Genomic DNA, 57,671 nt, shown 5'->3' with positions numbered 1-57,671 from the left:
TTGAAACCAATCGAGTCTTCTAATACCCTCTGCGTTATTATTTCTAATGGTTGGTATAGCGGCTTCCCGCCGCAGCGTTGTTACCACTCTTTCTTGATCGGGGGAGAAAAGGGTAACAGACGCAATCGTTTGATAAGCATTCATATAGGCTCGCAACAAACTGTCTATATCGCTGGATGCTTGACTATAATCTGTTGCAACATCACTCATTGCGAATACGAGCAGCTTGTTCAGAAACTTCTGATCATGCGTCACCATACTTGCCAAATCCTCGTATTGCTGCAGTAAGTTATCTATATGTCTATTCGTTTGTACAATGGTTTGCAAAGAGCTCTGTGCCGACTCTTCTTCCAATATTCGAACCGATTGTTGATAGGAGAATACCGACAGGATCAGGACAATAATAATCACACTGATTAAGAGAGACAAGGTCAGCCGGAAGGAGGTATATTTGATCAGCTTCTTAAAGGACAAGGCCTTTGTATGGGATTTCGACATTAGAATGATAACCAGCATCCTCCTTGCAAACGAAATTACAACTAGCTTCATCATGTGACATGATGTAATAAACGCCAGGCTCCATTTCCTTCTCTTTTACCCATGCACTTATTGGGCCAAAATAATATTGATTTCCCTTACGGCAGCATCTAACCGTTTCTGAATCGCTTCTTCGTTATAAGCATTCGTTCCACTAGCGACAACATTCCATATTTCTCCAAAATGTCTCACCAGTGCTGTTTCGATGGGTCCCCACTGCGGGATGGATGGATATGTCTTCCCATATTTAGTTGCCTCTGCAAATGCCGAATACCCCAGAAGCTCTGTAACCTCCTGCGATTGGATCAAGCTTTTTTTTGCAGGCAGCATACCAAGCCTCTGAGAGTAAGCGAGCTGCGCTTCATCGCTGGATAAGTAGCGGATTAATTCCCATGCCTCTTCTTTATGCTCTGAGGTTTGAAATACAGCTAGATTGCTGCCACCAATAAAAGTAGATCTTTTTTCTGGGCCCATCGGCAATGGAGCAATTCCGATATCCTCCTTTTTGATGACACCACCGAGCCCGCCCTCATCTCTTGTAGATTCAAAGTCCTTCATTAGCCAAGGTCCGGAAATCATTACTGCTGTCTTGCCGTCTGCAAAATCATTTTCGATTGAGGATGAGTTTTTGCTAAGAGAAGCTAAGTCTACTAAGCCCTCTTTCGCTAACCCCGTATAATACATGATGCCTTCTAACGCTTTTTTACTGTTGAAGACAGCAGATTTGTTATCTGGTGCCAGCACATCTCCGCCCGCGCTCCATACCCATGGGAATATATTATGAGCGACGTTCCAGTCGTTGTTGCCGGGAACCCCGAACGCCGTCATCTTCTGTCCGCCAAATCTAATCCCATTCACTTTCGTTAACGCTTCTTTAAAGCTATTCCAGTCTTGAAAAGCGGTATCTGGATCAACGCCAGCCGCTTTAAACACATCCTTGCGGTAATAAAGGACACGCGCATCTACAAACCAAGGAACGGCATAAACCTTTGAATCGCCATCACTCCTTGTCGTTCTCCAGCTCGCAGAGAGATAGGCTCCTTTACCTCCTATTTCACTGATTTTGTCTGAAAGCTCATATAGCCCGCTCATAGCCGCAATCGCAGGCACCCAAGTTGTGCCTAACTGTAAAATATCTGGTCCTTCGCCCCTTGTGATCGCAGTTGTAATCTCCGTCCAAGCAGTGTCCCAGCTTAGTACCTTTATATTCAGTGTCATATTTCTATGCTGATTCATATAAGGCTCTACTGTTTCTATAAAAAACGGCTCGGCTAACGGCGTATTCGCAATTATCCATGCCTCTATCGAAACCTCTTTCTTCTCGTCATTCGGCTCAGCGAGCGCTTTGGAGCGAGGACCAGTCGAAGCTTGGCACCCAGATGCAATCAGCGCAGTGAGAATCGCAAAAGTGAATAGCTTTTTCCATTTACTTATAGGTCATCTCTCCATTTCTCTACTTCGACTGTATTCCAATCCAGCAAAGAAAGCGCTTTTATAAATATAGGCATTAGGACATCTCATTCCGTCTTTAGAAATATGCATTACTTCTAATATTAACCAATTAACTTATTTTAGTGTAATTATATGGTTGATTGGTAGAATGTACAAGCCCACTTGCTTTTTATATGGCATTCCATTCAATTGTTACCAGTCCTAAAATTATTTATTATTTCGAGTGAAATCTGATATGATAAAAACATATCTAACAGGACAAGAGGCTCAGGCAACTATGATAAGCAAATGGTCACGAAAACTAAAGTTTTATTTCTTAAAACTGCTGCGCATACGCAAGTCCGACCATGTCGTCGCCATAGGTTTTACAGCTGGCATCTTTCACTGCTGGTTTCCTACGTTCGGCATCGGTATGCTGCTATCTGTTGGTCTTGCAAAGCTGTTGCGCGGTAATATCGTTGCTGCAGTTATTTCTGGCTCCATCGGTTCATTCCTCTGGCCAGGCTTATTTTTTCTCGATTACAAAACAGGCTTCGTGCTGGAGAAGCTATTTCTCCCTAACCTGTCTCTGCTCCATCCCTGGAATAAGAAAGTACCTGAAGCAGATTACTCAGAGACAGTCGACCATCTCAGCAGCTTTGGAGACATCGGCCTTAATTTCTTGGCAGGCTCCATTGTTAACAGCATCCTGTTTTCTATTGCTGGCTACTTTGCTATCCGTTTCGTTCTGAAGCACTACCGCCTTCCTTTACTGCGAAAATTAAAAACAAAAAGCCGAGCATCCTATTGAGGATTCTCGGCTTTTTTATGAAAGTTATAGTTATTTGTTATTCAATACGGTTGAAATCCATTGCTTAGCGATAAGTTCATGACCGGCTGCGGTTGGATGAACGCCATCCCATATCCAGTAAGCCGCATCCGCACGTTGACAAGCCTCGTCGAATGCCTCTTGAAGGGGTACGAAAATGGCTCCGAATTGTTCTGCAAGCTCCCTGACCGTTTGTCCGTACTGGCTCACCTTCTCGGACCAAGCTTCCCAGTTTCCCGCAGGCACACCTGTATTAAGGATAAATGGTTCACATAACACAAGCTGCACATCTGGCAATACTTCCTTTGTTTCCTCCAAAAGATGACGATAAGCACGCTCGAATCGATCTGTAACGCCGGTAGGCTCATTATTCATGATTCTCCATGCATCATTCACACCGATTAGAATACTGATCATATTTGGATTCAAACTGAATGCATCCTCGTTCCATCGAGCATATAGATCAGATACCCGATTGCCGCTAATACCTCGGTTGATGAATAAAGGCTGTTCTTCCGCCCATTCCAATCCTAGCTTTGCTGCAACAAGATAAGCATAGCTATGCCCTAGAATATGATTAGGATCATCATTTCTAGCTCTTGCCCCGTCTGTAATGGAATCCCCTTGAAATAAAATGACCCGTTTGCTTGTCATAATGAATCCTCCAATAAATGAAAGTTGATTACAGGAAAATAAGCAATAATATGCCGGCTGCAAAGCAATAATAAGCAAAGTAAATGAGATTGCCTTTAGCCATTATATTCATAAACCACTTCATTGCAAAGTAAGTAACGATTAACGTCGTCAGGAAAGCAATAAAATAAGGAATAGCCAGTGTGGAGCGATTAGGATCAGAGAACATATCGGATACTCCGAGAACTAAGCCGCCCAAGCTTACAGGTATGTATAGCATAAAAGAAAAACGGAGTGCAGTCTCTTGTTTCATACCGACAGCAATGGAGGTAATAACAGTGGAACCTGAACGGCTAATACCTGGTATGAGCGCAATAGCCTGCGCCAATCCAACTATTAAGGCATCCTTGATGGTTAAGTCTCCATCCCGTTTGCGCCCGCGCAGATTACGAATCAACCATAAGGCAACACCCGTAACTAATAGTGAAACGCCTACCGTACGAACGGAAGAGAAGTAAGCCTCAATCTGATCTTTAAAGAGCAGGCCAATAATGACGGCAGGTATCGTTCCAACTACAACATATAAGGCGAAATTGAAATCCGGCTTATAGGCTTTGTCTCTGCTTTGAATGAATCGAAGACTATTAACAATTAGACGTATAATATCAGCGCGAAAAATGAAACAAATAGCAATCAACGACGCCGTGTTTGTTAATATTTCAAATGTCAGTCCTTTAGCCTCTATGCCTAGCAATTTTTGAGCAATGATGAGATGACCGCTTGATGAGACTGGTATTGGCTCCGTTGCCCCTTGTACAATTCCAAGCACGAAATATTTGAGCCAAAGTATTACGTTATCCATATCTACTCCTCTCCTGAATCCTATTCTATAAGTATCATAGCGTATTTAGGAGAGGGAGCAAAGTGTGGTTCTTCCTAATTAGAAGGGAATAGGTCTGCTAGTGTATAGGCTATTCTGACTGTTTGACGTCTAGCACATCCAGTAAGAACATGAAAATCGGGATTCCGATAATTAATCCCCAAATGCCCATGAAATGCTGTGAGAAAATGAGAATAAAGAAGGTGTAGAACATCGGGAGTTTCGTTTTATGAGCATACAGTCTTGGATTAAGGAAATAGGTTTCTAAGGAATGGATGACCAGAATCATAGCGACTGCCCATAGAACTAAAGAAAGACCGCCTACCTGGTAACCGATAATGCCGATTGGGATGAAGGAAATGATCACTCCCGCTACAGGAATTAAGCTAAGCAGGAAGACTAAGCTAGTGATAGCGACTAGATATGGGAAGCCCAAAATCCAAAGTCCAATCATCGTCAAAATCGTATTGAATACAGCTATCATAAGCTGAACCTCTATGACTTTACCGAAGGAAGATGTAAATTTACCAGCGAAGTAATGAAACTCTTTATATATCCAACCAATTTTGCTTGTACGGAAATTCTCTGTAAATTTAACGATTTTGGAACGTTGCAGAAGATAGAAGAAGCTGAGCAAAATAACAAATAAAATGATCTCCAGCCACTTTCCAAGCTTCATAATATAATCGACTGCGCTGCCCAGATACTTCTGGTAATCGACCTTCTCTAACGCATCGACTAGCCTTGCAACCACTTCATCGTTTTGGGATGAACTCAAAAACCGACTAATATTATTAATCATATCGATTATCTGATTCACTATTTTAGGCAAGTAATTAACCATACCAAAGACCAATGTGGTCACGAGCAATAAGTAGAGAAGCACGGTGACGAGTATAGGTGAGATTGGAAACAAGCGATTAATCTTTTTGGTGACAAACCCTTCGAGCCGTCCCATTACAAAAGTGACCAAGAACAAAAGAAGCAATAAATTAAGCATGTCGCGCAGGCTGTAAAGCAGCACTACAACCAGTAGTAAAAATATAATTCTTCTTACAACGGAATGGGCAAAAAACGTCTTTAACGCTTCCATGAACTTCCCTCACTCTTTTTGATAATATCCGATTTAATACGGTAAAAACGCTATTTCGTTTCACAATGTTGAGGGATCTTGATGCTTTGCTCTTATATTCTATGGTGCTCGCTTAGGCAGTAGACGAACATAGTCATCAGAGAGCTTCATCAGCTCCAAAATATGCTCATAGTCATCACGATACTGACTAAAGTCCGCTACCGTCTCCTTCGTTCTTATATCAATAGCTGTTCCGTCTTCGAAGCCTTTGCCGGGTATGAACATAATGTCATTGTTGAAAAAAGAACCCGTTGGCAGATAGTAGCGCATGCCTACCACATTTCGATCGGTATTAAGTAAATCTTGACCGAAAGCTGTAAAGCCCTTTTCTTTCAGTGAAATCCCAAGCAGATTGGAGACAGTTGGCATGATATCGACCTGTCCGCCGACCCCTTCCACCACCTTGCCGCTTTCACCGGGAACATGAACAATCAGGGGGATATTGAATCTACTAATGCGATCATCATAGTTAATTCCCAGCTGCTCGCTAACCCAAGTTGAATCATTGTCTTTGGCTTGCAGACCGAAGTGATCGCCATAAACGACGAGCATTGTGTTTTCCCACATGCCATTATCTTTAAGTCCGTCAATCAATTTCCCAAGTGCATAATCGGTATAATTAACCGCGGTTAAATAATCGCCTAACTGGGTATCCTGAAGCGAATCCGGCAACGTTATTCGCACCTTTTCCTTCGGTATTTTGAACGGATGATGACTGGAGGTGGTGACAAACTGCGCATAAAACGGTTTATTTTGCTCCTGCAGCGACTGAAGCTTATCAAGCCCCACTCGGTACATTTCCTCATCTGATGCGCCAAAAGAGTTGAAATGATCATTCTTGAAGCTTGGTTTATCATAATATTTATCGAATCCCAGCGCAGGATACATTCGGTTGCGATCCCAGAACGTCACATCATTAATATGGAACGTATTCGAAACATAATTATCATCCTGCAGCAGCCTAGGTAAGCTTGGTACCGTCCGATCTCCATAGCCCGTCGACATTGCGATTACACCAGCCGGATATATCGACGTGTTTGACATAAACTCAGCATCTGACGTATTTCCTTGCCCAATCTGCTGGAAGAAATGCGGGAAGTAGAAGCTGTCACCTACAAGTTCATTAAGAACAGGCGTAATGGCTTGTCCTTCCACGGACAGATGGATCGGGAAGTTTTGAAAGGCTTCGAGCTGTACAACGATCACATTTTTCCCTTTAGCGGAGCCAAAGTAAAGCGGCGCCTCTCCCCCTGTTGCATCCGTATCCCGATAAGGATAAAAAGCTTGCAGACTCGCTGCCATTGCAGAAGTTTCTGCAAGATTGCCATTTTTGACCAACTGATTCTCTTCGCTGGCTTTCAGCGCTGCTGCTACCTGATAATCGAGAAAGCCAAGGCTTTCAGCCTGTACAAGCTCATTTGAAATGGATTTGCCCATTCCAATGTAAGTTCCCGATGTTATCAAGCACAGAACCGTAACGATTAGAACGTATAATGGCCTTGCCAGCCTCTTATATCCTGGATTTCGAACTCCTCTTATCAGATTAACCATATATATCAATATAAATAGCATGATATCAATAAATAAGAGATAATTCAGTGGTTGTATCGTCGCCCCAACACTGCTTCTAATTTGCATAACCTGATCAAGACCATGAAGGGCCGTATAGGTAGGTACTGTACCATAATAGCTAAAATATAAAGTAGATGCGAATAACAGCAAGGAAAGGATGCCATTTAGCCAGCCAAAGACTGTCCACTTCCACTTTGCAGAGGTTAGAAGCTCCGCTATGCCAAGCAACGTCAAAACAGCTGCAGCATCTGCCAAAAGCTTATCGGGCTGAATGCCTGAGAAGACGAATTGGCGGAAAAGAATCATTTTTAACATGATGATTATAAATGCAAGCACAAAAGGTGACCTGCGGGATCTGTCCATAGATAAAAGTCTCAATTTCAATCTCTCCTTTAACCTTAACACAGCCTTCATTCAAAAGGAAAAAGCCGCCATCTTCTGACGACTTCATCTTATTATTTATGAAGTTAATATTAAAGCAAATGAAGCCATTAATGAATAGGGAAATACAAGAAGTGCAAAATTCATTGCCACCTTGCAGGACATTAGCTTTCATCGCCATGCTATAGCTTGAGGCAGAAGCCGATCTTGGAGGGTAGGCTTATGACCGGTTCTTTTGCATCAACCTTTCCTTCCTTTGTGACACGAATAGAGTCAGTTTACGCCCGCCTCCAGATGTTCTCATCCAATGCATGACTAACCCTGCTCACCAGCTCCTCGAAGGTGATAGGTACATCAAATTGTCCGATGCCAATAACTTCACTATTGTCCCGGTACTCTGTCTGTTGAACAATCTTGGTGATGCCGAGCTCTTTCAATAGTGAGTTGCAAGTCCCAAACGGGGCAAAATCGAGCGGCAGATGAACATAAAAATGAGAAATGCCATACGCTCGGAGCAATCTAATGCACTCTTCTTTCATACCGTAAATAAAATCCCAAGCATCATGATGAGTGATAATTAGATCTACATTTTCTTTTGCCGACTTATGAATAACTTCCGGAGTGAGATTAGTTGCATACCCCATGTGTGTAAAATCCTTCTCAAGCGGATTATTGAAGCCATATTCATCATTCTCCATAAATTGCTCAAGTAAGATGCCGAAGCTGCTGGCAAGGAACACTTTAAATTCATTGAGGTGCATCATTATATCCCCCTCTGGCATGTTTTCTAGTTTTTTAAACGATATTACCATAATTTAGATGACATTATGCAGATTATTTCAAAAAACAGGCTTAACCAAAAAGGTAAGGATATTATCAAATTAAACTAACCATCCTATGCACTCTACATACCATCTACCTTCTTCTACTCTGCCTTACACCCCATAAATTCTGCTAATCAGCTTCTCATTCGCCTCATTCGTTTCGGTTACTACATTCGCTTCATTCGCTTCGGTTGCTACATTCACCTCATTCGCCACTCCTGGCTTTATTGGGTCGGATTGTCCCATTCAACACTAACTTGCCTCTATTTCACCGCTTTCACCACCAAATTAGCTCTATTCCGCCGCATTCACTGCTAACTTGTCCCATTTCAGCCCTTCACAAAAAAATAGAGCTAGATTCTAGCTCTATTCCACAGTAACCAGTCAATTTCAACCCAATAGAGCTAAAAATTAGCTCTATTCCACCGCATTCACCGCTAACTTGTCCCATTTCAGCCATTAACAAAAAAATAGAGCTAGATTCTAGCTCTATTCCACAGTAACCAGTCAAAATCGACCCAATAGAGCTAAAAACTAGCTCTAATCCGCCGTATTCACCGATAATCTGTCCCATTTCAGCCATTTTAAAAAAATAGAACTGGATACTGGTTTCAACTGCTCCCCTCCCTACTCCATTTCAAATATTGAATCTACCACCAAAGGGAGATTGTCTCGAAGAGAGCTAGCCCCCATTACCGATCTGGCATGTACGCCTCTTTCTCCAAATACGTCATTCATGAAATCGGAGAATCCATTAAGCACCTTATGATGTTCTTCAAAAGCTGGATGGGCATTGATTAAGCCTTGAACTTTCACAACTCGCTTCACTTTGTCTAAATCCCCTACAGCTTGTTTAAGTACAGCAAGCACTTCAATTGCAGCCGCTCGCGCGAATTGATATCCCTCTTCTACAGAGAACTCAGCGCCAAGCTTCCCCCTTGGCTTGCCAGACGGCCCTTTCCCAGAAACGAATAATAAGCCGTTCACCTCTACAACATTCGCATAATTAGCCGCAGGCTCGCTTCCAACAGGAAGCACAACCCCTAATTGCTTTAACCGAGCTTCAATAGAACTGTTCATAGTCTGTCATATCCCCCTAACCAATTGATGGAAACTTATGACTCAGTTTATAATGAAATTGACCTTATAATAAGGTTCAGAATTTAAATATATTTAGAGGTCAGATAGGAGATGCCTCATGTTCGATATTACCCTCTTAGAAAATGATGATGGTCCCTTATATAGGCAGCTTTACCTTCATATTCGTAGACTTATTACTAATAACGAGCTCCAAGATGGCACTCCCCTGCCGTCCATTCGTTCCTTGATGCAGCAGTCTCATCTCAGCAAAACAACGATAGAGACCGCCTATCATATGCTATTAGAAGAAGGTTATGCGCTTAGCAAACCGCGATCAGGGCTATACGTCATTAATCCGCAACCCACTTATGTTCAAACTACCAGCATTCAAAGCGAACCCTATACCTATCAAAGTACTAACGGCGGTAGCTCCAATACTCACATCGTTCCGAACAATCCCAATAATAAGCTGATCGATTTCCATCTGCTCGCCATAGACGAAAACTCCTTTCCCGTTCAAGCATGGCGATCCGCCCTGAACGAAACTCTAAGTATGCCGGGTGCCCTCCTGCAGCAATACGGAGATCCAAAAGGAGAATACAACTTACGTCAGCAGCTCGCCCATTATTTGAAAAATGCCAGAGGTGTAGCCTGCTCATCTGAACAGATTATTATAGGAACAGGTATATCCTATAGTATTCAAATTTTGAAGGGTTTACTGGATACATCTCGAAAGGTTGCTTTTGAAGAGTCTGGTATTGCGCAGGTTAAAGAGAAATTTACACAGCATGGCTTTAAGCTTATTCCTTACCCACTTCAGGAGGATTGCTTCCCAGCATCTAGGCTGGTCGACGAGCGTATTCACACTCTCTATGTCACACCGTCCCATCGCTCAAGCGGCCATCCGTTGTCTTATTCCTTAAGACAGCAAATGCTCCATTGGGCTTATCAGAATAATGCTTATATTATTGAAGACGATTATGACGGGGAATTTCGATATCAGGGTAAAACCATCCCTTCTCTACAAGGCTTGGATGAGCGAGGTGCAGTAATCTATATCGGTACTTTCTCCAAAACATTCTCTCCCGCTCTGCGTATGAACTATATGGTCCTCCCCCTTCAATTAATAGAAAAACTGAACGGCATGGAGCATATCCTCTCCAGTCCTTCCCGAATTGATCAATTATCGATGAGTTTATTCATGGTGCGTGGTCATTGGTATCGGCATATTAGACGCATGCGGAATCTATATCGAAAAAAGCATGAAGCATTAACAGGGCTCATTCATAATTATTTTGCCGATCAAGTTCAAATAGAAGGTGATAACGCGGGACTTCATATTGAGCTAACGGTGAAAACAACATATAGCGCAGAGGAGTTAATTCAATTAGCAGCTGCCAATGGGGTTCAAATATATAGTCCACAAAATAAGGAACCTCATCCTAGAAACAGAGATAAGCATCCTAAGATTTATTTAGGCTTCGGCGGTATCACCGTTAAGGACATGGAGCGAGGTATTCAATTGATCAAAGAAGCGTGGTCGCGCATTCTATAGCAGCAGCCCCGAGGTTGAAAGAACGCTCTGGACTGCATGCAATCAATTATTCTATTTCTTCTGATTCCGTCTCTGCAACAATGACCTTAACCCCAAGTGCTTGAATTTTTTCAATGGCTTCAGGATCCGCATCCTTGTCAGTAATGAGCAGATCCAAGTTCTCGATAGGTACCGCCTTTGCAAAAGCATCATTTCCAAGAGAGTGATAGGTTGCAAGCCCAATCCGACGACGGGATACAGCAGAGACTGCTCGACTAAACGCAGCAACCTCCGGAGTAGCCATACTGATGCCGTTCTCTGAAATGCCGCCGCCAGTAGAGAAGCAAACATCAATTTTAAAGTGACGAATAAATTCAATGGCAAGCACATCCGTAATATTGCCAGATTGCTTCACTCGCCCTCCAATTAAATACGTATCAATCCAGTTTCGATCACGTAACACATCAGCTACACGCATACAGTTCGTAATGATGGTTAACGGCATGTTCGGAGGCAAATGCTTCAGCAGTACATAAGAAATAGATCCGCTGCCAATAAAGACGGTCTCATTCTCCCTAATATAAGTGACAGCAAGCTTTGCCATTGCATTCCCTTGCGGCGAACCTTCTCCATAACGCAATTCCGGGGGCTGAGGGGATTGCCGAGCAGTTGCAGCAGGAATCGCTCCTCCATGCGTTTTCTTGAGCAGTCCTTGCTCCTCCATTAGAGACAAGTCGCGCCGAATCGAATCAATAGAGATTTGAAACCTTACCGCCAAATCTTTAGCTAATATTCTCTTGTCTTGTTCCAACAAAGAAAGAATCTTCTCCCGACGTTCTTCTGCAAACATACTTGAGCCCTCCTGAGACATGCCGCTTCACTCCTGTTTATGCATTTTTATTCACGTTTAAAAAATATAATATCCTTTTTTATGCATTTTTGCAATTGTTTTTATTTTTCCTTCTCAACAATAACAAAAAAACAATGTTAGACTGACATGCTAGATTCCGAAATGGTTTCTTTTTCATATCTATCAAATGAACCGGCTTGTACAAATAAATATGTTACACTAAGTAATAAACGATAAAGTGCTATAAGGAGATTGATCATAATGAAGCTGGTATCTTGGAATGTAAATGGTCTGAGAGCATGTGTGACAAAGGGCTTTAATGATTACTTAAAAGAAACCGAAGCAGATATATTTTGCATACAAGAAACAAAGCTCCAAGAGGGCCAAATTAGCTTAGAACTAGGCGCAGACTACTCTCAATATTGGAATTACGCGCTTAAGAAGGGGTATTCCGGAACGGCTATTTTCACCAAGGTTCAGCCACTTTCCGTGCGCTATGGCTTGGAGGAGGATTCTGAATCAGAGGGGCGCATTATTACACTTGAGTTTGAGTCTTTCTACTTAATCAATGTATATACGCCAAATGCTAGACGTGACTTATCAAGGCTGGATCTTAGACTGGAGTGGGAAGATAGATTCCGCAGCTATGTTCAGCAATTGGACAGTCAAAAGCCCGTAATTATTTGCGGGGATTTGAATGTTGCTCACCAAGAAATCGATCTCAAAAATCCAAAGCCCAATCGTGGAAACTCAGGCTTCACTTTAGAAGAGCGCGGCAAAATGACGGAGCTGCTAAGCAGCGGATTCATTGATACCTTTCGGTATTTCTACCCTGATCGGGCTGACGTCTATTCCTGGTGGTCGTACATGCCTAAAGTAAGAGAGCGGAATGTTGGGTGGAGAATTGATTACTTTCTAGCTTCGGAAAGAATAGCTCCCTCCTTAATTGACGCTCAAATCGATACTCAAATTCTAGGCAGTGATCATTGTCCAATCCTTTTGCAATTGGATGAATCGAAAATTTAAATAGGAAGAGTAGGAGTTGGTTAGTGGATATGAAGAACGTATCTTTACTATTTTTAGCCATACTATGTTTGCTTACAGGCTGTGGTCTATCTACAAATAAAGATACCCTGCCAAGCGAAAAACCATATGAAAATCTCACACCAACTCCACTCACAACCTCTGACACCAAGACAAATCCTGCCGTGCAAACAAATTCCCCTCAAATTCAACGATTTGCTCTGAGTTATACCAATGTTGAGCTGGTAAAACCGCTTAGTGAGGCTGCTTCCGCAGATAAACAAGTGATCCTCACCAGCAAAATGATTCAAAAAAACACAATTGAACTCTACCGGAACAACAAGGATTCAGATAACGTTTATGCTTCGATTCTAATTGACTCCAAACGATACGATATTGGACAAATGGGCTATTCTTCTATGCAGCAAGCAACCGATTTTACCATCGATGAAGCAGACGCTTTATCCAAATCATGGATAAAAATCACAGGCTTATGTGGCGCCAATTGCCCTATCGCGGGCTATCTAGACAGCAGCGTATCGCCTCCTGTTCTATTGCGTATAGATGCTCATACTGTTGAAGCTGATTTCGATAATGATGGTATTAAGGAAATTGTAGCCACAGCGGGCACTGCCCCGCAAACCTCCATCTACAAACAGCAGGGGGAGCATGTGGTGACTGTTCAATTAAATGAACTCATGAATGCTCAAGTAGTCCTTTATGACTCTGAAACAAACACATTCCAAGCAGATGTTACAACAGGAGAATTATCTACTTGGAAATACTCGGATGGTCAGATGCAGTTAATCCCTTAAATATATTTGAGAGCTACTTAACCTCAACGACTCCCCCGTAATTTCCCACCAACGTAAGTGATTTATTGCGCATTATGCTTAGTATCCGGCTTTTCACGTTGCTTTCTCCACGGACAAATAAAAAAACCACTCTTCTCCTTTATGAAGTAGAGTGGTTTGCTGATATATTTTATTTACCTTGCAGAAGAGCGAGTGCGGTATGCATTTTGTCGATATAGACAGGATCATTACCAGTACACATAAACCGAACCTTCCCGCTTCCCCCGCCTTCCGTTATTCCGTAACGATTCAGCAAGGCTGCTAATCTTCTCACTGTTCCCGCGTTTCCATCTACAATCTCAATGTGCGGTGGAAGCAGCTCCCGAAGAATATCCTTATAAAAAGGATAATGTGTGCAGCCAAGCACGATAATGCCATAATCATCTAAGTTATAGGAGGAAAGTTTCCAATGAAAGTATTCTCTCATTACTTCTTTATCAAATTCTAAAGCTTCACAATATTGAACAAGCTCGGGCAGCGGCAGCGAGTCCACAATGCCCATTTTGTCCACACTGGAAACAAGCGCATAATATTTAGGAAGCGACAGGGTTAATGGCGTAGCAAATACCAGCACTCTTTTACCCGTTGCAAGATTCATTTCTACTGCTGGCTTGACTGCTGGCTCCATACCGACGATAGGAAGCGAATAGCGCTCTCTAAGATCTGATATCGCTATGCTGGTCGCCGTATTGCATGCAACAACCAACGCATCTATGCCTTCCTTCATCATCGTCTCCACGATGTCCATTACAAAAGCTCTCACGTCTTCCTTCGATTTCGTGCCATAAGGAACATGAAGCGTGTCCGCCATATAAAGAAAGTCCTTGTCAGGCAGCCTGCGAAGCGCTTCAGCTAGCACGGTAAGCCCACCGATTCCTGAGTCAAATAAACCAATCTGCATATTTCACCGATTCCTTACGATTATTGGGGTGCAATGATAACCTCTCTTCTATATTAACTGTTTTTGTCCTCAGTATCACGTATCATCTTAAAATATTATTAATCTTTAATGTGCGGGGCCTATTGCTTCTTAGATTTTGGATCAAATGTAAAAAATACATCTCTATCGTCCATTTCCACATAATAGGTTAAGAGCTCATTAGACCAGAAGCGAGTGTTTACGGATAACGGCTCTTCACCCGTTATTTCGTTGGAAAGTGTATACGTTTTGTTCTCTTCCATGCTGTACACGAGCGTATTTTCGATGCCATCGGACACAGCCTCAATCGCAATGTATTTTCCTGATGCATCGATAATCATTAGAGAAGAACTGTCCGTATCATCCAACACCGTTAACTGCATAAACTGCTTACTTTCTATATCATACTTAATCAACACAAGTTCATTCCCATTATTGAATTTCCTATTTAGCGTCATAAACACCGTATGCGCCGATGGTTGATAAACGAGATTATAAATGTCGCCATTTACGCCATTAGGAGCTTTTGGAATATCCTTCAATGCGAATATCGTCTGATCCCTCTCATCATCAGCTGTTAAAACAACGTTCTCACCCGCAATCGTTAACGTCTCGCTGCTCAATTCGTCCATGGCATCAATAAGGTAGCCCTCATCACCCTTAGATAACCAATACCTTTGCGTGATGATCTGATAATAAGGATCAGCATAGGACAGATAGGTTTCAGCATCGATGTACTCTTTCCCTGCTTCCTGCCCGCTTCCAACTATGCTATAACCAACCTGACGGGGACTCGTACCCTTCAGATAGCCAGGATCATAGCTAAAGAAGCTGTGGGCGTAATCCTCATCCCGGTAGATTAGCGCCTGAATAGAGCCTGCTACTATCTCTTCTGGGGTGGCATACTGCTGGGATATGCTTAACCGCATCAGCTCTTTCCATACCACATTCGTATGAAATACTTTGTATATGAACAACTGACTGCTATCACTGCTCCAGACTGGCTCTTCAAAGGTATAGCGCGGCTGCTGCTTGCCTTCAATCATTTTCCCTGTTTCTCTGTCCCATGCATCAGAGAGCATATTATGCGTAGCTTTCTTTTTGGTCTTAAAGTCTGAATCTGCAATCCATACATCTTGGAGCGCAGGCTCCCCTTCTGTTTTGATATAAGCGATATAAGCTCCGTCATTTGAGACGGATGGATACTGACCATTATCAAGTACTTTTTCAGTCTCATCACTCAAGTTTCTCAAAATAATGCTGCTGTTTTTTTCATATACAATTGCATTTTGACCGACCATATAGGAAGGATAGGCACCTTCCGCTATTTCTTTGACAGTTCCTTTTCCTATGTTTATTTCAGCAATCATCCCTTCGATTCTAGCAGTCTCATCCGTCTGATCAGAGCCTAGTTCTACGGATTCTTTAATATTTACATATAAAATTCGTTTGCCATCATGTGACCATGCAGGGGTCGCCAATATGTCCTGAGCAGTTGCACCTTTTAACAGAAGCCGACTCGATTTGCTCTTCAAATCATATAGATACAATCCACCCTCTTCCACATATACCAATTGCTCTCCGTTTGGAGATACCCGAACAAAGTTAATATCGCCTTCTACCAATTGATAGAAGCTACTCTCGTCATACGCGTACAAGCCCTTCTTCTGTGGAATGTAGATGGTTCCTTTGTATTCCGCCATGCCCGCACTGTTCTCTTTCCCAAGCTGCTGAAATAACGAAAAGGAGGGGAGAAAATGCAAAGATGCCGCTTCAACTTTTGGTGATTCTTTATCATATAGCCACACCGTACTGAACACCGTAAGAACACAAACGACAAGAAAAGCGGCGCTCACTTTACTCCAGCGCCAACGTCGGCGCTGCTTGGCACGCTTTGACAAGAAGGAGCTGCGCAGCTCCGCTTTCAGTGTCTCGTTAATTGGAAGCTCTGTCTTTAACTCCTGCATATATCTCTCCATTTGTTCATCATTCATATTTGGCCCTCCATGCAATTATTTATGAACAAACCCATTCTTTGTTTAATACGATGAACCTTCGTTTTCAGCCAAGTATCTGGCTTACCGACTATTTCGCTCATTTCAGAATATTTCATTCCAGCTATATATTTCAGATTGATCATCTCGCTCTCCTCGGCAGAAAGCGCCAATAGCGATTGCTTTAAGCAATCATTAGATATTTCTGTTGTGTCTAACAGCTCTCCGACGCCTATATACCCAAACACCTCCGGGTCATGTCCATACGCCCATTCCTTTTTACTGCGGTAATGATCGATAACGGTATTACGGGCAATCGTCAGGAGCCACGGTTTGCCATTTTCCAAACGCATTTTATCAAAGTTCTGAAAAGCTTTACGGAATATTTCACTAACCAAATCATCCGTATCCCAGCGATTGCCTGTTTTGTACAAAACATAACGGTAAATATCATCGAAATAATCATCATACATTTTTATAAAACGTTCATTCACGAGACCGTCCTCCCTTTCATGAATAACAACGTCAACGATTCCAAAAAGTATCAATCATCCATAACTTTTTCATTTCATGCTGCAAGACATCCTTAGATTTTATCATGACAGTTATTATTAGGGTAAAGCTTCCATAAACTAAAAATGAATGTATATGACAACGCTTATTCGTTTTTCACATTTTGCTAAAGTCGAGGGGGGATCATTTTGCCGGCTGGATTTTGGATACGACTAGGCGCTGGATTGTTGGATGCAATCATTATTGCTATTCCGTTAACCATCATCTCGCTTATCATTACAGGCGGGGATGGAGAAGGTGATTATTTCACAAGAATTCTGTCTTTTCTGTATACGTTGTTAGTACCTGTTTTTTGGAATGGGTATACGATCGGCAAACGAATTTGCGGTATTCAAATAAGAAAGCTGGATGGATCACCGCCGACCATAGGTACGATGCTTATGCGAAATGTAGTCGCTGGGTTAGTCTACGGCCTGACTCTAGGCGTTGCTTTCATTGTGAGTATCATTATGGTTGCTGCTAGAGAAGATAAACGCGCTATTCATGATTTTATTGCGGGTACAGAAGTCGCGTATGCCGAGTAATGAAAAAGGCTTCCGATCACAATACGTGATTGGAGGCCTTTTTTTGTTCTCTTATCCCTCATATTCCCTTCTACAAAACAGGAAATTTATGCTATTATTTGTTAATTACATAAAAGACGGAATTAAGGTATAAATACTTTATTGGGGGTATACGCTTTGCAGCAGCTGCAGAAATATTTTCTTACTGATCTTGACGGGACTCTGCTTAAATCAGATGCTTCCCTATCCGATTTTACGATTGCTACGATTTCTGATGCTTTGGAAAAAGGAATTTTCATTAGCTACGCCACGGCAAGAAGCTATGCCAGCTCAAATAAAATCGTCTCCGTCATTCCATGGAAATATCCAATTATATTGTATAATGGAGCCGTTATATTTGATCCCCTTACCGAGAAAGTAATTGGCGGATACTGGTTAGATATTAATGTAGCGAATGCTATTATCCACATTGGCAGAAATCATAGCTTAGTTCCTTTTTTGTTTGCGCTTGATGAGAACGATAAGGAACGGGTTCTGCATGAGAAGCTGAGTCGAGAAGGCGATATGAAATTCTACCAAAGCCGCCCAAATGATCCGCGTTTTGGAGAGCTGGCGGAACTTGAATGCCCTGATACATATAGAACGCTAATTATCACTTACATTGGATTATTGGAGGAGCTAGAGCCTTTAATGACCGAAGTTCAACAAAGATGGGGAAATGATGTACATATTCACTTCATGAAAGACGCGTATATCGAAAACCATTATTTCCTAGAATTCAGTCACAAAAAGGCAAATAAAAAGGAAGGGCTAATAAAATGGTCTGAGCTTATGCATTGTACGCCTTCTGAAATAACGGTGTTTGGTGATAATCTTAACGATGTCGGCTTGTTTGAAGCAGCGGGAACGCGGATAGCGGTATCCAACGCTCACCCTCAATTAATCAAGATGGCCACTCATGAGGTAGACAGCAATAATGATGATGGCGTGGCTAAGTATATGGAATCGATTAGACTCCAACACTTACTGTAATATCAACTGCTCTACCTCCATTAGACCCTCATCTATGCTAAGCTCGCCTTGTATAACACGATCCAATACGGCTTGAGCCCCTGTCCGAAAGGCATTCATAATAGCGGGCTCAATAAGCAAACCGGCATCTCTAACATTCAGATTAGCCTTCAACGAATAGAAGGTCGAGAGATCATGGTCGTCTATGGCACTCATATAATCCTTAACTGCAGGCAATCCCATATTCGATCTCCCTTTGGCAAGCAAGCGACTGTTAGCCGGGTCCCCTGCAATAAATTTAACAAGTTCTAAAGCTTCTTCCGGATGCCCGGATTGCGAAGAAACACCGTAGAAATCATATATTTCATAGGAGTTTGAGTATTCAGGATTAACAGGATCTATTGGAACAGTGACCATATCCCAATCTAGCACTGACCCTTCAGCAAATTGTGAGAACGTCTCAAATTGATAAGCTAGCCCGCTGGAATCTACAGTCATGGCAGCCTCCTCTCTCAAAAAGGCAGAATGGCTCATCGGATCCGCATCTTCTGCCTCCGTAAAGACAACTCCCCCTTGAAAAGCCGCAACAACATTCAACCATATTAGAAACTTTCAGTAAGGCAAGCCCTGTTTTCGTACACTGATGGAATAGGAAATCAAAAAATGGCATGAGATCAACAACTTGATCTCATGCCATTTTCGATTTGTTCTTTTTTTTATATGAGACTTTACTTCATTATTTTACTCGTTTAAATAGATTAATGACGAGCAGCAGCGCTGAAACGATGATCATTAATCCCCCTACTGCAGCAATCGGGATTCCGATATTTTTATTATTCGTTGTGAAGTTGAACATGCTGATGATCAGTAGTGGCAGTCCAATCATATGCAGCCAGTACTGGGTATTCGCGAGTTTGGATTGTCCAAGCTCGGGATACGCCTTATAAATCAATCCGATAATGGCTAATGAAGCCCAGCCTAGCAAATTAATATGCGCATGAATCGAGGTGTACTGGAATTCTTCAGCAATACCCATTGCCAATCCCACAATCGTACCAATTAGAAAATAAATGACCGCTGCTTTAATAAAGCGTGCACCCATTTCACTTCCTCCTCCTTGGATATAAACCACTATTTCAAGCTGATTTATATCTATTCATATACGGAATCTTTTATCCCTTCTAACTACCATTATAAAAAAAGGTTCCTCTGCCTACGCAGAAGAACCCTCTCTACTAATACTGGATAGCTTTAAAATCATAAGACTCTACTTTGCCGCTAATGCAAATTTCAACATTCTGCTAATAGCTGCCGGCAACACACTCACATGACCCTCATCCGAGAACTTAACGATTTCCGAATGAAATCCCTCCGTTGCAAGCGGCAGTAATCTTGCAGCCAGCTCCTCTGCATCTTCCACCATATGAAGAAGCTCATCTGCACCTATCGTTTGCATAAGACGCGGTTTATGGTCTGTTTGTCTCTCCAAAAAAACGTTAAAACCAGCTATTTCTTCAAGCACCGCATGGGCATTCCACCAAATAGACGGGCTTCCTGCCACATAGTTTTGGAAAGCCTGCGGGCTGCTGAATAAAGCATGAAGAACGAATAAACCGCCCAGTGAATGTCCGAAAATCGTTTGTCGCTTACAATCGATCGGAAATTGCTGCATGATCTCAGGCTTAAGCTCCATTTCTATAAAATGAAGAAATGCATCGGCCCCTCCATGTTCAGGCCATTCCATTCCATTCGGTCGAACTGGCAAGTTCTCAACTTGGGCAGGCATGGTGAAATCATAGCAGCGTCGATCCATATCAAACGGCTCCCCTGATGGATAGCCTATCCCTACAATAACGACAGGATCATAACCATGAGGTTTACGTGTTTGCAGACGTGCAGCCTCTGCCAGTGTGGCAAATACGGCATCACCATCAAGCGCGTAAATGACAGGATATCCATGCTCAGGCGGCTCCTCTTTGGGGCTGGCAATCAAAATTTTGTACGCTAGCCCTTTGTGGCTGGCGTATAGAACCCGTTCACTGATTCCGGCAGCTGTGTAGGAACGAGAAGATGTCTCATTACTCATGGGGCAAGCAACTCCACGACATCATCAATCATTTTTCCATAAGCAATTAATCCGCTGCCCGTCCAGTATTCATCGTCCACCTCATACACATGACCATTTTTTGCAGCAGGCATGCTCTTCCAAATTTGACTTTCTGTTAATTCCTTCAAGAAGGCTGAGCCACTGCCTCCATAATTAATCGTAAAGATATAATCAGCATCAATCTCCGGCACGATTTCCAGTGACACATCGACGCTATTCTCCGTCTCAACTAGCTTGCTCTTTCCCATCCCCAACTCATGCGAGAGAACATAACCCCCAAAATAATTGCCTCCAATAAGGAACATGCCTTTCCCATTAAAATTAATTAACGCAGCCTTTTTCCCCTCTATAGCGGGAGCAAGCTTCACTTTGGCCTCATCGACTTTTTGTTTATAAGCTTGCAGTGCTGTCTCTGCTTCGCTCTTCTTATTAAGCAAATCTCCTAGCTTTGAAATAGAACCTTCTAAATCACCTGCTGCATTATTAAACACATACGTAGGAGCAATCTTCGAATAGTTTTCATAGACTCCGTTTTTGGCATAAGACGCTGTATGCAAAATAATAAGATCAGGTTCGAAGGCCATTACTGCTTCTGGTGATGGAGGCATTCCGCCAGTAAAGCTAGCTTTTCGCACATCCTTTAACTGATCCTGTAAATAATTTTGGACGCGTTCACCATTCGCCCATTGCGCAACTGGCAGCACACCCAAGCTAAGCAAGGAATCCTCCATATAAGGAGCAAAAACTTTTAATGGTTTAACAGGTATAGTCAGCTCATGATCAAGCTCATCCTTCACGACCCGAGTAGTCGGTTCCTCCGGTTTCTCTTCTACGATCTCAGGTGACTTTGTTTCAGCAGGCGCTGCTGACTCTTGATTTGGCGCAGCAGAACCTGCGGTATTGTTATTGCCGCAAGCAGCCAGAAGACCCATAGTCAATACGATTATGAGCATGGCAAGCCCGCTGAATTTTATACCTTTTAATACTGATTTTGAGCTATGAAGCATGTAAAATCTCCTCCTGTGATAATGTTTCTCAATTAGGAAATTATAAACGATGCTCATAGGTGTCGCCATGGACTATATCCATGAGTGAGTTTGGACAATATCCTGTAAAGAGAAGAAGCATTTCATCCAGCATCCGATTTACAGCGGTTGCCGAATACTCAAACCATGGATCAGAAGGAATAAGATAGACTTGGCCTTTCCGCACAGCTTTAAGCCTGCGCCAGATGGGGGCATGCTGAAGCGATAACCAATAAGCCCTCGACGCTGCTTCAGGACAAACCAATATCAATACTCGGTCCGGATTAAATTCCTCAAGCTGCTCTAGTGTCAGTTCTTTATTATAATACTGTTCCTCAGCGTAAGCAGTTGACAATTGCAAATCCTGATATAAGACATCATGAATACCTGCGTTAGCATACATATGCAGTGCATTTCCATATACACGAAGCACCATAAATGTATCTGCTCCAATTGCTCCTGCTATTTGCCTCTGCGCTAGCGCAGCTTTCTGCTCATAACATCTAATCCACGAGCGGGCACCTTCCTCCCGACCAACAAACAAAGCGATCTCACGAAGCTGTTCCTTCCACTTTGTTCCCTTGACGGAGACAAATAAGCTGGGAGCAATTTCAGTTAGTTTTTGTTTTTCATCATCGATCAGAAAGTCATTTCCGATTATGGCGTCGGGGTGCGTCCTAATCAGCCTATCTGACTCCATATTCCATTTTTCATAATTTAGATGAGTCTGAATAAGTGTTTGATAGACATTATAATAATAGGGAGTCCACTTTGAATCTAACGGTGCTGCAATTGGAATGATATTCAGTGCTAAAAGATGCCCTACTATAGAAGGAGAATAAGCCGCAATTCTCTGTTTCGGATTTTTAACGAAAGCAGATGGTGATACTCCGACCTCTTTTTTGAACTTTCGGCTAAAATAAAATTCATCACTGTAGCCCACCTTCTGAGCAATTTCCCGCAGCAGATAGTCTGATTCAACCAAATATCGCTTCGCTCGGTTAATCCGCAGATCAGTCAAATAATCCATTGCACTTTGCCCATACGTTTTCTTGAATAAGTCCACAAAATATTTCGGACTGATATTGGCCATCATAGCCAACTGATCAACGGACAACGGCTCATCAAAATGCTGCTCCATATAGTTCCTTGTCTGCAACAAATCCGTTCTCGGCTTATCTGAACGATTCATGGCATACACCCCCTTAGCCTATCCCAAACAACAATAATAGTAATCTCGATTAATTAACCACTCTCCATTATATCAATAATGATAATCAGTATCAATTGAAGAATGAGAGATTAAAATATTCCTCTCTATTAATCCGAATCCATTTGGCTGACAACTTGGGTACATATACAAGGATGAATGCCGATACGACACTTGTTCCGGTTGAATAGGATACAGACAACAGAACAATTGTGAACGGAGTGATGAGAATGAGGCTGGAGTTACGATATGGATTAAATGAAGAACCAGATAGCCTCGTCGCAGATCATGCAGCAGAAACCGTCATCCCCATTGAAGCCCTTTATCAACCGTTTCCACTTCAAACGAATACAGTAGATTTCGTAATGGCTTCTCACAGCTTGCAATACGTGTCCGATCTGCAATCCGTAATGGAGGAAATTTATCGAGTTTGCAGACATAAAGCAATTGTATGCATTGTTGCGCCGTATGCACATGTGACATCTCATATGGTTCATCCTCTCTATCGACAGCCATTTAATGAGCATCTTCCGAGATATTGGACAAATCACCCTAGCTCCCCTCTAAATCCTGCTGAGTATCTATTATCTTGGCAAAAAAAATGGCCGCTCATGGAACAACAGCAAGTAGAATCCACCATTGATTTACGTCTGCTTCGTATGGAGTTTTTTTATTTCCCTCAATACGGAAATTTATATGAGGATATCGAGCTAATGCTGCTGCGCCAATCACAACTGAACGTCGCTTATCAAATTATGTATCATTTACTAGTAGTGAAGAAGCCTATCACTGAGGTTGAGATGAATCTAATCGCATCTGAGCAACTGGATGAGCCACACTACATTGAGGAACAACGCCAAAATGCTGCCGAATCCGAAATGGATGAGAAGCATTTCGAACCCGATGCGCTATTGCCGATTCTCGAACGTCATCATAAGGGTACACTTGTGAGCGAAACATCAGACATCTCCTCTTCACCTACGGCATTAACCGTGATCGAGGATCTCTCTACCATTTCGAGGTCAAGATTGTTAAGCAGAAAAAAGAAAAACTCCCGAAAGAGATCGACGGGTACAACACGGAAATTGACTAGGCCTTTTCGTAAGAAGCGCAGGTATTCAAGATAGTTATTCATAAAAAAACCCAAATGACGCACACTTTTCCTTAAAGTGTTCATCATTCGGGTTTTTGTTCTACGTTGACTATTAATTCTCAATAACAATACGATCTAATTTAAGATTCACAAGATTAGCAATCGTGTCTCCAACTGGACATTTGCTCTCCAAGAACTGTACAAACTCCTCAACTTTTTCTTTGGGAGAATCCGTTTTGATTATGAAGGTATAACGGATATCGGAATAGCCTGGACGGACGTCAGACTTATTAAAGAAACCATCAAGATCAAGATCGCCTTCCGCCTCCACACGGAAATCATTGAGCGTGACCCCAAACTTAGGTGCATAAACTCTAGCAACAATAGACTGACATGCACCTAATGAAGCAAGTAAAGCTTCGACGGGATTCATTCCTGTATCTGTTCCACCTAAGCTCTTCGGTTCATCAATAATCAACTCAAATTGTCTGGCTTTAGTAATGACCCTAACTCCGTCTTGTAAGTGTGCAGTCGCTTTGAACGTTTGAACAGCCATTATTATCTCTCCCTATTTAATAATTGTATGAGTTCTCAAAAAGCCAAAATATAAAACCAACTTTTTTACTATGAATACTTATAATTTACCATTACTAATGTTTGTATGTCAATTTATTACTTTATTAAGCTTTTGCCTGTAAACGATCTCATTTCGCTTGTAATAACGATTAAATCAAGCTGTATGAATGCGGGATACACCGAAAATGTCTAGTGATAGCAGCCGAAATGACCTATAATAAAGGGATAAAGTATAGGCATAGACAAGGAGACCCCATGACAATATTGCTTATCATACTCATCCTAGCGGCGGTCACATTATTCATTATGAAAGCACGGAATCCTTCTGCTTATTGGATGGGTTTTGTTCTAGTAGGCTGGTTTTTAAGTATGTTTGGCCTTGTTCTATTTATTGCGAAGTATGGAGGATTTTACTACCGGGTCAACATCGTATTATTCTTCAACGATTCCATTCGCAATATGCTGTTGAATTTACCGATTAAGATCGAGGGCATCAGTCGAATTATTACGACAGGAAGGTCTATCTTTATTTTCAGCCTAATTGGACTTTCTGTCTCCTTGATGTCCTATCGCCCTTTCTGGCGCAATTGGAAAATTCATATCATTAGCTTCATCCCTGCACTTGCTAATCTCATTTTCTATGATCCGGTTATTTACAAAAAAGCACTTACCTTAATGGATCGCGATCATACTTTCATTATTGGCTGGGTTACACGGGGCTGGATTGTCCTCTCCGCCTTGATCGCCGTTTCTATTATGGTATGGAAATATCGTACCGTAACCATTCCATGGGCGAAGAGGCAAAGCGGATTTATTATTCTTGGTGTGCTGTCTCTCGCATTCTTTTATTTTTACCTTGGGTTTATGGGACCGCTTCAAGTGTTTGATATTCGAACGTTTTATGTGCTCTACTCAGACTTTTCGAATTTCAACCCGCCATTAACCATAACGGGTTGGTATCTAAGCATAGGATTCACAGGCATATTGTCGCTCATCAGTATTTACTCGGTATGGCGCTATACTGAAATTGAATTAAAGATGGGTAAAGATGATCTTATGCTGAGGCGTAAGCTGGATACTGCGAATATGGGCGCACAAGTATTCACTCATGCTGTCAAAAATCAGCTTATTATGATCCAGCTTCTAGTAAGACAAGCATCTGAGGCGCTTGAAGCATCTGAAAGCGCCAACTCGCAGCCTATTGGAGCACCGCTTGCAAAAGCAGATGAAATCGTTAATACCACTCTTGGCAGACTAGACCAGCTCTACAAATCATTCAAAACCAATCAACTTCAATTGAAGCCGCAGTTGATTCATACCATCATCGAGCATTCCTTGGATCGTATTAAGCCTGTACAAAAAAATGTTAAAATTAAAACAGAACTGCCAGATCCATCTACGATGATATTAGCCGACTTCACCTCCATGTCGGAAGCTATTTACAATTTGCTCATTAATGCCATTGAAGCCATTAATGCTGACTATGGCGGACAAATTCAGCTGCTGGTCTACAAGGAAGATCACTGGGTCATCATAAAGATCAACGATAATGGACCTGGTATACCGATGCATATGATTGATGATATCTTTGATCCCTTTGTTACCAATAAGAATACAACCAAGAACTGGGGCGTAGGTCTATCCTATGTGAAGCACATTGTACTAGCCCATTACGGACGTATTCATGTAGAAAGCAAACCGGAGATGGGCAGCTCATTCCAGCTTATTATTCCGTTGTATCAATTAAATACAGATATTAAGAAAAGGTGAGGAACATCACGGAGCTCATTCGCATCATTGTAGCAGAGGATATGGACGTATTAAGAGAGCATTTCTGCAAATTGATTAGTCATGAGAAGGATATGGACGTCATTGGACAAGCATCGAGCGGCAAGGAAGTTCTCCGTCTTGTGTCCGAGCTGGGCGCTCCAGATATTATTCTGATGGATATTGAAATGGACGTAAAGCATGACGGTATCATGACTGCCCAGAAGGTGCTGGAGCAGTATCCGGATACGCGAATCATTTTTTTAACTGTGCATGAGGATGAAGAAACCATATTCAGCGCATTCGATACAGGCGCAGTTGATTATGTGTTAAAGACAAGCACAAGTGAAGCAATCATACAAAGCATACGTTCCGCTCAGTCCGGGCTTGTTCAGGTTCGGCCTGAAGTTGCCTATAAAATTAAAAATGAATTTTCCCGTATTAGACGTAATCAAGAGGCGCTTATGGCTGCAACCTTGCTGCTGTCGCAGATGACACCGTCTGAGCTGGCTGTTCTAAATTTACTGCTTAAGGATATGAAGATTGCTCAAATCGCGAAGGAGCGTCAAGTTGAGCTGTCCACGATCAAGACGCAAATCAATATGATTCTCAAAAAATTCGATAAAAAACGGACGAAAGAGGTTACTGCGCTGCTTCGAGAGCTTAATGTAACCTCATTTATCCAGAACCGGCTTGGCGGCGGTGCTTAGTCTTTGAAATTGGGAGCGTAACCGCCGCAAGCGTTTATAAAGGAAAAGAAGCTGAGCTTATGGTCATCAGACCATAAGCTCAGCTTCTTTCATTATGACTCTCTTCTATTCTTGGATGGCTTTGATAGCTGGTTCCGTAGTCAAGAAGTCTGCGGAAGGTACAGCTTTATCCAGCTTCTCATTTGCTACGAATAGCTTTTGCAAATTATCGAACCATTTAACAGCAGATCCGTCATTGAATACTTCAACCAATTCTTTACTGTCAATCCAATCAATCGAGTCAAGCTCTTGTTTCAAGCTATCTTCAGGAACTTGTGTGTATGCCGCAGTTAGCTTAACGGCTTCGTCGATGTTGCTGATTTTGTAATCTGTAACTTTCGCCATAGCCTTCATAAATCTTTCAACCAATTCCGGCTTCTCTTTCAAAAATTTCGGGCTTACAACCCAGCTCGCTGGGAAGCTGTATTCCGGATAGAAGCTGCTGTTGTCGCCGAGCTTGATCATGTTCTCTTTACCGACTTGCTTCTCAATTTCTGTCGTATAAGGAGACCAAATGGCAACCGCATCAACTTTATTAGCTACATATGCCGTAACTGCTCCCGCAACATCCATGTTGATGATATTAACATCACTAGGCTTCAAGCCCGCACTTTCGATACCAAGGTTAAGTACCATCTCACCTGAGGTTCCTTTTGGAACACCAACTGTTTTGCCTTTTAGATCTTTCCATTCTTTGATTCCGGATTTCTTAGTTGCAAAGACCATGTCGCTTTTACCAAGACTTACGAGACCAATGATGTTACCTTGACCTTGAGCAGATAGGAATGTTGCTCCTGGACCGATATAAGCAATATCAATATCGCCTGAAGCCATCGCTTGGAATTCTGGAGGACCGCTCAAAAATTTAACAGCATTCAGTTTAATACCTGCATCTTCAAAAAATCCTTTTTCTTCACCAATCGCTATTGGAGCAGCTCCGCCCATGTTCGGCATGTACGCGAAGTTAATCGTTTCTACTTTCACTTCTGTTTTGCTTTCCTCCGGATTTGTAACCGTCGAGTCATTTTTTGCATTGTTGTTGCCTCCAGCTCCACAAGCACTTAACAAAAGTGTCATGCTTAGTAAAACTGCTGCCAACGAACGTTTCGGTAATAATCTGAAGCTGTTATTCATAGATAATGCCCTCCCCAATCATATATGTGGCCCAAGCTTTCGCTAGGTTAAACCCGATTATTTGGATACTTCAAGATACTCGCGGTACACTTTCGACCAAATTTCGTTTTTAATCTCAATAAATCGTTCATCGAGCTTCGTTGACTGATCTCTTGGGTACGGAATATCTACATCGATAATCTCTTTAATTCGACCAGGACGAGCACTCATAATGATAACACGTTGAGCTAAGATAACCGCTTCCTCTACATCATGCGTAATAAAGAAGCACGTTTTCTTTTCCTTCTGCCATGTTTTGAGCAGCTCCTCTTGAAGCTGTGCCCTCGTTTGAGCATCCAGTGCTCCGAAAGGTTCGTCCATAAGCAGCACTTCAGGCTCTACCGCATAGGCTCTTGCTATCGCAACACGCTGCTTCATACCTCCTGAGAGCTCCTTCGGATAAGCATGAGCAAAGTCTTTCAGACCGACAAGCTCCAAGTAATGCTCCGCTTTGGCACGGCGTTCTTGTTTGCTTAAGCCGCGAAGCTTGAGTCCAAACTCTACGTTTTTGATAACCGTTTTCCAAGGGAAAAGCGCATATTGCTGGAATACTACGCCGCGCTCCTTGCCTGGTCCCTTCACTTCAACGCCTTCGACCTTGACTGAGCCAGAGGTAGATTCCTCTAGCCCGCCAATGATGTTAAGCAGTGTTGTTTTACCGCAGCCGCTTGGGCCTACGACGCATACAAATTCATTATTTTTAATCGTTAAATCTGTATTTTGAAGTGCGATGGTCTCACCTGTACGTGTTTTATATACTTTGTTGAGACCTTTAATCTCAATTTTGATTTGTTCATTTGCATGCTGGGGATTAATGACCTTGTTTTCTAGCTTTGCCGTATTTCCTGCCATCCTGTTAGTCTCCTCTCCAGAAACAATACGAATTTATCCATTGCAAGTCCGATTATACCAATCACTACGATACCTAGAATAACGACATCCATACGGAAGTATAAGCTTGCTTCCATAATCATATTGCCGAGTCCCTTGTTAGCGCCTGTAAGCTCTGCTGCAACAAGCGTTGTCCACGCTGCCGCAAGACCAAGCCGAACACCAACAAGAATGTAAGGGAAGGATGCGGGAACGATAACCTCTAAGAAAATATCTTTATCCTTAGCGCCAAGCACTCTAGCGGCACGGATTAAGGTTGGATCAACGTTGCGTACCCCTTGGAAAATCGAGATAACCATAACTAGAAACGTAGCTACGAAAATAACTGAAATTTTAGCAGACTCACCAACACCCTGCGATACGATTACGAGCGGGATTAAGGCAATCGGTGGAATCGTCCGGAAAAATTGAATCCATGGGTCAAAAACTGCGCGAACGAGTGAGTACCATGCCATTGCGAAGGCAACAGGTATCGCAAACAGTAAGCCTAATGAGAAGCCGCCAAGAACACGAAGTAGACTGGTCGATACGTTGGTCCACATCCGACCGCTTTCCACTTCTTTGAAAAAAGTACTTAACACTTTACCTGGCGTTGTAATTATCGCTCCAACCGATGGGATCGATGATATCAGATACCATACAATAAGGCCTATTGCGATAGAGATGACGGTTAGTAGCCAGTTTGGGATTTTTTTCATTACATTAATCTCCTTCTGAGTTGCTGTTTTCTAATACTAACCGTCATATGCCGGCTGGAGCGCTTCCGATTTATATTTATTGCGCAATACTGCTGCCTCTTCCTTCGCGCCATTGCGCTCAAGCTTGCGAATCCAATCGTCAGCGCTTAAATATTTCCATGGTCCGGTTTCAATAACTTTTTGCAACGGATCAACCTTATAGTCCTTCTTGCTCGATTGCTCATGCATCCATTGGAGAAGTCGATGATCCATTTCCTTCACGATTTCTGGATATTCGCTAGCCACGTTATGCAGCTGATTCGGATCATTTTCCATATCGTACAACGTTACCGGTTCGAAATTGAGATACAAGCCTTGGTGATAGGTACGGATAAAGTACCATTTCTCATCACGTACTGCACGCTGGCATACATAGAGCGCATGGTCCATAACCAAGTAATCTCTGCCTTGCCAATGCTCGCCCTTCAATGCCGGAAGGAATGATTTGCCGTCCCAGCCTGATGGTACCTCTAGTCCTAGCATATCGGTAATCGTCGCAATAACATCAACGTTGTACACGAAGCCATCTACCTTTGCTCCTGGCTGTGTAATGCCTGGCGCCTTAAAGATCAAAGGAATGTGATGAACAGCTTCTGTTGCACTTGGATGCTCAATATAAATGCCTTGCTCACCCATTGATTCCGCGTGGTCTGCGCTAATGACGAAGCATACCTCATCCTCGATACCTAGCTCTCGCAATGTTTCAAGCAGCTCGCCTACATATTTATCCATGTAGTTAACGCCGCCGTCATAGCCGTCGATTACATGCTTGTAATCCGCACGATTCGCGATTTGTCCCGGCATCGTCGCTGGGTACTTATCTCCCCAGTGCAGAAATTTTGCTGAGCGCGGGAAGCTGTCTGTTTGCTGTGCCGCAATCGTCGCTTCATCCGGGAATGCTTTCACCGGTGAGTCCTTCCATTGCTCCATATATTCAATGGGATAGGTATAGAAAGAATGCGGATCCCAATATTGAATGTGCAAGAAATAGTCCTCTTCTTTGCCATGCTGCTTCAGCCATGGAATAACCGATGCGTTAACTTCATCTGCATTTTCATTGCCTTCCTTGAGTGAGTGCGTATGCACCTCGCTCCAGCCTGCGAAATACCACCATGCATGATGCCGATCTCCAAATGAGGAGAACGTTACTGTTTTATAACCAGCCTTACGTATATGTCTTGTAAAGAAAGGAACTTCCTCACTATGTCCATCCCCCTCAGGGTAATAGAACTCTCCGCCTGGACCCCAGTGCGTTAATGCCCCGTGATGTATGCCGAAGCGTCCGGACATGAAGCTTGCTCTGGAAGGTACACAAGGCGAGGAAGCTGTATAGCAGCTATTGAAAATCATGCCCTCCGCTGCAATTTTATCGATATTTGGTGTAGTTGGACGATTATATCCGTAACAGCTCATATGGTCTGGACGAAGTGAGTCAATGTCTAGGTAGATGATTCTCATGTGATGTTTCCTCCCGTCAAGGTGTTGTGTTTGGTTAATATATTACTATTGTAGGAGTAAACGCATCAAAAAATAAGGTTGAACATTTTTCAACCTTTTTTGGTTCCGCTATCATTGGATATTAATGTATAATTTAAAAATGGTAACGTTTTTATGAAAATAGTATGCGTTAACTTTCATTACGCGAGTATCCATTTTTTATATAAATAAAAACCATTGTCAAAGTAGAGGCTGGCTGATTGCCCTAAAAATTAGGGTGTAATCATGCTTGTTTCAATATAAGTTCATACCAAAAAGCCTTTCGCTGCATATAGCGAAAGACTTCAATTGGAATGGTATTAGCAGAAGCTCTTATTAACAAAAAGAATGAATCCATATTTATTTCTCTTCTCTCGGCGGTTAGTCGTTCCAAATCCGTGCAATTTTATGCGTATCCTTTGTATAAGTAAGATGGAACACATCAGGATTAGAAATGGCTCCCCATTCCTTAAATCCCACATGCTCATCAAAATGCTTCAAGAGCAGTGAGATGAGGTTGCCATGTGAAACGAGCACAACATTTCGATAGCCGCTATGAATGACTTCCTCCAGTACAGCGACGGCACGGGTCATGGCCACTCGACTCGACTCTCCCCCCTCATAGCATAAATCCAAATCATCATAGGTTTGACGAAGCATATCCAGCCAATCAGGATGATCTAACCCCGAAAGCACCCTTTCCATCAAACGATCATCTAAAACAATCTCCATCCCAAGCTTATTCGCTAATGGCATTACCGTAGCATAAGCTCTTGCAAAGGGACTTGAAATGATAGACTCAATATTTTTCGGCAAAAGAAACTCGGCAAGACGATGAGCTTGTTCCTTGCCCAAATCTGTCAAAGACGCATCAGGCGATTGTCCATCCGCTTTACAATGCCTCACGATATAAATATTTATCATGTATAGGTCCTCCTGAACATTAGCAACCATAATGAATCTTCGTTACAGCTATTATCTACTCCAGCTTTCCCCGCCGTTCTCTGTCTTGTAAACCTGCTGCACATCATTAGCTTCAATAATAACCCATCCATTCTCATCGTCAACAAATTGTGCATCCTTAATTACAGATTTAATAGATGAAGGATCAGACATGATCCTATTGACTTCGATTTCTTTCCACTTCAGGCCGCTGTCGTTAGTTAAATATAAACGAATCGAATCGTGAAAATATCCTTGCTCAAGACTTACAAAATGAACTTCACTTATTGCCTCTGTCTCCGATTGAATCATTCGTTTCGAGACATTCGACCACTCTAGCGACTGACTCCGTTTTTGGAACACATAGACACATGAATTCATTTGACAGGGAGCCGTCACACTGACCACTTCAGATCCTTTAAACCACTGAACCTTTCCTACCAAGTAAGGCACCAGCTCTTGCTGGAGCTCCCCTTCCCGTAGAGGAAGCTGCACCTTATTCCAGCTAATTCCTCCATTAACTGTACCGTAAAGCCATGGATCTGTCTCCGTCAATACATTTGAACTAATCCAGCCTTTAAACTCATTCGCAAAGGATATACCTTCCTTAATCCCCTTTTCAGGCAAACTGTCATTATGGGCAAGCAATGTCCACGTCGCCCCGCCATCTTTGGTTCCATACAGATCCGCAAAATGATAACTCTGTCCCGCCGCATATGTATTTTTCAACCAACCATGTTGCTCATCCAGCCAGTATATATCAGCGTTATGCCCCTTTAGCTTAGGCAAATCGATTGCTTCCCAACTCTTCCCTTGATCTATGGAATGGATAAGTTTGATTTTACCGCTCGCCTTATCCTTATACAGAAGCCAAATGCTTTTTTTTAGCGTTATGACCTGCTGGATCTGAGACAATATTTTCGATTCCACCTCTACATCTGACCAAATATTGCCGCCATCCTCTGTATACAAAATTCTCTCTTTCGTTGGAATATCAATCGAATACGCCCAGCCGACCTTTTCCGATTGCATTTCAATTTTGTAATCAAAAGACTGCTGCTCCACACCATCCACTGTGCCTGTAGATACTCCTAACGGTTCCACCTTTTGCTCCCCGTTCTTACTCGTAATCACATATGAAATATGATTTAACATCATATATATAGCCTCTTTTCGCTCATCGTCCAAAAAATAAATGATCCGATGAATGCCGCTGCCGCCTTCCCAATCAGGGGCACCCGCTATATAATTAAATGCATTAATTATCGTATTTTCATCCTTGTTTGCTGCTATTATCCTCTTCGCATCATCAAGCTTCAGGCGTCTTGTATCCCTCGGCAATTCTCCAACTATTAATAGCGCGTCCCTCTTCCACACACCCAGCCCCATACTATGATCCCTTTCCAGCTTTCTTATCGCTGCGATCTGCTCTTGTGAAGAAGCCTTCGTCATATACTTTTGATATTCACTATTGCTGAGGCCGTGATTTTCAAATGCCTCCTTCTTCCAAGGCAACCCTCTTTCTAATTTATTTGCAAAAATGAGTACAGCTACACCGAGAGCAATGAACATCAAGACAACTACTATAGCGAGTTTCCTCGATTTTTTCATGGACATCACTCCTTGTTCAAGATTTTGTTAAAGCTTTATACTCAATTAGGCAAGAAAGAACATACCGATAAGGATGTTCAGATTAGGAAGCTGCTTACTCAATAGCTCGTAGGCGGAATTTATCTGTTTGGAGGAAGTAGAGTGCGTAGACGGAATTGATTGCTGCTTGGAGTGAGTACGGGTGCGTAGACAGAATTGATTGCTACTTAAAGAGAGTAAGCGTACGTAAACGAAATTTATTGCTGCTTGGAGAGAGTAAGCGTAGGTAAACGAAATTTATTGCTGCTTGAAGAGAGTATGAGTGCGTAGACAGATTTTATTGCTACTTAAAAGTGAGTCGGAGTGCGTAGTCGGAATTGATTGCTGCTTGAAGTGAGTATGAGTGCGTAGACAGAATTGATTGCAGCTTGAAGTGAGTATGAGTGCGTAGACAGAATTTATTACTGCTTAGAGAGAGTAAGCGTGCGTTGACGGATTTTATTGCTGCTTGAGGTGAGTAGGTAGACGAAAGAATCTCATCTATTCGGCTGGAGCGGACCGTAGTTCCGCTATTTTGATATTTACCCGTCTGTTAAGTGGATTTGCGGACATATGATCCGCTATCTCCTCAAAATGACCCTCTTTCCTTTGAATTTCCACAAATAAAGGATCCTATGTCCAGAAGTACGACATTTCATGCTTATTCGTACAAATAGAGTATCCTATGTCCGCTAATGCCTGCCTTATAAGCCAATACTGTATCATTTTATAAAACAACACTACTATAATTATGTCAGTGTCCCTTCGTTTATTTACGGAATTCATTCATTCGAATCATGCCTATAAACACACACCTATCAGGAAGAAAAAATACCGATTACCCGTATGCAGCTTCTCGCCTGAACTCATTTCTCAACAAAAAAATAGCAAAAAAGCCAGAAACACTCATAAGAGGTTTCTGGCTTTCTGGCAATTCATAAGTACCGACTAAGAATACGCCTACCCTATGATGCTTTTACTTCTCTATTAAGCCTAACATTCTCATTAACAAGGCTACCATTTCCGCTCTTGTAATCGTATCTTGAGGAGCAATACGGTTGCCTTCGCGACCTTGAATGAGACCTGCCTCCACTGCAGCTGCTATTTCTGCTCTGGCCCAGCTCGGAACATCCTCTGCATCTGCAAACAACAGCTCGGCATTCTGAGCCTTCGGCAGCTTAAGGCTTCGAACGATCATGACGATGCCTTCTGCGCGAGTCATCTCCGCCATTGGGCGGAATGTATTATCCTCATAACCGCTAATGACTGACTGCTGAACTAACTGCTCCACATAAGGCCTCGCCCATACTGGTATGTTGCCAGCATCTGCAAAGTCGCTATGATCAGCATCAGCTTTGAAATCCAGTGCTCTGCCTAGCATGGCAGCCAATTCAGCACGAGTTACCTTGTTATTGGGTCGGAATGAACCGTCCCCATAGCCCTTAATAAATCCACGGCTCACCGCTTGTTTAATCAGCGCCTCTGCCCAGTGATTCGTTATATCCGTCAGGGAAACCTCAGGTGTTTCCGGCTCCTTCGGCTTCTCTGGCTCCTCTGGTTTCACAGGTGGAATTACTACTCCTGGCGTTTCAGGGTTGCCCCCGTCTGAGCCCCCTCCAACAACAGCAATCTCAATAGGTGCAGAATTAACGGTAATGCCATCCAGTGTAACCTGCACCGTGATTTGAGTTGTGCCACTTTGCTTGGCATGTACCACACCATTACTATCGACTTCAGCGACCGATGGTTGACTGCTGCTGTATACTTTGACAGCGCCGGATAATTCCTGCGTTGAACGCCCCTTTTCCAGCAAGCCTTTCAATGAAAGCACGGTCTGCTTACCCGCTTCAATACTTATTGCTTCTGTGGACAGTTCAACACCTGTTAGCTTCAGCAAGAGCTCCGGTATGGAATATTTATAAAGGTTCGGGCTCTCCGGATCAGTGAACATATAGAAGCTGCCGAAATCATCTTGTGCAAGCTTACGGACTCCAGAAGCAAGCACCGTCATTTCCTTGGTAGCTGCGTCTACTCTGAAGAAGGAGCCGCCAACCGTTGCATAGACATTCCCATCGCTCCCTGTTTCCATTGAACCGTCAATCCAACGTCCTTTCGCATTAGGAAATGCATTGTCGCTATGAATAATTTGACGTGATTCAATGTCAAAGATGAATAAAGCGCCATTGGCAAGTCCCCAAATATTGCCGTCTGGTCCAACATGCAAAGCGGTAATAGCCTGCTTGCCTTGAACCGGAACAATCTCAAACAGTTTCTCTTTCTTCACAACATCCCAGATGAACAGCACGCCTTCTTTCGCAGTCGGCACGCCGCCTTGTCCGCCGTGGATTGATGTCCCGCCGTATAGCAGCCCATTCTTATAAGCGAATGAAAGAATACTCTGATCGGAAACAACATCCTCATACAGCTCCGGCTCTCCGCCAGCTTCCAAATCATAAACCGCTAATACGCCGCCTAGCATTCCGTTTTTCGGAACCGTACCGACGAATAACTTGTTCAAATCCTCAGCACCACCCATACCAAAAGGCCGATCCTGATTCAAGCCATTCAAGGTAAACAAACGATCTGGATTAAGTTCACTCGAATTTGTTCGATTCCAAGGCTTTGACAGATCATACTCATAGATGCTTGCATTAGGGTAAACACCCAAATACAGCTTGTTATGAATGGATGTCATTCCTTCCCCTTGACCAATTCCTTCAAAGTACATACTCTCCCCAGTTGTAGGAGTGTAGGCGCCAAGGTTTCCCTGCAAGTAACCAGCTGTATATATTTTCCCGTCAGGGCCCTTTGTGATTTCATGAATATTGACAGGCTCAGCCGGCACTTGAACGTCAGTCAGCTTTACATTTCCCGTCTCCAGATTATACTTGTACAGCTTACCCGAGTTGCCGGATAAACCAACCAGACTGTAGCCAGGGAAGCCTTCTTCGTTTAACTCGACAAAGTCATAGCCGATTGCCGCTCCCTCAATGGAAGCGCCAAGTGAATGATAAGTATCGGTATCTAGATCGTATTCAAATAATTGTCCACCCGTTCCTGCAAAATAAATCATATTCGCAATAGGGGATACAGGGGATACACCGCGCGAGAAATTAGTGAACAACGTTGACGTTACTCCTGTATCCGCATTCGTAACCTCAAGCAAATCCCCAGTCTCAATATCGATGACAAACGTTTCATTGGCATTGTTCGCTTCCTTGCGAGCGAATAGCTTGCCTCCGGCAATGTTCAAATCATAAACTGAAACAATGTTTTCAAAACCAGCTGGCAGCAGGTCACGCTTCGCGCCTGTCGCTAGATCGTATTCCAACAATCGAGGCACGTTGCCGACACCAGCATAAATTTTATGTGTCTCTTTATCATACGCCACGACACGAGTCCACCGTTCACCGCCCGACAATGTTGACATCGTTCCGTAGTTTTTGAATTCATTCGTCAACGGATTGTATTGATATAAATCTGCCGTCGGATAAGTACTGCCATACATCATACCGTCCAAGCCAGCAGCCATGGGATAGAGTACGGAATCCTTTGTGGATAGCGGATGTCCCAAGTTAATCAACTCGTCCGTAGACGGAATGTAGCGATAGAGCAAGCCAAGATTGTACGCTCCGAGGTACACGGAACCATCGCTTGATACCGTAACAGACCATGCACCAGATGTGTCTGGCATCGGCATGCTTTTCACAACTTTCTCTGTAGCAAGATCTATCATGGTGAAAATAGCAGGCGCACCCGCCACGACGGAATAAATGACATCTCGGCCTTCTCCATCCTGTCCGACTGCTCCGCGCATTAAGGTTGCTTTGCGTATTTGAGCCCCTAAGTCTTCACCGACGATCGTAATCGAATCATTCGGAAGAGGAATCTCTGGAACCTCATGCTGGCCGCGAAGCAGCGCCACATCATCCACAAAATAGGAGAAGGACTTGCTTGGGCTGCCTGCGAACATAATAGCCGCGTACTGTGTCCCTTCCGGCACGACGGCTGTTACATATTGATCGAACCATACATCCGTTGGTTCTGATACAATATTCCATGCTTGCTTACTGATGTAATTACGCTCCGCGTCAAAAAAACGAACATACATATCGGATGAGCCATTCTCAATCCACGTACGAGCAGCCGCGGTGTATGTTGCGCCAGCCTCAACCGGGACCAGTTCGCTTATCACATTCAAAAAAGTGCCGGAAGTATTTTGAAGATGGAGACTGCTGCTTCCGCTATTGGCACGTTCATTGGAAATGGAAAAGGATGAGGCATCAGTCGCCTTCACCTTGCTCCAACCCGGAATCTCCCCATTCACTGCTGGCTGCTCCATATTACCGTTCAACACCTGCTTCATCACACTAACCTCGTCTAAATAGAATTGAAAAGCTCTCTTAGCACCCGTAATGAGAGAGACCTTCAGCTTGACCCCGCCTTGCGGCACTGTAAATGATCGCTCATAATATTTCCACTTTTCATGATCAGTTGTCGCATTTAAGTAAGCTTGAAAGCTGCTCCCTGACCCACTCTTGAGCTGAACGCCATCCTTGTCGTATACATAGACATACAGACCTTCCATCGTTCCCGCTTCTAAGAAGACCTCTGCTGAAAGCGTATAGGTCGCATTCTCTTCTACATCTATCAAACCGGACTCTATGTTAATAGCACTATTCCCGGCGGTAGGGTCCATACTGGCGTAAAGACTCTTCTCCCCCATTCGTTTATTGTCCGTGCTTACAGATGGTTGTCCCGATACGATTTTCCAGTTTGGAATGATCTCGCTAGCCGCTGCCGGCTTTTCAAACCCGCCATTAACCATCGTTAGCACCAAAGGTTCTGGCTCTACCGGATCAGGCCCCCCTTCGCCTGGTCCACTCTCATCAACTTCTTTCAAATTCACATCATCCCAATAGCTGATCCCCTTCCCGTTTTTGGGTGAGGCTAAAACTACGGTTACATAAGCTGCTCCTGCTGGCGCGGCAGCAGTTATCTCTATCGTTTGCCACACATTGATCGGTGCTGCCTGAAAATTGGGATCATGAACGACAGTTCCGCCTGTGACCAACTTGTTGGCGCTGTCATAAAAGCGAAGCTGCAGCTGGACTGAACCGCTTGCAATGTACACGGAAGATGTGACTGTATACTCGCGTTCCGCTTCCACTGCTGCCTTAACACTCTCGGCAGCGAAATTGACATTGTCCTGATCATTCAATTTCAAACTGCTATTGCCACTATTCTTTTGTGCTGAATCTATCGATAGCGTACCATTCTTACCCATACCCAAAATCTGTGTCCACCCTGGGATTACTCCGTTAACGGCTGCTTCTTCAAAGCCCCCATTAACAAGTTCCATTGTCTTACCCGGAATAGCCTCGGCGCGTACGCCCTGTGGAACACCTGCAAAAGAGAATACCGTTAAAAAGAAACACAATAATAGCAACAAGACCTTTCTTCTCCATCCTGCTTGCAACATTATCCCTCCTCCTTTGAATCATACACATCACAAAAGATGTATACGTGTATATTACATGTATACATACCGACCTGCATATAGTCAAGAATAATAAAAAATATCGTTTTGATGATTGACACCTTTAACGATATGGGTTAATTTGAATACAGGTAAAATACAGGTATTATGAGGTGGGGCTATCGTGAGCAATTTATTAAACAGAATGAAAAGAGAACGCTATATCTATTTATTGCTTCTTCCCGGTATTTTATATTTCATCATCTATCGTTATGTACCCATGGCCGGTCTTGTAATTGCTTTCCAAGACTATAATCCTTTCGCTGGATTTATCAAAAGCGATTGGGTCGGCTTAAAGCACTTTACACACATGTTTGCGAATGGTGAAGTCGTCCGCGTGCTTTCGAACACCATACAAATATCATTGCTGCAAATCTTTGTCGCCTTTCCTGTTTCTATTATTTTGGCGCTCATGCTAAATGAACTTCGGAACGAAACGTATAAACGATTGATTCAATCCATGATTTATTTACCCCATTTCCTATCATGGGTCGTTGTCGTCGGGATTTTCGTCGTTTTCATGCGTGGAGACGGTTTAATCAATTCCGTTCTAGCCAGATTCGATATAGAACCAGTAGACTTTCTAACCAATCCTGCATTTTTCAAACCTATCATAATCATTCAGTCTATTTGGAAAGAAGCCGGCTGGGGAACCATTATTTTCTTAGCAGCACTAGCGGGTGTTAATCCCCAGCTGTACGAAGCTGCGCGTGTCGATGGCGCATCCCGTTGGAGACAGCTGTGGCATGTTACCTTGCCGGCTATTCGCAGCGTCATTATTATTCTCTTCATTTTAAGACTAGGCAATGTTATGGATACTGGCTTTGAGCAAATCTTCCTTATGCTGAATCCCTTTAATATGGATCACGGAAACGTTTTGGATACTTATGTTTACTTCAAAGGTATTCAGCAGGGTAATATCAGCTTTGCGACAGCGGTGGGGATGTTCAAAGGTTTGGTAGGTCTCGTGCTAGTTCTAGCAGCGAATAAATTGGCAAAACGCTCTGGAGAAGAAGGATTGTATTAATCGGTTTAAATGATTCTGGACTAGGAAGAAGGCGAAATCATTTTATGAACAAAAGAACATGGTCGGACAAAATAATCGATTCACTCAATTACATCTTTTTAACCCTTATTGCAGGCTTAATGCTGCTTCCCTTCATACACATATTTTCCGTGTCCTTCTCTTCTCTACAGGATGTGCTCCTAAAGGATTTCATTCTGTGGCCGACGAATTGGGCTGTCGATTCCTACAATGCAATTTTTGCTTCCAATCATTTTATTCGCTCTATATTTGTAACCATCTACATTACCGTGCTCGGTACGGCTGTAAGTCTTATTCTGACTGCAACGATGGCTTACGGACTTACCCGCAATGTACTGGGACAGAGATTCATCTTGCTATTAGTTATTTTCACTATCCTATTCAACGCGGGTATGATCCCGGTCTATCTCGTTGTAAAAGCAACCGGCTTGATGAACTCGATCTGGGCTTTGATCATTCCAAGTGCGATCAGCTCCTTCAACCTTATTGTAATCAGGCAGTTCTTCCTTAGCATTCCTAGTGAGCTGAACGAAGCTGCACTCATCGATGGAGCCAATGAACTGCGATCATTCTGGTCAATTATTCTTCCGTTATCCAAACCGGCATTAGCCACCTTCGGGCTTTTCTATGCTGTAGGTCACTGGAACAAATATTTTGAAGGAATTCTATACCTAAATGATGCAGCCAAATGGCCGATTCAGGTTGTATTGAGACAAATCGTCATTATGAATGAAGCTACATCTACCCTCGGAGCGGACGTTATGCTGCAGCTGGAAAACCCACCACCTCCCGCAACGATTCAGATGGCTGCTATTCTCATAGCTACATTGCCCATATTGGTCGTCTATCCCTTTCTACAAAAGCATTTTGCCAAGGGGGTGATGATCGGTTCCGTGAAGGGCTAGGTTTATGGTATTAAACGTTTTGCGATTCAAAATGATTTGCGTACATTCCAAATTATCGGAGGGGATCTATTCAATGAATTTCAAGAAATCGACCATGTTCTTAGTTGCATTGCTCTTAGTTTTCATGACTGCTTGTTCATCTAATAAGGAGAAAACTCCCGCACCAGCAGAGACTAAAAAGCCGGATGGCGGCGAAACAAGTGCTCCTGCAACGGAAAAGCCTGAAGAAAAATATAAGATTTCAGGCGTGACGTATATCTTTGGTAATCCGCCGCCGAAAGACGGCCGCGGACAGAAAATGTTAAATGAAAAGTTTAATGTTGACTATTTTGCAGAGAAGATTCCGAATGATAACTTTATTGAAAAAGTCACGGCTATGGTCGCTGGCGGCAATATGCCGGATCAAATCAGCTTCCGCTCTGCCAACACGGATCTATTCAATCGTTGGGCTAAGCAACAAGCATTCCTGCCACTCAATGATTATATCGAGGAATTTGATTACTTAAAGAGCATCCCTGAGGAGCTATGGCTGCCGTTCACGGTTGACGGCAAAATTTATGGCATTCCAACCTGGTCCCCTGTTGAATCACAATCATTCATGGTACGCAAGGATTGGCTGGATAACTTGAATCTTCCAACACCTACAAGCTATGAAGAGCTTAAGAAAGTTGCCATTGCCTTCACTAAAGATGATCCCGATCAAAACGGCAAAAATGACACGTATGGTCTTGCAATCGGACAAAACATTAACCCGACATTTGCTATGGGACCTTACTGGCAGCATGACACTTGGTATCACCAAGACGCTAATGGAAACTATATTCCTGGATTGATCTCTGAAGGAAGAAAAGAACTTATTCAAACTTTTAACGACCTTTATAAAGAAAAAGCAATTACGGGAGACTTTGCTGTAGTCAATTGGGCTGACACAAATAATGAGTTCTATTCCGGCAAAGCAGGCGTATTTCTAATGGCTCCTCGCGGAATGTCACAAGATTACATGACAGCATTGCTTGCCATTGATCCAAAAGCAGAATTCGTTGTTCTTGATCCCTTTGAGGCTCCAGATGGCTCCAAAGGCTTCGCAGCTGGTCCGGGCTTCTCCAGATTTTTAACATTGAATGCTAATCTGGCTGACAAACCAGACAAGGTTCGCAAAATGCTGGAAATTCACGGATTCTCTCGTCAATATTATCAAGCTTCCAAAAACTCATCTGATAATAAGGACTTTGACTGGTTCTATGGAAATGAAGGCGTTGGCTATACGCTCGACGAGAACAAAGTACGTGTGCCTTTGACAGAACCAGGCAGCGGTACAGAGCCTTTCTTGTACTTTATTGATAGCACAAGCTGGGTTTCGGCTAGTGACGATGCCGAGTTCCCTCTCGCTTATACGGAGCCAAAACTAGTTGATGCTACGCAACAGCTCGTTGATATTAATAAAAAATATAAGCTGTATTATCCGCCTCATGTAGGCATTATCTCACCAAAAGAAACAGAAGTTGGTGCGGAATTAACACTGCTGTTGATGAATGAACAAACCAAGATGATTACTGGAAATCGCCCTATATCCGATTGGGATGCACTAGTGAAAGAGTATATGGATCGCGGCGGCGCGAAAATCATTGAAGAATACAACGCTGAAATCAAAGCTCGCGGTTACACGGAACGTGTCTGGAAGTAGGCTATGCAGAACAGGAAAAATATGTTGGGCTTCTTGCAAGCCCAACATATTTTTTATCATCTAACTTAAGGTTGTGATTGCTATGAATATGGCTCGAATAGGGGTATGGATAGATAAAGAAGCTGTGGAACATAGACACCGTTACGGCGTCAACGTCTTTCAAAACTATATTGGCGAGATGCTGTCTCATTCGGGGTTTACGTATCAAACACTGGATCTAGCAGAACAAATCAATCACGAGACTGTTGATGTAGTCATTATAGCAGTAGCTAGTGAAAAGAAAGAGGATGTGGAACGGCTCTGGCAGTATATGCTGCAAGGTGGAATCGTCATTTCCTTTGCTGGACTCAGTACGCTTGCCGATCCATTAGGCTGCAGACCCATGAGAGAAATAGCTGTCGGCTATGCTGGACTTCAAACCTCTTGGTATAACGATACGCTCATGCGATGCTTTGATATCCGTCCTTGGGAGAAGGCAGGACAATCCTCTGACTATGACAGCGAGGGAATTGGTTCATGCCGTCAAGATAGTCCGAAAGGCGTGATATGCGGTTCTGTGCTGCAAAGCTTCCAAATCGGCAAAGGGCATTTGGAGCGTTGGTCCGTCGATATTCCAAGCACCATTGTCAGACTTCAACAAGGAAAGAGTCCCATCGTGACAGATGGCTGGCCTGCCCCTGACGGTACGGGCGCTGTAGATGACTGGATATTGAAAGCAGATGATGATATTCAACAGGACTGGGAGTATGATCGACAAGCAACAGAAACGGGCATGGCCTATTTCGCCCATCCTTATGCTGATTTATGGAAGCAAGCATTTGCAGGCCATCTGCTGCACGTCACTTCAAGACAGGGACACGTGCTTCCCTTCGTTGATTATTGGCCAGACGGCATAGAGAGAATCGCCATGATTTCGCATGATAGTGATCTCAATATCGACGAATCCGCAGAAATAACCTTGCAAGTATTGGAGGCACATGATGTTCAAAGCACATGGTGCATGATTGAGCCGGGTTACGCTGATTCGATTTATTCTAAAATCAAGGAAAACGGACATGAGCTCGCTCTTCACTATAATGCATTGCCGCTGGATAACGGTGTCTGGTCCCAGGATGAATTTGCTCGGCAGCTGGATTGGTTCAAATCCGCAACAGGCTCCACCCAATCTCATTCGAATAAAAACCACTATACACGGTTTGAAGGCTGGGGCGAATTATTCGATTGGTGCGAGAAATACGGTATCGAGACCGATCAAACAAGAGGACCGAGCAAGAAAGGGAATATTGGATTTATATTTGGAACCTGCCACCCCTACTTCCCTATCTCCTGGTCAGATCAAAAAAATAGAATGTACAATGTGCTAGAAATCGGCTTCCTCACGCAGGATCTCGATCATAACACCCTAGCAGACAGCAGCGTCATACATCCGTTTCTAGAGGGTGTGAAAAGAGTGAGCGGTGTCGCCCATTTCTTATTTCATCAGGTTCACGTCTTGCGCCAGCCCCCTGTACGCGAAGCACTAATTGCAGTTATTCAAGAGGCTAAGAAAGCAGGATTTGTATTCTGGACGGGTCAACAAATTAATGAATGGGTTAGAGCGAAACGCCAAATTAGCTTGGATGGCATTCATGCGGACGGCAGCGCAGTCTATAGCAACCCTAGTAACATCAGCAATGCTGTCATCTGGACTCCCCTAACCATTAATGAGGCTAATCATCCAAAAGATGAGATTCATATGAAATATGGCATTCCCTGCAAGAAAACAATTATTGAATGACATAGACGAGGTGAAACGCATTGAATTCTGCAAATAGACTCGCGATTCATGGCGGAGAAAAAACGAAAGATACACCCTTTGGGACAGGAAAACGATTTGGACTAGAAGAAGTAAAAGAACTAGTTGAAGCATTGGAGCAAAACACGTTATTCTATCATTTCGGCAAAAAAGTGAAGCAATTTTTAGCAGATTTCAATGCGATGTATGGAGTTTCTTATAGTGTCGCCACCTCGTCCGGGACAGCAGCTCTTCATGTTGCTCTTGGCGCTGCCGGCGTTACAGTTGGCGATGAGGTCATTACGAGCCCGATTACCGATCAAGGAACCGTCGTTGGTATCCTCTATCAAAATGCAATACCTGTATTCGCGGATCTCGATCCCTATTCCTATAATCTTGATGCTGCGTCGATCGAATCACGCATCACTTCAAAAACGAAGGCCATTCTGGTCGTTCACCTAGCAGGAAATCCATGTGATATGGATCCTATTATGGAAGTTGCCCATAAATATAATTTAAAGGTTATTGAGGATTGCGCTCAGGCTTATTTAACGGAGTACAAAGGCAAGCTGGTTGGTACAATCGGCGACTATGGCTGCTTCAGCACCAATGATTTCAAGCATATCTCGACTGGCGATGGTGGAATCGTAACGGTCAACTCCGGACTTGAGGCGGACTATCACCGCACGCATGCTTTCGCGGATAAAAATTATGAGCGCATGGGAACAGAGCTTAATCGGACGCCCAGCAGCCTAGCGCCAAACTATCGCATGACTGAATTGCAAGGCGCGGTTGGCATTGCTCAGCTCAAGAAGCTTCATGCCATATGCCAAAGAAGAAACGAATTAGGCAGTAAATTGAACAATGGACTTCAAGACTTAAACGGACTAACTGTGATGTCCATTCCCGCTGACAGTTCATGCACCTATTGGTTTTATATGTTCCGCTTAACTGAAGAGGAGCTTACATGCAGCCGCGAGCAATTCTGTGAAGCACTTAGCGCAGAAGGCATCACGAATCGAATGGGCTATATTCCTGATGTCGTCTATATGCAGCCTATGTTTCAGAATAAGCAGGCCTACTTGGGAAGTCATTTCCCTTTTGACTTGTCCGAAGTTAGCTATGCTAAGGGCACTTGCCCGCAGGCAGAAGCGATTCTGCAATCCGCCGTTCAAGTACCGATTAGTGAGTTTTTTACCGATAAAGATATAGAGGAAACGATTGCGGCAATTCGGAAAGTGACATTATTTTATCAAAAATAGACGATCAGGGGAGGAATCCCGAGTGGGCTTTACCGATTTGGGCATACCGGTTGATGCAGTGGAATCAAGAACCGCCGCCATCTGTACCAATGCTGCCGGCGACTGTCGCGTCGTTATTGCGGCTAAAGGTTTCTTGCTTGTCATTGACCCTGTGACAGAGGAATGTCGACAGCATTCTTTTCCAAACCATCATTCTGAATATCCATACGATACATTCAGCAGCAGGAATGGCATGTTTTATGTTGGAGCTGGTTCCCTGTTTTATGCGTTCGACCCTTTCCAGCTAATCTACGTAGATGTCATAGCTGTCGATGATAAAGATGAGCTTTGCGGCTTCAGCTACGCGGAGAACGAACAAGGTCATATATTTATGGCATCCTATCCGCATAGCCGCCTTTATCGTTATCGTCCCATTGAGCGGGATTTCACCTCTTACGGAAGTATGGATGACGAGCAGAAGTATCCCTCTCATATGGCTGTTGACGCTTATGGCTGGGTTTATATTGGAATAGGCACAACGAGAAAAAATATCATTGCCTTCCATACTGAAAGCGGATTAAAAAAATCGCTTCTATTAGACGAAGCTAGAACGATCGGGATGGGGTGTGTGAGACAAGGCCCCTCCTTACAAGTCTATGCGCAATTGAATGACCAGTGGGTACGCGTTGAGCAAGGCAGCATGGTCGAGCCGCTGCTGACTGATGAAATTCCCGCTTCCTTATACACAGATTCTGAAATAAGCTTTGGGAAATTCCATCGCCAGCTTCCCGGTGATTGGAAGGTGCTCAGCCACAGCTTATCGGATCGAGAACTCATTATGCAGCATGAAACCACAGCGCAATTAAGGACGATCAAGCTGCGTTATGTATCAGAAGGAGCCATGCTCTCTCCTCTTGCACTAGGACCAAATGAGGACATATACGGGACGTCCAATCATCCCTTGCACTTCTACACCTATGATTCACTCTCCCCTGCTTCTAAGTTAATAAACTATGGGGCGAGGATCATCCAGCATGGCGCTGGCGGCAATATTGCTGCCTATGCCGTCCAAGGGAATCTCCTTATTGGGGCTGCTTATACGCAAGGACGCCTGCATCTCTACGATGTAACCAAGCCGATTCAGCTCCATGAATCAGAGCAGCGCAACCCGATATGTATTGCCGAGCATGTTGAAGTCCATCGTCCCAGATGCGCAATTGCCCTGCGTGACGGGGAACACATTGCTTATGGAGGATTTCCTGGCTATGGCATGGTTGGCGGCGCACTATGCTTCTACAACCTTAATACTGGCAAAGATCAGCTTATTCCGCATACGATGCTCATATCGAATCAAAGCACGGTTGCTTTAGCAGAAGCCAGCGATGGAACACTGATTGGCGGAACAAGCATTGAAACGCCGGGCGGTGCTGATCCAAAAGCGGAAACCGCTTCTATCTATCTATTGGATTGGCAAAAAGAAACCGTCCTTCGCAGCTGGCAGCTTCGCAAAAACATTCGCGAATATTCTATGCTGCTTATTGATGCTAGAGGATGGATTCATACGTTAACCTCTTGCTGCGCTTATCTGGTGTGGGACCCTATCGAGGAGGCGATCATTTATGAAACCGACTTATCGGAATGGGGAGCCATTGTAAGAGCTGGTTGGCAGCTGTGTCCTGAGGATCAGTGTATATATGGCGTGATGAGCCAAGCTTTATTCAAAATCCCATTAAACACCTTGAAGCCGGAAAGGATTGCAGTTCCAGCTGGCGAAATTACAGCTGGATTCGTCAAACGGAATAACGAGCTGTTTTTTGCAATCTCCACACATTTATGGAGCTATTCATTACAGAAGGAGTGAGCCTATGGGCTATCGGCTTTCACAATTATCGGAACAAAGCTTCCCTTACTTACTAGAAGATGTTGAATCTTCTAGCCAGTGGGTTGAAAAGAGAGAACGGATTGCTGCGCTTTGGCGCGAATATATCGGATGGATACCGGAAGCGATCCCTCCAGTCCACACCATTCATTCTCAGCATCTCGAAAGCGACCATATCCGGATTCATCTTTCTTATGAAACGGGATTTGGCGATCAGGTTTATGCCTATTTACTGGTTCCCGGCTCACAAGCTGCCCCGCAAGGGAAACAATATCCGGCTATGCTTGCCCTGCATCCAACCGATCAGAATGGCAAGTCAGATATTGCAACAAATGAAGGGCGTGCTAATCGCAAATACGCCCTAGAGCTTGTCTCTAGAGGCTACGTCGTGCTGGCTCCAGATACAATTACTGCGGGTGAACGCATCTATGCCGGTGCAGAAGCATTTCAAACCGCCCCATTCTATCATGCATTTCCCAATTCAACAGCTGTCGGTAAAATGATACATGATCACCAGCAGGGTATAGAATTGCTGCAGACGCTTCCCTATGTCGATCGAGATCGGATTGGCGCTATTGGCCACTCTCTTGGCGCTTACAACGCCTACTTCTTGGCAGCAGTAGATGAACGAGTCAAAGCGGTTGTATCCAGCTGCGGTTTCAGCCCATTCATGGGTGACCCCACCCCTAATCGTTGGGGACAGCGCGACTGGTTTTCACATATCCCAAGGCTGACTGATCATATAAATGAAGATTCCATTCCATTTGAATTTCATGAAATTATGAGCTTAGTCGCACCTAGACCTCTACTGAATTGGTTTACGCAAAATGATGCTATTTTTCCCAATTGGCAAGCGGCAGCATTCGCTTCCAGCGATGTTCATCATCTATATGAATGGCTAGGACATAAAGAATGTTACGTAAGCCTGCTGGGTAACGGAGGACATGATTTCCCTCAGCATATACGCTCTTTAAGCTATCAATTTTTAGACCTTTGGTTGAGTGAAGAAGATAGTATATAATAAAGAGTAGTTGATACAAGTATAGGAGCGGATTGATTGTGTTACGTAGAAGAGATGATTTCAGGATTCGTTATCAGACCTTTAAAGATGATCTCCGCGGTGAAATATTAAGCGGCAAAATTAAACCAAATGAATTTATATTACCTGAGAATACGCTAAGTGAGCAGTATGAACTTAGTCGTGTTTCCGTACGCAAAGTTTTGGCAGAGCTTGTTGAGGAAGGCCTAATTGAGAAAATATCTGGTAAGGGAAATCGAGTCATCATTCCGCAAAACGGTCCCACTGTGAGGGAAACGATCAAGCTAGCGTGGTTCTCAACCTCCTATGAAATCGATATTGTTCGTGAAATCATTAGTAAATACAAGGCCTCACAGCCTTTTGCCGATGTGGAGCTCACCATCATTCCTGAATCCGGTTATATAGAGACCATAAGCCAGCTCATCGAAAATGGAGAAGGCCCCGATGTGTTCATGATTTCCGATAGTCAATTTCTTCATTTGCTGGATCTTCAAAAGGCTGACCTGCTGCATCCTTATCTTTCGCAGAGCATGCTTCCCGAAGAGGACAGCTATCCGAAAATATTCGAGTTATTCGAATATGCCGGTCAACAGATCATAACACCGTTTCTATTTTCTCCTGTTGTCATTTGCTACAATGAGAATCTGTTCGAACAGGCAGGAATCACAGAAAAGGATCCAATCCCTGATTGGGATGCACTGCTTAATACCGCCAAGAGGTGTACGATGGATCTTGACGGAGATGACCGTATTGATCACTACGGCTTTTGTTTCTCTTCCTCCCCTCACCGCTGGCCAGTCTTTATGCTTCAGAATCAAGGCAGCCTTGCTGCTTCCGATAACGAATGCACGATCGACAACTCTAACACCGTTGAAGCCTTGCAATTTTGTTTGGATTTGATGTATAAGGAACAGGTTTCCCCAATCTATTCACATGGCAGCGAATATTTGGCGGAGACACTGTTTGTTAAAGAACGGGTAGCTATGATATTAAGCACCTATTACTTTATGAATGAATTTAGAGGCAGCTCTATACATTGGAATGTTCGTCCTCTGCCGAAGCAGAAATCGGAGGGCACACTATTGCTGGGCGGCGGACTAGGGATTAATAAGCACAGCCCCCGCATTCAGCTTGCACAAAGCTTTGTTGACTTTATGGTCGGAGATGAAGCCCAATCGCTTATTAAACAAATGGGTTGTACGATTCCTGCTCTAAGGAAAATCGCTGAGGATGATTCCTTGTTAAACCCTAGCATTCATCCCAAAAACTATAATGTCTTCAAAGAAATAATGCCATTTGCGAAGACATTGCTGGAGCTAGGATTATCGAAGAGTGAAACGAACATGCTAAGAAATGAAATGCAGCTTATGTGGATGAATATTGAGAGTCCGCAGGAAACCTGCCAACGAATCACAAAAGAAATTAATGAAATTAGGAAGAATACACTCCTATCGCATAAATAAGTACGCCTCTGTAAATCAAACAATAGACAAGAGCCGATACAGGATTTCCTGATCGGTTCTTTTTTTATTACACTAGCCCCGCATTCCCTCCGACTTCCGACGGGGAAGCCTCTCCTTCGGAAGCCGCTTGAGGGTTAATACGTTGGATGATACATTTATTTTAGAAATAAATGTAAATTACATTAGGAGGTATGCTGATGAGTGTACAACAAAAAGGGGCTCATAGGGGTCATAAGTGGGCGTTCGGGGTTTTAGCTTTCTTGGCATTATTGATTGGAGCTTATGCCTTAATGTTTTATGGATCATTAGATGGGATTAAGGAGCAAGGCTTGGCGGCTGAAAAAGTCAGCGTTCCTGATCTTTGGTATACCGTCCTGTGGGGGCATGCCATCTCCGCAGGAATTGCTCTTGCCATCGGCTGGCTTCAATTTAGTAGGAAGTTGCACTATCGAACACCCAGTCTTCATCGTATGATTGGGTACATCTATTCCTTCATGATCGTAATTGGAGGGTTGACCGGCTTATATTTAGCCTTTTATTCGAATGGCGGCTTGGTTGCGAAAATCGGCTTTAGCACCTTGTCCGTTCTATGGCTATTTACTCTTTTCCGGGGTATAAAAAGCATAATCATCGATCGTGATCCAGTCGAGCATGGCCGCTGGATGAAACGAAATTACGCTCTCTCCTGCGCGGCCATCACACTACGGATATATACTGCACTTGCAGCGGTACTGTTTGGATTAACAGATACAAATGATACCTTCATCGTCATCGCTTGGCTGGCATGGGTGCCAAATCTATTATTTGCAGAGTATCTGATCGGCAGAAAAACGCCTACGAACAACAGACCTCAGACAAGACATCCATCCTTATAGAAAGAAAGCAGGCAAATAAGGTTTGTTCTTATCCAGCATTTCACTTAGCAGTGTCTTCGCTACATTGACTGAAGGAACTAACGGATGGCTAGCCATCGCTTGAAGTGCAATTCCCCTGTCTCCAGTAATAGCCGCTTCAATCGTTAATCTTTCATAAACTTTAACGGCATGAATTAATCCCTTCGCACCTTCAGGCACTCGTGTAACCGGAAGAGGAATCGGTCCTTGACCCGTAACAACACAATTCACTTCAATGCTGGCATCGGGAGGAAGAAAATCAAGAATGTTTCCATTCGTCACGTTTAAGGTCTGGATGTCCCGTTTATCGTTATACAGAGAATCCATTAGATTCACTGCAGCCTCTGAATAATATGCACCGCCTCTAAGCTCAAGCTGCTTAGGCTTTTCCTGCAAATTCGGGTCCTTATAAAGTTCGAACAATTCATCTTCTACTTTTTTAACCACATCTGCGCGAGTTCCGTTCGCTTTCAATGATTCCAATTGCTCTTCCAGCATAACGTCCGTCATATAAAAATATTTCAAATAATAAGAGGGTATTCCCCCTAAGCCTCTTAGAAACTCGGGGTCCCATTCCGTTGCAGGAACATTTTTTCCCGAATACTCATCCCTCTTATCCAGCAGCTCTTGCAATCTATCTTCTCCAGCAACCTCAACTCGCGTTACCCAGTGCAAATGATTTAATCCTACAAATTCCGTATAAATATGATTCGCTGGCGTTTCATACTTTTCGCTTAACCATTTCTGCAGACCGATTGGCGCGTTGCAAAGCCCGATCGTTTTTACATTCGTATAGCGGTTGATAGCCTCTGTCACCATGCCTGCCGGATTCGTAAAATTCAAAAGCCATGCATTCGGACTTAATTCTTCAATATCCTTGCAAATATCAAGCAGGACCGGAATGGTACGGAGAGCCTTCATCATCCCCCCCGGTCCAGTTGTTTCTTGACCAATTACACCATTCAGGTTCGGGATATGCTCATCCCATTTGCGGGCTTCAAGCAAACCGACCCTCATTTGGGTTGTTATAAAATGTGCGCCTTCAATCGCTTTGCGACGATCCAGTGTTAAATGTACTTCAATAGGAAGCCCCGATTTCTCAACCATTCGCTTAGCCAGCTCGCCAACAATTTCGAGCTTATGCTTGCCTGCCTCAACGTCAACCAACCAAAGCTCACTAACAGGCAATTGCTCATACTTCCGAATAAAGCCCTCAACGATTTCAGGTGTATAGGAAGAACCACCGCCAATAACGGCTATCTTCAATCCTTTAGTTGTACTCATCCCGTATCTACTTCCTTTCCCATGCTGATTTATGCTAACTGTCTAGCAGAATCCTTAAACCAAGTTATAATCAGATACTGCACGAAGCTTGTCATACACTTCCTGAGGGAGCTTTTCTCCGCCTGCTTCGAACGCAAGCCATAATGCTCCAACAACCGGTTCGATCTCAAGCTTGACCAGCGTTGCACCAGGGGCGCATCCTCTAACCGCCCATTCGATGTAAGGATGAATAAAACTTGGCTCTCCTCTTGTTAGAACACTTCCAGCGAGCACGACATCGAACATGTCATCCTCCATACCCAGTCGCTGAATAACTGCTCGTGCAGACTTGCCTAGTTCCATACCTTGTTCCTTCAAAATAGCTTTAGCTACTTCATCATCCTGAGCAGCCGCTTGGAATAACAATTTCACGGTACTCAGCGGAGGCGTTTTGGAATGATCCAAATAATCATTGAACATACTCGATACGCTGTCATAGCCTAAATCCTTCAGCAACAAATCCGTTAATAGAGTAGGTTGCTCACGTCCTTCCCACGCCCGAATAACTGATCGGAAAACCTCGATGCATAAATCTCCTCCACCACCAAAATCCCCGAAAGCATAGGAGAAACCGCCGCACTGAAAAAACTCTCTCTGAGGATTTACTCCAGCACTATTCGTGCCTGTTCCACAGATTAATACGACGCCATATGGCCGATCTGTTCCTGCTCTAAGCGCTATGGCTGTATCGCAATTGACATCATGATTCGGAAATCCCAGTTCAGCGATCATCGGCCTTAGTATCTTATAGTCTGCTTCTCTATCCGCACCCGCCAGCCCAAAATAAGCGAATGTAATCTCACTATGTTCAATGCCTGCCTGATTTAATGCCATCTCTACCGATTCTCGTATGTTGTGCTTGGCATCCTCATAATCAATCTGATGATTGCCATTGCCGCTGCTGCCTTTACCTACGATGTTGCCATGTTCATCGGTGATCAGCGTATACGTCTTGCTGCCGCCACCGTCTACGCCTAAATAATATTTCAACGGATTCACTCCCAAAATTGCGTGTTTGTCATTGCCTTGGCGAGGTTGATTCTCGAATTACAAGCTCCGGACTTAATTGAACAGTCACGTTTCGTTTGACTCCGCCGTTAATGTTCTTGAGCAGCAAATCAACACCCGTCCTTCCGATTTGCTCCGCCGGCTGTCTCATTGTCGTCAGCATCGGTCGAAACTCAGAGGCGATGATTTGATCGTCAAATCCGATAATTGAGATTCTCTCAGGTACTCGTATTCCTTCATTCATAAAAGCATTCATAGCGCCGAGCGCCATATAATCATCCGACGCGAATAAAGCTGTCGGCAACTGACCGGAATCGATCCAGCCACGGGCAATTCGATAGCCCGTTGAAATTTCGAAATCTCCACGCTCCACACAAAAGGGCTTCAAGCCAGCCTCTTCTAATGCAGCATGGTATCCCCGCTCCCTCTCTCGACTACTGAGAAACAGCTCCGGACCGCTAATATGCGCAATGTCCTTATGACCGAGTTCAATTAGATGTTTGGTAGCTTCATAGCCTCCATTGAAATTATCTACAATTACAGATGTTGCAGATGAATTGAGCTGCTGATTATCGAGCATGACGAACGGAATTTGATTTTTCTTTAGATCAAGCACATATTCGTCCTCACGCATAGGTGACAATAAGATCACTCCGTCTACACGATCCTCTTGGAACAATGAGCGGTGAGCCTGATCGTCTTCCCCATTTGATATGGAAAGCGCTAGAAAGTAGCCCTTTTCAGCTAAACGATCATTGACCTCCTTGACGACGGCGTCTAGAAATGAGTCATAAAGCGTTGTCAATGATAGTCCGATAATGCCGGTTTTGCCGCGGGCAAGACTTCTAGCGGATGCGTTAGGATGGTAATCCAAATCCTTCATCGCTTGAAGCACTCGTTCCCTGTTGCCTTGTCTCACGCTTGGTGAATTGTTCAATACTCGAGATACCGTCACAACGGAAAGCCCTGATTTCTTAGCTACATCAAAAATACTTACTTTCATAGCAAACGCCTTCCTCAAACCAATATGATTAGCCTTATGAAAAAACGGAGGGGAGCAGCTTCATGCGCCCCTCCTCGAAATACTACTTATTCACTCTCGCTAGAAGATCCTTCAGCTTCTGTTCAATAACAGGAAGCACTTCCTCAACCTTCTTGTCGCCATTCTCTACACCCGCAAGCTCATTAATGAACAATTCATTAATTTGAGAGTAGTTGGAAATGAGGTGGTTATATGATTCGAAACCGTATTTATAAGCGCCATCGAATACTTGCTGAATTCCCTTTGGATCAATACCTTCAAAGTTGTTGTAATACTTCTCAGCAGCTGCTTGGTTAACTGGTGGATTACCACCGCTCAGCTCGATAGACTGCTCTTGAATCTCAGTTGTAATGAGGTATTTAATCCACTCAAGCGCTTCCTTCGGATGCTTGGAATCCTTCAGAACGAATAGCGGATCTACGTACAATACGCTTCTTACATCGCCGCTTGGGCTTTGCGGTACTGCGGCTACGCCAACGTTAAAGCTGAAATCTGCAGCAGCAGCGAGGCTCCATGAACCAACAACGGACATTCCGATTTTACCGGATAAGAATGGATCACCGAATTGACCGGATACGGATTGGGAGAATGCTGGAGTTGGAGAAACCTTTTTATCGTAAATGAGACCGTAAAGTGTTTTGTAAGCATCAACCACTTCTGGTTTTGTTAGATTGATTTCGGATGGCTTGCCGCCATTTGTCCATGTGTCTTCAGAATAAACATTAGCACCGAAGTATTGCGGACGTTGGTCACGTTCACCAAATCCGAAATCGACACCATATTGAGCCTCTTCCATGTTTTTGGAATCAACTGTAATTTTTTGTGCATACTCTACCATTTTCTCGAAAGTCCAGCTCTTATCCTCATAATCCGTTGGAGGATATGGGAGTCCAGCTTTGTCGAAGAGATCCTTGTTATAGAGCATCACGGTCACATAGCTATTAAGAGGAATACCATACGTCTTACCGTCAACCTTATAGATGTTCATAACATCTTCAGGAATGTTGTAATCGGATGCTTTGAAATCCTCCAAAAACGGTGACAAATCCATCAGCATATCCTTGTTGTAATATTCCATGAAACCGCCGTATCCCCAGTGAGAGGTTACATCGGGAGCGTTCTTAGCAGCGATTGAGGATTGCAGCTTGGAATCGAATTGCTCATAAGGTGCTTTGGTTACTTTAACCTTGATGTTCGGATGCTTCGCTTCAAAATCTGGGATCAGCTTCTCAACGAAGGTTCTGTCTGGCGAGTCAATCGTGTAGTGTGTGATGGTTACTTGCTCGCCTTTGCCTCCGCTTGTCTTTTCCTTGTTCGAGCATGCTGTAGCCAATAAAGCAAATACGAGAATCAAACTAACCGCAATGGACATCAATTTCTTGTTCATTGTTCTTATTTCCCCCTTAGTTTTCATTCAATATTAGCGCAAGGCTTATTTAATGCCTGTGAGCACAATGCCTTCAACAAATCTCTTCTGTGCTACTGCAAACAGCAGCACAATCGGCAGCACCGAAAGGATCGAAGCAGCCATTAATAAATTCCAAGGAGCTAAGCGGAACTTCGATGACAGCATCGCTGCCATACCAATTGGAAGCGTGAAGTTCTCCTGTGAATCCAAATACAGTACCGGACTAAGCAGATCATTCCAGCTCCATATGAAGGAGAAGATGGCAACCGTCGCAATCGCTGGACCTGACAAAGGAAGCGTTAAGTTCCAATACAATCTAAATTCACTACAACCATCTATTCTGCCAGCGTTATAAAGCTCATCCGGCATGGTAGAGAAAAATTGCTTTAACAAGAAGATCATGTAAGCGGATCCGAAAAAGGATGGCAATATTAATGGAAGCAAGGAATCATGCAGACCAAGATTCATAAACAGTAGAAACTGTGGAATCATGATTGCCGGATAAGGCAGCATTAGGGTGCTGAGTACAAGCATGAACATAAAGCCGCTGCTTCTTGTTTGATATCTAGCAAATCCGAAAGCAACGAGTGACGAAGAAACGATTGTGCCAATAACCGTAAATATCGCAACAATTAAGCTATTCTTGTACTGCTGACCGAACTTAATATCACTATTCGTAAATAATTCACTAAAGTTCTCCCACGCGAACACCTTTGGGATAATCGTCGGAGGAAAAACAAGTAATTCCTTGGTTGTCTTCAGAGAGGTTGTAACCATAAACCAAACGGGAGAAAGCATCGTTATCGTTACAATAAGGAGAATGACAAACCCGATTAATTGCGATAGTTTCCACTTTTTCTCTTTACGCGCCGTTTTCTTACCGGTATCCAGGGCTACTTCTCTCATCGGTCACGCCCCCCTTCGTAGTAAACATAACGTTTCGATGCCCTCATGATTAGGTAGGTAATGATTAACACTGCAATGAGAAGCAGCCATGCCATCGCTGAGGCGTAGCCGTAACGGAAATTCTTAAACGCATTAATGTAAATGTTGTATACGTAAAACCAGGTAGAATAACTTGGACCGCCGCGTGTAATGGTATACGCCTGTGTAAATACCTGAAAGGATTCAATAACACCAATAATGAGTTGAAATAGAAATACCGGTGAGATCATCGGGAACGTTACGCTCCAAAATGTTTTCCATCGTCCTGCTCCATCCAGCCTTGCAGCCTCTAGCAGATGAGTCGGCACGCCTTGAAGTCCAGCAAGGAAGATAAGCATCCCTGCGCCTAATCCCCAGAATGACATAATGATCAAAGCCCATAGTGCATATCGATCATCCAAAAACCAGTGAATCGGTTCGATTCCAAAAAGTGATAGTCCGTAGTTGAACAATCCCGCTTGCGGATTAAACACCCAGAAAAAGAGCAGTGCCATCGACACACCCGAGATCATACTCGGAAAGTACATCGCTGTGCGGAAGAATCCGCT

General features: G+C 43.5%; 51 protein-coding genes (2 of these 51 cut by a window edge). 18 read left to right on the top strand and 33 right to left on the bottom strand.

Annotation, left to right across the window (positions count from 1 at the left end; genetic code table 11):
- On the bottom strand, positions 1 to 549 hold the start of the coding sequence (locus AC0YOD_RS13880; protein WP_475799887.1) for a bifunctional diguanylate cyclase/phosphodiesterase. It extends 1,986 nt beyond the left edge of the window; the window shows 549 of its 2,535 coding nt (coding positions 1-549); it begins with the start codon at positions 547 to 549; its stop codon lies beyond the left edge, outside the window.
- A gap of 57 nt (positions 550 to 606) precedes the next feature.
- Positions 607 to 1,923, bottom strand: a complete 1,317-nt coding sequence (locus AC0YOD_RS13875) for a sugar ABC transporter substrate-binding protein (protein WP_475799996.1) — start codon at positions 1,921 to 1,923, stop codon at positions 607 to 609.
- A gap of 343 nt (positions 1,924 to 2,266) precedes the next feature.
- On the opposite strand from AC0YOD_RS13875, the gene AC0YOD_RS13870 reads away from it, so the two are divergent.
- Positions 2,267 to 2,779, top strand: a complete 513-nt coding sequence (locus AC0YOD_RS13870) for a DUF2062 domain-containing protein (RefSeq protein ID WP_475799886.1) — start codon at positions 2,267 to 2,269, stop codon at positions 2,777 to 2,779.
- A 30-nt stretch (positions 2,780 to 2,809) separates the two neighbouring features.
- On the opposite strand, the gene AC0YOD_RS13865 is transcribed toward AC0YOD_RS13870, so the two are convergent.
- From AC0YOD_RS13865 to AC0YOD_RS13830, 8 genes are all read right to left on the bottom strand, one after another.
- Complete coding sequence (locus AC0YOD_RS13865) at positions 2,810 to 3,451, bottom strand: SGNH/GDSL hydrolase family protein (protein WP_475799885.1); 642 nt, start codon at positions 3,449 to 3,451, stop codon at positions 2,810 to 2,812.
- A gap of 28 nt (positions 3,452 to 3,479) precedes the next feature.
- Positions 3,480 to 4,292, bottom strand: coding sequence for an undecaprenyl-diphosphate phosphatase (locus tag AC0YOD_RS13860; protein WP_475799884.1), 813 nt, complete (start codon positions 4,290 to 4,292; stop codon positions 3,480 to 3,482).
- Between the two features lie 109 nt (positions 4,293 to 4,401).
- Positions 4,402 to 5,403, bottom strand: a complete 1,002-nt coding sequence (locus AC0YOD_RS13855) for an AI-2E family transporter (RefSeq protein ID WP_475799883.1) — start codon at positions 5,401 to 5,403, stop codon at positions 4,402 to 4,404.
- 99 nt (positions 5,404 to 5,502) lie between these two features.
- On the bottom strand, positions 5,503 to 7,377 hold the full coding sequence (locus AC0YOD_RS13850) for an LTA synthase family protein (protein ID WP_475799882.1): 1,875 nt from the start codon (positions 7,375 to 7,377) through the stop codon (positions 5,503 to 5,505).
- 296 nt (positions 7,378 to 7,673) lie between these two features.
- Entirely contained in the window at positions 7,674 to 8,156 is a 483-nt protein-coding gene (locus tag AC0YOD_RS13845; RefSeq protein WP_475799881.1) for a Nif3-like dinuclear metal center hexameric protein, read from the bottom strand.
- Between the two features lie 174 nt (positions 8,157 to 8,330).
- Complete coding sequence (locus AC0YOD_RS13840) at positions 8,331 to 8,465, bottom strand: hypothetical protein (protein WP_475799880.1); 135 nt, start codon at positions 8,463 to 8,465, stop codon at positions 8,331 to 8,333.
- Between the two features lie 91 nt (positions 8,466 to 8,556).
- Positions 8,557 to 8,802: a hypothetical protein gene (locus AC0YOD_RS13835; protein ID WP_475799879.1), complete on the bottom strand. Its 246-nt coding sequence runs from the start codon at positions 8,800 to 8,802 to the stop codon at positions 8,557 to 8,559.
- A gap of 44 nt (positions 8,803 to 8,846) precedes the next feature.
- Positions 8,847 to 9,299, bottom strand: coding sequence for a RidA family protein (locus AC0YOD_RS13830; RefSeq protein WP_475799878.1), 453 nt, complete (start codon positions 9,297 to 9,299; stop codon positions 8,847 to 8,849).
- A gap of 118 nt (positions 9,300 to 9,417) precedes the next feature.
- Here AC0YOD_RS13830 and pdxR point away from each other — a divergent pair, with 118 nt between their 5' ends.
- Positions 9,418 to 10,854 (top strand): MocR-like pyridoxine biosynthesis transcription factor PdxR, encoded by a 1,437-nt coding sequence (gene pdxR / locus AC0YOD_RS13825; protein ID WP_475799877.1) that lies wholly within the window; start codon positions 9,418 to 9,420, stop codon positions 10,852 to 10,854.
- A 46-nt stretch (positions 10,855 to 10,900) separates the two neighbouring features.
- Here the strand turns inward: pdxR and AC0YOD_RS13820 are convergent, their stop codons facing one another.
- The gene (locus tag AC0YOD_RS13820; protein ID WP_475799876.1) at positions 10,901 to 11,683 is read right to left on the bottom strand and encodes a DeoR/GlpR family DNA-binding transcription regulator; all 783 of its coding nucleotides are present in this window, start codon (positions 11,681 to 11,683) and stop codon (positions 10,901 to 10,903) included.
- 261 nt (positions 11,684 to 11,944) lie between these two features.
- Here AC0YOD_RS13820 and AC0YOD_RS13815 point away from each other — a divergent pair, with 261 nt between their 5' ends.
- Positions 11,945 to 12,709: an exodeoxyribonuclease III gene (locus AC0YOD_RS13815; RefSeq protein ID WP_475799875.1), complete on the top strand. Its 765-nt coding sequence runs from the start codon at positions 11,945 to 11,947 to the stop codon at positions 12,707 to 12,709.
- A 29-nt stretch (positions 12,710 to 12,738) separates the two neighbouring features.
- Positions 12,739 to 13,521: a hypothetical protein gene (locus AC0YOD_RS13810; RefSeq protein ID WP_475799874.1), complete on the top strand. Its 783-nt coding sequence runs from the start codon at positions 12,739 to 12,741 to the stop codon at positions 13,519 to 13,521.
- A gap of 169 nt (positions 13,522 to 13,690) precedes the next feature.
- Here the strand turns inward: AC0YOD_RS13810 and murI are convergent, their stop codons facing one another.
- From murI to AC0YOD_RS13795, 3 genes are all read right to left on the bottom strand, one after another.
- A complete protein-coding gene (gene murI / locus AC0YOD_RS13805) occupies positions 13,691 to 14,461 on the bottom strand; it encodes a glutamate racemase (RefSeq protein ID WP_475799873.1) in 771 nt (256 codons plus the stop codon).
- Between the two features lie 119 nt (positions 14,462 to 14,580).
- Complete coding sequence (locus tag AC0YOD_RS13800) at positions 14,581 to 16,473, bottom strand: hypothetical protein (RefSeq protein WP_475799872.1); 1,893 nt, start codon at positions 16,471 to 16,473, stop codon at positions 14,581 to 14,583.
- Entirely contained in the window at positions 16,470 to 16,967 is a 498-nt protein-coding gene (locus AC0YOD_RS13795) for an RNA polymerase sigma factor (protein ID WP_475799871.1), read from the bottom strand. The genes AC0YOD_RS13800 and AC0YOD_RS13795 overlap by 4 nt, the downstream gene beginning before the upstream one ends.
- A gap of 201 nt (positions 16,968 to 17,168) precedes the next feature.
- Between AC0YOD_RS13795 and AC0YOD_RS13790 the strand changes: the two genes are divergently transcribed.
- Both AC0YOD_RS13790 and AC0YOD_RS13785 read left to right on the top strand, forming a co-directional pair.
- Positions 17,169 to 17,570 carry an RDD family protein gene (locus AC0YOD_RS13790; protein ID WP_475799995.1) on the top strand — a complete coding sequence of 134 codons (402 nt, stop codon included), beginning with the start codon at positions 17,169 to 17,171 and terminating at the stop codon, positions 17,568 to 17,570.
- A 156-nt stretch (positions 17,571 to 17,726) separates the two neighbouring features.
- Positions 17,727 to 18,581 (top strand): HAD-IIB family hydrolase, encoded by an 855-nt coding sequence (locus tag AC0YOD_RS13785; RefSeq protein WP_475799870.1) that lies wholly within the window; start codon positions 17,727 to 17,729, stop codon positions 18,579 to 18,581.
- Here the strand turns inward: AC0YOD_RS13785 and AC0YOD_RS13780 are convergent.
- The 5 genes from AC0YOD_RS13780 to AC0YOD_RS13760 form a co-directional block, all read right to left on the bottom strand.
- Entirely contained in the window at positions 18,573 to 19,157 is a 585-nt protein-coding gene (locus tag AC0YOD_RS13780; protein ID WP_475799869.1) for a type 2 periplasmic-binding domain-containing protein, read from the bottom strand. The genes AC0YOD_RS13785 and AC0YOD_RS13780 overlap by 9 nt on opposite strands.
- A gap of 139 nt (positions 19,158 to 19,296) precedes the next feature.
- Positions 19,297 to 19,662, bottom strand: a complete 366-nt coding sequence (locus AC0YOD_RS13775; protein WP_475799868.1) for a cytochrome-c oxidase — start codon at positions 19,660 to 19,662, stop codon at positions 19,297 to 19,299.
- Positions 19,663 to 19,827: 165 nt separating this feature from the next.
- Positions 19,828 to 20,646, bottom strand: a complete 819-nt coding sequence (locus AC0YOD_RS13770; RefSeq protein WP_475799867.1) for an alpha/beta hydrolase — start codon at positions 20,644 to 20,646, stop codon at positions 19,828 to 19,830.
- The gene (locus AC0YOD_RS13765) at positions 20,643 to 21,674 is read right to left on the bottom strand and encodes an ABC transporter substrate-binding protein (protein ID WP_475799866.1); all 1,032 of its coding nucleotides are present in this window, start codon (positions 21,672 to 21,674) and stop codon (positions 20,643 to 20,645) included. Before AC0YOD_RS13765 ends, AC0YOD_RS13770 begins: the two co-directional genes overlap by 4 nt.
- 40 nt (positions 21,675 to 21,714) lie before the next feature.
- Positions 21,715 to 22,884, bottom strand: a complete 1,170-nt coding sequence (locus AC0YOD_RS13760; protein WP_475799865.1) for an AraC family transcriptional regulator — start codon at positions 22,882 to 22,884, stop codon at positions 21,715 to 21,717.
- A gap of 248 nt (positions 22,885 to 23,132) precedes the next feature.
- On the opposite strand from AC0YOD_RS13760, the gene AC0YOD_RS13755 reads away from it, so the two are divergent.
- Positions 23,133 to 24,029, top strand: a complete 897-nt coding sequence (locus tag AC0YOD_RS13755) for a class I SAM-dependent methyltransferase (RefSeq protein ID WP_475799864.1) — start codon at positions 23,133 to 23,135, stop codon at positions 24,027 to 24,029.
- A 78-nt stretch (positions 24,030 to 24,107) separates the two neighbouring features.
- Here AC0YOD_RS13755 and AC0YOD_RS13750 read toward each other — a convergent pair whose 3' ends face one another.
- Positions 24,108 to 24,551, bottom strand: coding sequence for an OsmC family protein (locus tag AC0YOD_RS13750; protein WP_475799863.1), 444 nt, complete (start codon positions 24,549 to 24,551; stop codon positions 24,108 to 24,110).
- Between the two features lie 275 nt (positions 24,552 to 24,826).
- On the opposite strand from AC0YOD_RS13750, the gene AC0YOD_RS13745 reads away from it, so the two are divergent.
- Both AC0YOD_RS13745 and AC0YOD_RS13740 read left to right on the top strand, forming a co-directional pair.
- Complete coding sequence (locus AC0YOD_RS13745; protein WP_475799862.1) at positions 24,827 to 26,341, top strand: sensor histidine kinase; 1,515 nt, start codon at positions 24,827 to 24,829, stop codon at positions 26,339 to 26,341.
- Positions 26,338 to 27,048 (top strand): response regulator, encoded by a 711-nt coding sequence (locus AC0YOD_RS13740; RefSeq protein ID WP_475799861.1) that lies wholly within the window; start codon positions 26,338 to 26,340, stop codon positions 27,046 to 27,048. Before AC0YOD_RS13745 ends, AC0YOD_RS13740 begins: the two co-directional genes overlap by 4 nt.
- A 105-nt stretch (positions 27,049 to 27,153) precedes the next feature.
- Here the strand turns inward: AC0YOD_RS13740 and AC0YOD_RS13735 are convergent, their stop codons facing one another.
- The 7 genes from AC0YOD_RS13735 to AC0YOD_RS13705 form a co-directional block, all read right to left on the bottom strand.
- On the bottom strand, positions 27,154 to 28,221 hold the full coding sequence (locus AC0YOD_RS13735) for an ABC transporter substrate-binding protein (RefSeq protein ID WP_475799860.1): 1,068 nt from the start codon (positions 28,219 to 28,221) through the stop codon (positions 27,154 to 27,156).
- Positions 28,222 to 28,278: 57 nt separating this feature from the next.
- The gene (locus tag AC0YOD_RS13730) at positions 28,279 to 29,112 is read right to left on the bottom strand and encodes an ABC transporter ATP-binding protein (RefSeq protein ID WP_475799859.1); all 834 of its coding nucleotides are present in this window, start codon (positions 29,110 to 29,112) and stop codon (positions 28,279 to 28,281) included.
- The gene (locus AC0YOD_RS13725) at positions 29,088 to 29,849 is read right to left on the bottom strand and encodes an ABC transporter permease (protein ID WP_475799858.1); all 762 of its coding nucleotides are present in this window, start codon (positions 29,847 to 29,849) and stop codon (positions 29,088 to 29,090) included. The genes AC0YOD_RS13730 and AC0YOD_RS13725 overlap by 25 nt, the downstream gene beginning before the upstream one ends.
- A 36-nt stretch (positions 29,850 to 29,885) precedes the next feature.
- Positions 29,886 to 31,346: a sulfatase family protein gene (locus AC0YOD_RS13720; RefSeq protein ID WP_475799857.1), complete on the bottom strand. Its 1,461-nt coding sequence runs from the start codon at positions 31,344 to 31,346 to the stop codon at positions 29,886 to 29,888.
- A gap of 399 nt (positions 31,347 to 31,745) precedes the next feature.
- A complete protein-coding gene (locus tag AC0YOD_RS13715) occupies positions 31,746 to 32,288 on the bottom strand; it encodes a histidine phosphatase family protein (RefSeq protein ID WP_475799856.1) in 543 nt (180 codons plus the stop codon).
- Between the two features lie 51 nt (positions 32,289 to 32,339).
- On the bottom strand, positions 32,340 to 33,917 hold the full coding sequence (locus AC0YOD_RS13710; protein ID WP_475799855.1) for a YCF48-related protein: 1,578 nt from the start codon (positions 33,915 to 33,917) through the stop codon (positions 32,340 to 32,342).
- A 994-nt stretch (positions 33,918 to 34,911) separates the two neighbouring features.
- Complete coding sequence (locus AC0YOD_RS13705; RefSeq protein ID WP_475799854.1) at positions 34,912 to 39,417, bottom strand: S-layer homology domain-containing protein; 4,506 nt, start codon at positions 39,415 to 39,417, stop codon at positions 34,912 to 34,914.
- Positions 39,418 to 39,619: 202 nt separating this feature from the next.
- Here AC0YOD_RS13705 and AC0YOD_RS13700 point away from each other — a divergent pair, with 202 nt between their 5' ends.
- From AC0YOD_RS13700 to AC0YOD_RS13660, 9 genes are all read left to right on the top strand, one after another.
- A complete protein-coding gene (locus AC0YOD_RS13700) occupies positions 39,620 to 40,501 on the top strand; it encodes an ABC transporter permease (protein WP_475799994.1) in 882 nt (293 codons plus the stop codon).
- A gap of 44 nt (positions 40,502 to 40,545) precedes the next feature.
- Complete coding sequence (locus tag AC0YOD_RS13695) at positions 40,546 to 41,424, top strand: carbohydrate ABC transporter permease (protein ID WP_475799853.1); 879 nt, start codon at positions 40,546 to 40,548, stop codon at positions 41,422 to 41,424.
- A gap of 73 nt (positions 41,425 to 41,497) precedes the next feature.
- Positions 41,498 to 43,108, top strand: coding sequence for a type 2 periplasmic-binding domain-containing protein (locus AC0YOD_RS13690; RefSeq protein ID WP_475799852.1), 1,611 nt, complete (start codon positions 41,498 to 41,500; stop codon positions 43,106 to 43,108).
- Positions 43,109 to 43,190: 82 nt separating this feature from the next.
- Positions 43,191 to 44,885 carry a polysaccharide deacetylase family protein gene (locus tag AC0YOD_RS13685; protein ID WP_475799851.1) on the top strand — a complete coding sequence of 565 codons (1,695 nt, stop codon included), beginning with the start codon at positions 43,191 to 43,193 and terminating at the stop codon, positions 44,883 to 44,885.
- Positions 44,886 to 44,905: 20 nt separating this feature from the next.
- Positions 44,906 to 46,144, top strand: a complete 1,239-nt coding sequence (locus tag AC0YOD_RS13680) for a DegT/DnrJ/EryC1/StrS family aminotransferase (protein ID WP_475799850.1) — start codon at positions 44,906 to 44,908, stop codon at positions 46,142 to 46,144.
- Positions 46,145 to 46,166: 22 nt separating this feature from the next.
- Positions 46,167 to 47,984 (top strand): NHL repeat-containing protein, encoded by a 1,818-nt coding sequence (locus AC0YOD_RS13675; protein WP_475799849.1) that lies wholly within the window; start codon positions 46,167 to 46,169, stop codon positions 47,982 to 47,984.
- Positions 47,985 to 47,988: 4 nt separating this feature from the next.
- Positions 47,989 to 49,023, top strand: a complete 1,035-nt coding sequence (locus AC0YOD_RS13670; protein WP_475799848.1) for an alpha/beta hydrolase family protein — start codon at positions 47,989 to 47,991, stop codon at positions 49,021 to 49,023.
- A 38-nt stretch (positions 49,024 to 49,061) separates the two neighbouring features.
- On the top strand, positions 49,062 to 50,504 hold the full coding sequence (locus AC0YOD_RS13665; RefSeq protein ID WP_475799847.1) for an extracellular solute-binding protein: 1,443 nt from the start codon (positions 49,062 to 49,064) through the stop codon (positions 50,502 to 50,504).
- A 197-nt stretch (positions 50,505 to 50,701) separates the two neighbouring features.
- On the top strand, positions 50,702 to 51,379 hold the full coding sequence (locus AC0YOD_RS13660) for a DUF2306 domain-containing protein (RefSeq protein WP_475799846.1): 678 nt from the start codon (positions 50,702 to 50,704) through the stop codon (positions 51,377 to 51,379).
- On the opposite strand, the gene AC0YOD_RS13655 is transcribed toward AC0YOD_RS13660, so the two are convergent.
- The 6 genes from AC0YOD_RS13655 to AC0YOD_RS13630 form a co-directional block, all read right to left on the bottom strand.
- The gene (locus AC0YOD_RS13655) at positions 51,374 to 52,681 is read right to left on the bottom strand and encodes a 6-phospho-beta-glucosidase (RefSeq protein ID WP_475799845.1); all 1,308 of its coding nucleotides are present in this window, start codon (positions 52,679 to 52,681) and stop codon (positions 51,374 to 51,376) included. The two genes, AC0YOD_RS13660 and AC0YOD_RS13655, sit on opposite strands and share 6 nt — an antisense overlap.
- A 54-nt stretch (positions 52,682 to 52,735) precedes the next feature.
- Positions 52,736 to 53,710 (bottom strand): N-acetylglucosamine kinase, encoded by a 975-nt coding sequence (locus AC0YOD_RS13650; RefSeq protein ID WP_475799844.1) that lies wholly within the window; start codon positions 53,708 to 53,710, stop codon positions 52,736 to 52,738.
- Between the two features lie 28 nt (positions 53,711 to 53,738).
- The gene (locus AC0YOD_RS13645) at positions 53,739 to 54,731 is read right to left on the bottom strand and encodes a LacI family DNA-binding transcriptional regulator (RefSeq protein ID WP_475799843.1); all 993 of its coding nucleotides are present in this window, start codon (positions 54,729 to 54,731) and stop codon (positions 53,739 to 53,741) included.
- Positions 54,732 to 54,813: 82 nt separating this feature from the next.
- Positions 54,814 to 56,157, bottom strand: coding sequence for an ABC transporter substrate-binding protein (locus tag AC0YOD_RS13640; protein ID WP_475799842.1), 1,344 nt, complete (start codon positions 56,155 to 56,157; stop codon positions 54,814 to 54,816).
- A gap of 45 nt (positions 56,158 to 56,202) precedes the next feature.
- Entirely contained in the window at positions 56,203 to 57,084 is an 882-nt protein-coding gene (locus AC0YOD_RS13635; protein ID WP_475799841.1) for a carbohydrate ABC transporter permease, read from the bottom strand.
- Positions 57,081 to 57,671, bottom strand: the 3' portion of a protein-coding gene (locus AC0YOD_RS13630; RefSeq protein ID WP_475799840.1) for a carbohydrate ABC transporter permease. 345 nt of this gene lie beyond the right edge of the window; only the last 591 of its 936 coding nucleotides appear in the window; its start codon lies off the right edge, out of view — the gene reads right to left on this strand; the stop codon is at positions 57,081 to 57,083. Before AC0YOD_RS13630 ends, AC0YOD_RS13635 begins: the two co-directional genes overlap by 4 nt.

The sequence above is a fragment of the Paenibacillus sp. J31P13 genome, from assembly GCF_056269295.1.
Note: the sequence above shows the minus strand (reverse complement) of the source record. Positions and strands in the feature narration are given on the sequence as shown.

What these genes read in the sequence shown, in the direction of transcription:
- AC0YOD_RS13870 (WP_475799886.1), top strand. Translation starts at nt 2,267, where the DNA reads ATGATAAGCAAATGGTCACGAAAACTAAAGTTTTATTTCTTAAAACTG.
- AC0YOD_RS13865 (WP_475799885.1), bottom strand. Translation starts at nt 3,451, where the DNA reads ATGACAAGCAAACGGGTCATTTTATTTCAAGGGGATTCCATTACAGAC.
- AC0YOD_RS13860 (WP_475799884.1), bottom strand. Translation starts at nt 4,292, where the DNA reads ATGGATAACGTAATACTTTGGCTCAAATATTTCGTGCTTGGAATTGTA.
- AC0YOD_RS13855 (WP_475799883.1), bottom strand. Translation starts at nt 5,403, where the DNA reads ATGGAAGCGTTAAAGACGTTTTTTGCCCATTCCGTTGTAAGAAGAATT.
- AC0YOD_RS13850 (WP_475799882.1), bottom strand. Translation starts at nt 7,377, where the DNA reads ATGGACAGATCCCGCAGGTCACCTTTTGTGCTTGCATTTATAATCATC.
- AC0YOD_RS13845 (WP_475799881.1), bottom strand. Translation starts at nt 8,156, where the DNA reads ATGCACCTCAATGAATTTAAAGTGTTCCTTGCCAGCAGCTTCGGCATC.
- AC0YOD_RS13840 (WP_475799880.1), bottom strand. Translation starts at nt 8,465, where the DNA reads ATGGGACAATCCGACCCAATAAAGCCAGGAGTGGCGAATGAGGTGAAT.
- AC0YOD_RS13835 (WP_475799879.1), bottom strand. Translation starts at nt 8,802, where the DNA reads ATGGCTGAAATGGGACAGATTATCGGTGAATACGGCGGATTAGAGCTA.
- AC0YOD_RS13830 (WP_475799878.1), bottom strand. Translation starts at nt 9,299, where the DNA reads ATGAACAGTTCTATTGAAGCTCGGTTAAAGCAATTAGGGGTTGTGCTT.
- pdxR (WP_475799877.1), top strand. Translation starts at nt 9,418, where the DNA reads ATGTTCGATATTACCCTCTTAGAAAATGATGATGGTCCCTTATATAGG.
- AC0YOD_RS13820 (WP_475799876.1), bottom strand. Translation starts at nt 11,683, where the DNA reads ATGTTTGCAGAAGAACGTCGGGAGAAGATTCTTTCTTTGTTGGAACAA.
- AC0YOD_RS13815 (WP_475799875.1), top strand. Translation starts at nt 11,945, where the DNA reads ATGAAGCTGGTATCTTGGAATGTAAATGGTCTGAGAGCATGTGTGACA.
- AC0YOD_RS13810 (WP_475799874.1), top strand. Translation starts at nt 12,739, where the DNA reads ATGAAGAACGTATCTTTACTATTTTTAGCCATACTATGTTTGCTTACA.
- murI (WP_475799873.1), bottom strand. Translation starts at nt 14,461, where the DNA reads ATGCAGATTGGTTTATTTGACTCAGGAATCGGTGGGCTTACCGTGCTA.
- AC0YOD_RS13800 (WP_475799872.1), bottom strand. Translation starts at nt 16,473, where the DNA reads ATGAATGATGAACAAATGGAGAGATATATGCAGGAGTTAAAGACAGAG.
- AC0YOD_RS13775 (WP_475799868.1), bottom strand. Translation starts at nt 19,662, where the DNA reads ATGGGTGCACGCTTTATTAAAGCAGCGGTCATTTATTTTCTAATTGGT.
- AC0YOD_RS13770 (WP_475799867.1), bottom strand. Translation starts at nt 20,646, where the DNA reads ATGAGTAATGAGACATCTTCTCGTTCCTACACAGCTGCCGGAATCAGT.
- AC0YOD_RS13765 (WP_475799866.1), bottom strand. Translation starts at nt 21,674, where the DNA reads ATGCTTCATAGCTCAAAATCAGTATTAAAAGGTATAAAATTCAGCGGG.
- AC0YOD_RS13760 (WP_475799865.1), bottom strand. Translation starts at nt 22,884, where the DNA reads ATGAATCGTTCAGATAAGCCGAGAACGGATTTGTTGCAGACAAGGAAC.
- AC0YOD_RS13755 (WP_475799864.1), top strand. Translation starts at nt 23,133, where the DNA reads ATGAGGCTGGAGTTACGATATGGATTAAATGAAGAACCAGATAGCCTC.
- AC0YOD_RS13750 (WP_475799863.1), bottom strand. Translation starts at nt 24,551, where the DNA reads ATGGCTGTTCAAACGTTCAAAGCGACTGCACACTTACAAGACGGAGTT.
- AC0YOD_RS13745 (WP_475799862.1), top strand. Translation starts at nt 24,827, where the DNA reads ATGACAATATTGCTTATCATACTCATCCTAGCGGCGGTCACATTATTC.
- AC0YOD_RS13735 (WP_475799860.1), bottom strand. Translation starts at nt 28,221, where the DNA reads ATGAATAACAGCTTCAGATTATTACCGAAACGTTCGTTGGCAGCAGTT.
- AC0YOD_RS13730 (WP_475799859.1), bottom strand. Translation starts at nt 29,112, where the DNA reads ATGGCAGGAAATACGGCAAAGCTAGAAAACAAGGTCATTAATCCCCAG.
- AC0YOD_RS13725 (WP_475799858.1), bottom strand. Translation starts at nt 29,849, where the DNA reads ATGAAAAAAATCCCAAACTGGCTACTAACCGTCATCTCTATCGCAATA.
- AC0YOD_RS13720 (WP_475799857.1), bottom strand. Translation starts at nt 31,346, where the DNA reads ATGAGAATCATCTACCTAGACATTGACTCACTTCGTCCAGACCATATG.
- AC0YOD_RS13715 (WP_475799856.1), bottom strand. Translation starts at nt 32,288, where the DNA reads ATGATAAATATTTATATCGTGAGGCATTGTAAAGCGGATGGACAATCG.
- AC0YOD_RS13710 (WP_475799855.1), bottom strand. Translation starts at nt 33,917, where the DNA reads ATGAAAAAATCGAGGAAACTCGCTATAGTAGTTGTCTTGATGTTCATT.
- AC0YOD_RS13705 (WP_475799854.1), bottom strand. Translation starts at nt 39,417, where the DNA reads ATGTTGCAAGCAGGATGGAGAAGAAAGGTCTTGTTGCTATTATTGTGT.
- AC0YOD_RS13700 (WP_475799994.1), top strand. Translation starts at nt 39,620, where the DNA reads ATGAAAAGAGAACGCTATATCTATTTATTGCTTCTTCCCGGTATTTTA.
- AC0YOD_RS13695 (WP_475799853.1), top strand. Translation starts at nt 40,546, where the DNA reads ATGAACAAAAGAACATGGTCGGACAAAATAATCGATTCACTCAATTAC.
- AC0YOD_RS13690 (WP_475799852.1), top strand. Translation starts at nt 41,498, where the DNA reads ATGAATTTCAAGAAATCGACCATGTTCTTAGTTGCATTGCTCTTAGTT.
- AC0YOD_RS13685 (WP_475799851.1), top strand. Translation starts at nt 43,191, where the DNA reads ATGAATATGGCTCGAATAGGGGTATGGATAGATAAAGAAGCTGTGGAA.
- AC0YOD_RS13670 (WP_475799848.1), top strand. Translation starts at nt 47,989, where the DNA reads ATGGGCTATCGGCTTTCACAATTATCGGAACAAAGCTTCCCTTACTTA.
- AC0YOD_RS13660 (WP_475799846.1), top strand. Translation starts at nt 50,702, where the DNA reads ATGAGTGTACAACAAAAAGGGGCTCATAGGGGTCATAAGTGGGCGTTC.
- AC0YOD_RS13655 (WP_475799845.1), bottom strand. Translation starts at nt 52,681, where the DNA reads ATGAGTACAACTAAAGGATTGAAGATAGCCGTTATTGGCGGTGGTTCT.
- AC0YOD_RS13645 (WP_475799843.1), bottom strand. Translation starts at nt 54,731, where the DNA reads ATGAAAGTAAGTATTTTTGATGTAGCTAAGAAATCAGGGCTTTCCGTT.
- AC0YOD_RS13640 (WP_475799842.1), bottom strand. Translation starts at nt 56,157, where the DNA reads ATGAACAAGAAATTGATGTCCATTGCGGTTAGTTTGATTCTCGTATTT.
- AC0YOD_RS13635 (WP_475799841.1), bottom strand. Translation starts at nt 57,084, where the DNA reads ATGAGAGAAGTAGCCCTGGATACCGGTAAGAAAACGGCGCGTAAAGAG.